59 protein-coding genes and 1 tRNA gene (2 of these 60 cut by a window edge) are annotated in these 55,621 nt (G+C 71.2%); 39 read left to right on the plus strand and 21 right to left on the minus strand.

All coding sequences use genetic code 11. The features are described from left to right. Both QNA09_RS04125 and QNA09_RS04130 read left to right on the plus strand, forming a co-directional pair. On the plus strand, positions 1-473 hold the 3' portion of the coding sequence (locus QNA09_RS04125; RefSeq protein ID WP_010593110.1) for an MBL fold metallo-hydrolase. 643 nt of this gene lie to the left of the window's left edge; only the last 473 of its 1,116 coding nucleotides appear in the window; the start codon falls outside the window, past its left edge; its stop codon occupies positions 471-473. A gap of 93 nt (positions 474-566) precedes the next feature. Beyond that, positions 567-1,331: a ZIP family metal transporter gene (locus tag QNA09_RS04130; RefSeq protein ID WP_017679394.1), complete on the plus strand. Its 765-nt coding sequence runs from the start codon at positions 567-569 to the stop codon at positions 1,329-1,331. A gap of 6 nt (positions 1,332-1,337) precedes the next feature. Here the strand turns inward: QNA09_RS04130 and QNA09_RS04135 are convergent, their stop codons facing one another. Together QNA09_RS04135 and QNA09_RS04140 are read right to left on the minus strand one after the other, a co-directional pair. Continuing rightward, positions 1,338-1,682 (minus strand): sporulation protein, encoded by a 345-nt coding sequence (locus tag QNA09_RS04135; RefSeq protein ID WP_010593107.1) that lies wholly within the window; start codon positions 1,680-1,682, stop codon positions 1,338-1,340. Between the two features lie 51 nt (positions 1,683-1,733). Further along, positions 1,734-2,657 (minus strand): LysR family transcriptional regulator, encoded by a 924-nt coding sequence (locus QNA09_RS04140; RefSeq protein ID WP_010593106.1) that lies wholly within the window; start codon positions 2,655-2,657, stop codon positions 1,734-1,736. A 98-nt stretch (positions 2,658-2,755) separates the two neighbouring features. Between QNA09_RS04140 and QNA09_RS04145 the strand changes: the two genes are divergently transcribed. From QNA09_RS04145 to QNA09_RS04175, 7 genes are all read left to right on the plus strand, one after another. After that, positions 2,756-3,121, plus strand: coding sequence for a nuclear transport factor 2 family protein (locus QNA09_RS04145; protein WP_010593105.1), 366 nt, complete (start codon positions 2,756-2,758; stop codon positions 3,119-3,121). A gap of 64 nt (positions 3,122-3,185) precedes the next feature. Then, the gene (locus QNA09_RS04150) at positions 3,186-5,663 is read left to right on the plus strand and encodes an HAD-IC family P-type ATPase (RefSeq protein ID WP_010593104.1); all 2,478 of its coding nucleotides are present in this window, start codon (positions 3,186-3,188) and stop codon (positions 5,661-5,663) included. A gap of 126 nt (positions 5,664-5,789) precedes the next feature. After that, a complete protein-coding gene (locus tag QNA09_RS04155; protein ID WP_010593103.1) occupies positions 5,790-6,074 on the plus strand; it encodes an antitoxin in 285 nt (94 codons plus the stop codon). 155 nt (positions 6,075-6,229) lie between these two features. Continuing rightward, positions 6,230-6,448, plus strand: a complete 219-nt coding sequence (locus tag QNA09_RS04160) for an antitoxin (RefSeq protein ID WP_225222245.1) — start codon at positions 6,230-6,232, stop codon at positions 6,446-6,448. An 89-nt stretch (positions 6,449-6,537) separates the two neighbouring features. After that, positions 6,538-6,726: an antitoxin gene (locus tag QNA09_RS04165; protein ID WP_010593101.1), complete on the plus strand. Its 189-nt coding sequence runs from the start codon at positions 6,538-6,540 to the stop codon at positions 6,724-6,726. Positions 6,727-6,891: 165 nt separating this feature from the next. Then, positions 6,892-7,557 carry a universal stress protein gene (locus QNA09_RS04170; RefSeq protein WP_225222247.1) on the plus strand — a complete coding sequence of 222 codons (666 nt, stop codon included), beginning with the start codon at positions 6,892-6,894 and terminating at the stop codon, positions 7,555-7,557. Positions 7,558-7,651: 94 nt separating this feature from the next. Next, complete coding sequence (locus QNA09_RS04175) at positions 7,652-9,289, plus strand: Na+/H+ antiporter (RefSeq protein WP_010593099.1); 1,638 nt, start codon at positions 7,652-7,654, stop codon at positions 9,287-9,289. A 25-nt stretch (positions 9,290-9,314) separates the two neighbouring features. Here the strand turns inward: QNA09_RS04175 and QNA09_RS04180 are convergent, their stop codons facing one another. Further along, positions 9,315-9,824: a DUF4385 domain-containing protein gene (locus QNA09_RS04180; protein WP_010593098.1), complete on the minus strand. Its 510-nt coding sequence runs from the start codon at positions 9,822-9,824 to the stop codon at positions 9,315-9,317. 174 nt (positions 9,825-9,998) lie between these two features. On the opposite strand from QNA09_RS04180, the gene QNA09_RS04185 reads away from it, so the two are divergent. From QNA09_RS04185 to QNA09_RS04220, 8 genes are all read left to right on the plus strand, one after another. Then, positions 9,999-11,216: a sensor histidine kinase gene (locus QNA09_RS04185; RefSeq protein ID WP_026137457.1), complete on the plus strand. Its 1,218-nt coding sequence runs from the start codon at positions 9,999-10,001 to the stop codon at positions 11,214-11,216. An 88-nt stretch (positions 11,217-11,304) separates the two neighbouring features. Continuing rightward, the gene (locus QNA09_RS04190) at positions 11,305-12,093 is read left to right on the plus strand and encodes a LytTR family DNA-binding domain-containing protein (RefSeq protein WP_017679397.1); all 789 of its coding nucleotides are present in this window, start codon (positions 11,305-11,307) and stop codon (positions 12,091-12,093) included. 122 nt (positions 12,094-12,215) lie between these two features. After that, positions 12,216-12,521, plus strand: a complete 306-nt coding sequence (locus QNA09_RS04195; RefSeq protein WP_225222349.1) for a hypothetical protein — start codon at positions 12,216-12,218, stop codon at positions 12,519-12,521. Between the two features lie 7 nt (positions 12,522-12,528). Next, complete coding sequence (locus QNA09_RS04200) at positions 12,529-14,340, plus strand: cation acetate symporter (protein WP_010593094.1); 1,812 nt, start codon at positions 12,529-12,531, stop codon at positions 14,338-14,340. A 160-nt stretch (positions 14,341-14,500) separates the two neighbouring features. Continuing rightward, positions 14,501-14,863, plus strand: coding sequence for a DUF485 domain-containing protein (locus QNA09_RS04205; RefSeq protein ID WP_010593093.1), 363 nt, complete (start codon positions 14,501-14,503; stop codon positions 14,861-14,863). Between the two features lie 20 nt (positions 14,864-14,883). Beyond that, positions 14,884-16,518, plus strand: a complete 1,635-nt coding sequence (locus QNA09_RS04210; protein WP_010593092.1) for a cation acetate symporter — start codon at positions 14,884-14,886, stop codon at positions 16,516-16,518. Between the two features lie 71 nt (positions 16,519-16,589). Next, entirely contained in the window at positions 16,590-17,021 is a 432-nt protein-coding gene (locus QNA09_RS04215; protein WP_010593091.1) for an SRPBCC family protein, read from the plus strand. Between the two features lie 101 nt (positions 17,022-17,122). Next, on the plus strand, positions 17,123-19,384 hold the full coding sequence (locus QNA09_RS04220) for an ATP-dependent DNA ligase (protein WP_119699487.1): 2,262 nt from the start codon (positions 17,123-17,125) through the stop codon (positions 19,382-19,384). Positions 19,385-19,416: 32 nt separating this feature from the next. Here QNA09_RS04220 and QNA09_RS04225 read toward each other — a convergent pair whose 3' ends face one another. Beyond that, positions 19,417-20,121, minus strand: a complete 705-nt coding sequence (locus tag QNA09_RS04225; RefSeq protein WP_010593089.1) for a MerR family transcriptional regulator — start codon at positions 20,119-20,121, stop codon at positions 19,417-19,419. Positions 20,122-20,234: 113 nt separating this feature from the next. Between QNA09_RS04225 and QNA09_RS04230 the strand changes: the two genes are divergently transcribed. The 3 genes from QNA09_RS04230 to QNA09_RS04240 all read left to right on the plus strand — a co-directional run bounded on the left by QNA09_RS04230 (position 20,235) and on the right by QNA09_RS04240 (position 22,916). Next, positions 20,235-21,452 carry an erythromycin esterase family protein gene (locus QNA09_RS04230; RefSeq protein ID WP_119699488.1) on the plus strand — a complete coding sequence of 406 codons (1,218 nt, stop codon included), beginning with the start codon at positions 20,235-20,237 and terminating at the stop codon, positions 21,450-21,452. A 297-nt stretch (positions 21,453-21,749) separates the two neighbouring features. Beyond that, positions 21,750-22,517, plus strand: a complete 768-nt coding sequence (gene mddA, locus QNA09_RS04235; RefSeq protein WP_119699489.1) for a methanethiol S-methyltransferase — start codon at positions 21,750-21,752, stop codon at positions 22,515-22,517. 69 nt (positions 22,518-22,586) lie between these two features. After that, positions 22,587-22,916 (plus strand): YnfA family protein, encoded by a 330-nt coding sequence (locus QNA09_RS04240; RefSeq protein ID WP_010593086.1) that lies wholly within the window; start codon positions 22,587-22,589, stop codon positions 22,914-22,916. Positions 22,917-22,928: 12 nt separating this feature from the next. Here the strand turns inward: QNA09_RS04240 and QNA09_RS04245 are convergent, their stop codons facing one another. The 3 genes from QNA09_RS04245 to QNA09_RS04255 all read right to left on the minus strand — a co-directional run bounded on the left by QNA09_RS04245 (position 22,929) and on the right by QNA09_RS04255 (position 25,593). Further along, the gene (locus QNA09_RS04245) at positions 22,929-23,387 is read right to left on the minus strand and encodes a hypothetical protein (protein WP_119699490.1); all 459 of its coding nucleotides are present in this window, start codon (positions 23,385-23,387) and stop codon (positions 22,929-22,931) included. Positions 23,388-23,536: 149 nt separating this feature from the next. Continuing rightward, positions 23,537-24,301 (minus strand): amidohydrolase family protein, encoded by a 765-nt coding sequence (locus QNA09_RS04250; protein ID WP_017679401.1) that lies wholly within the window; start codon positions 24,299-24,301, stop codon positions 23,537-23,539. Continuing rightward, a complete protein-coding gene (locus QNA09_RS04255) occupies positions 24,298-25,593 on the minus strand; it encodes a lactate 2-monooxygenase (protein ID WP_010593083.1) in 1,296 nt (431 codons plus the stop codon). Before QNA09_RS04255 ends, QNA09_RS04250 begins: the two co-directional genes overlap by 4 nt. 200 nt (positions 25,594-25,793) lie before the next feature. Between QNA09_RS04255 and QNA09_RS04260 the strand changes: the two genes are divergently transcribed. The 4 genes from QNA09_RS04260 to QNA09_RS04275 all read left to right on the plus strand — a co-directional run bounded on the left by QNA09_RS04260 (position 25,794) and on the right by QNA09_RS04275 (position 27,288). Further along, the gene (locus tag QNA09_RS04260; RefSeq protein ID WP_010593082.1) at positions 25,794-26,108 is read left to right on the plus strand and encodes a rhodanese-like domain-containing protein; all 315 of its coding nucleotides are present in this window, start codon (positions 25,794-25,796) and stop codon (positions 26,106-26,108) included. After that, entirely contained in the window at positions 26,105-26,464 is a 360-nt protein-coding gene (locus QNA09_RS04265; RefSeq protein WP_010593081.1) for a rhodanese-like domain-containing protein, read from the plus strand. Before QNA09_RS04260 ends, QNA09_RS04265 begins: the two co-directional genes overlap by 4 nt. Before the next feature lie 115 nt (positions 26,465-26,579). Continuing rightward, a complete protein-coding gene (locus tag QNA09_RS04270) occupies positions 26,580-26,864 on the plus strand; it encodes a metal-sensitive transcriptional regulator (RefSeq protein WP_040274363.1) in 285 nt (94 codons plus the stop codon). A gap of 25 nt (positions 26,865-26,889) precedes the next feature. Continuing rightward, positions 26,890-27,288 (plus strand): DUF302 domain-containing protein, encoded by a 399-nt coding sequence (locus tag QNA09_RS04275; protein ID WP_010593079.1) that lies wholly within the window; start codon positions 26,890-26,892, stop codon positions 27,286-27,288. A 117-nt stretch (positions 27,289-27,405) separates the two neighbouring features. On the opposite strand, the gene rpe is transcribed toward QNA09_RS04275, so the two are convergent. Continuing rightward, positions 27,406-28,125, minus strand: coding sequence for a ribulose-phosphate 3-epimerase (gene rpe / locus QNA09_RS04280; RefSeq protein ID WP_010593078.1), 720 nt, complete (start codon positions 28,123-28,125; stop codon positions 27,406-27,408). A gap of 98 nt (positions 28,126-28,223) precedes the next feature. Between rpe and QNA09_RS04285 the strand changes: the two genes are divergently transcribed. From QNA09_RS04285 to QNA09_RS04295, 3 genes are all read left to right on the plus strand, one after another. Next, complete coding sequence (locus QNA09_RS04285) at positions 28,224-28,967, plus strand: Clp protease N-terminal domain-containing protein (RefSeq protein WP_048774081.1); 744 nt, start codon at positions 28,224-28,226, stop codon at positions 28,965-28,967. Between the two features lie 90 nt (positions 28,968-29,057). Further along, positions 29,058-29,816: a hypothetical protein gene (locus QNA09_RS04290; protein WP_059174868.1), complete on the plus strand. Its 759-nt coding sequence runs from the start codon at positions 29,058-29,060 to the stop codon at positions 29,814-29,816. Further along, on the plus strand, positions 29,809-30,336 hold the full coding sequence (locus QNA09_RS04295; RefSeq protein WP_048774076.1) for a nitroreductase family deazaflavin-dependent oxidoreductase: 528 nt from the start codon (positions 29,809-29,811) through the stop codon (positions 30,334-30,336). Before QNA09_RS04290 ends, QNA09_RS04295 begins: the two co-directional genes overlap by 8 nt. A 38-nt stretch (positions 30,337-30,374) precedes the next feature. Here QNA09_RS04295 and QNA09_RS04300 read toward each other — a convergent pair. Next, a tRNA-Arg gene (locus QNA09_RS04300) sits at positions 30,375-30,447 on the minus strand. A 405-nt stretch (positions 30,448-30,852) separates the two neighbouring features. Between QNA09_RS04300 and QNA09_RS04305 the strand changes: the two genes are divergently transcribed. From QNA09_RS04305 to QNA09_RS04315, 3 genes are all read left to right on the plus strand, one after another. Beyond that, entirely contained in the window at positions 30,853-31,626 is a 774-nt protein-coding gene (locus tag QNA09_RS04305) for a neutral zinc metallopeptidase (RefSeq protein WP_010593074.1), read from the plus strand. A gap of 318 nt (positions 31,627-31,944) precedes the next feature. Next, a complete protein-coding gene (locus tag QNA09_RS04310) occupies positions 31,945-32,769 on the plus strand; it encodes a M23 family metallopeptidase (protein WP_017679408.1) in 825 nt (274 codons plus the stop codon). Between the two features lie 76 nt (positions 32,770-32,845). Beyond that, positions 32,846-34,366: a glutamate-cysteine ligase family protein gene (locus tag QNA09_RS04315; protein ID WP_059174867.1), complete on the plus strand. Its 1,521-nt coding sequence runs from the start codon at positions 32,846-32,848 to the stop codon at positions 34,364-34,366. Here QNA09_RS04315 and QNA09_RS04320 read toward each other — a convergent pair whose 3' ends face one another. From QNA09_RS04320 to QNA09_RS04335, 4 genes are all read right to left on the minus strand, one after another. Then, complete coding sequence (locus tag QNA09_RS04320) at positions 34,367-36,652, minus strand: M28 family peptidase (protein WP_119699491.1); 2,286 nt, start codon at positions 36,650-36,652, stop codon at positions 34,367-34,369. Positions 36,653-36,752: 100 nt separating this feature from the next. Beyond that, positions 36,753-37,976, minus strand: coding sequence for a globin domain-containing protein (locus tag QNA09_RS04325; RefSeq protein ID WP_010593070.1), 1,224 nt, complete (start codon positions 37,974-37,976; stop codon positions 36,753-36,755). A gap of 55 nt (positions 37,977-38,031) precedes the next feature. Beyond that, the gene (locus QNA09_RS04330) at positions 38,032-38,472 is read right to left on the minus strand and encodes an Rrf2 family transcriptional regulator (protein WP_010593069.1); all 441 of its coding nucleotides are present in this window, start codon (positions 38,470-38,472) and stop codon (positions 38,032-38,034) included. Between the two features lie 66 nt (positions 38,473-38,538). After that, a complete protein-coding gene (locus tag QNA09_RS04335) occupies positions 38,539-38,991 on the minus strand; it encodes an HPP family protein (protein ID WP_010593068.1) in 453 nt (150 codons plus the stop codon). Positions 38,992-39,138: 147 nt separating this feature from the next. Here QNA09_RS04335 and QNA09_RS04340 point away from each other — a divergent pair, with 147 nt between their 5' ends. From QNA09_RS04340 to QNA09_RS04350, 3 genes are all read left to right on the plus strand, one after another. Beyond that, positions 39,139-40,089 carry a universal stress protein gene (locus QNA09_RS04340; RefSeq protein WP_010593067.1) on the plus strand — a complete coding sequence of 317 codons (951 nt, stop codon included), beginning with the start codon at positions 39,139-39,141 and terminating at the stop codon, positions 40,087-40,089. Positions 40,090-40,180: 91 nt separating this feature from the next. Next, a complete protein-coding gene (locus QNA09_RS04345) occupies positions 40,181-41,221 on the plus strand; it encodes an LLM class F420-dependent oxidoreductase (protein ID WP_010593066.1) in 1,041 nt (346 codons plus the stop codon). Between the two features lie 46 nt (positions 41,222-41,267). Further along, positions 41,268-42,170: a universal stress protein gene (locus QNA09_RS04350; protein WP_010593065.1), complete on the plus strand. Its 903-nt coding sequence runs from the start codon at positions 41,268-41,270 to the stop codon at positions 42,168-42,170. Between the two features lie 171 nt (positions 42,171-42,341). On the opposite strand, the gene QNA09_RS04355 is transcribed toward QNA09_RS04350, so the two are convergent. From QNA09_RS04355 to QNA09_RS04365, 3 genes are all read right to left on the minus strand, one after another. After that, positions 42,342-42,635 (minus strand): hypothetical protein, encoded by a 294-nt coding sequence (locus QNA09_RS04355; protein WP_172603597.1) that lies wholly within the window; start codon positions 42,633-42,635, stop codon positions 42,342-42,344. After that, a complete protein-coding gene (locus QNA09_RS04360; protein ID WP_010593063.1) occupies positions 42,632-43,585 on the minus strand; it encodes an acyl-ACP desaturase in 954 nt (317 codons plus the stop codon). The genes QNA09_RS04355 and QNA09_RS04360 overlap by 4 nt, the downstream gene beginning before the upstream one ends. A gap of 61 nt (positions 43,586-43,646) precedes the next feature. Next, entirely contained in the window at positions 43,647-44,567 is a 921-nt protein-coding gene (locus QNA09_RS04365) for a nitroreductase family protein (protein WP_040274371.1), read from the minus strand. Positions 44,568-44,749: 182 nt separating this feature from the next. On the opposite strand from QNA09_RS04365, the gene QNA09_RS04370 reads away from it, so the two are divergent. Continuing rightward, on the plus strand, positions 44,750-45,388 hold the full coding sequence (locus QNA09_RS04370; RefSeq protein ID WP_003937734.1) for a response regulator transcription factor: 639 nt from the start codon (positions 44,750-44,752) through the stop codon (positions 45,386-45,388). A gap of 10 nt (positions 45,389-45,398) precedes the next feature. On the opposite strand, the gene QNA09_RS04375 is transcribed toward QNA09_RS04370, so the two are convergent. Next, the gene (locus QNA09_RS04375) at positions 45,399-47,030 is read right to left on the minus strand and encodes a GAF domain-containing protein (protein ID WP_029539920.1); all 1,632 of its coding nucleotides are present in this window, start codon (positions 47,028-47,030) and stop codon (positions 45,399-45,401) included. A gap of 231 nt (positions 47,031-47,261) precedes the next feature. Between QNA09_RS04375 and QNA09_RS04380 the strand changes: the two genes are divergently transcribed. Both QNA09_RS04380 and QNA09_RS04385 read left to right on the plus strand, forming a co-directional pair. Then, positions 47,262-48,602 carry a nicotinate phosphoribosyltransferase gene (locus QNA09_RS04380; RefSeq protein ID WP_371851028.1) on the plus strand — a complete coding sequence of 447 codons (1,341 nt, stop codon included), beginning with the start codon at positions 47,262-47,264 and terminating at the stop codon, positions 48,600-48,602. A gap of 188 nt (positions 48,603-48,790) precedes the next feature. Continuing rightward, positions 48,791-49,549, plus strand: a complete 759-nt coding sequence (locus tag QNA09_RS04385) for a 2OG-Fe dioxygenase family protein (RefSeq protein ID WP_010593058.1) — start codon at positions 48,791-48,793, stop codon at positions 49,547-49,549. Here the strand turns inward: QNA09_RS04385 and QNA09_RS04390 are convergent. The 4 genes from QNA09_RS04390 to QNA09_RS04405 all read right to left on the minus strand — a co-directional run bounded on the left by QNA09_RS04390 (position 49,512) and on the right by QNA09_RS04405 (position 53,885). After that, positions 49,512-51,038 carry an MFS transporter gene (locus QNA09_RS04390; protein ID WP_048774071.1) on the minus strand — a complete coding sequence of 509 codons (1,527 nt, stop codon included), beginning with the start codon at positions 51,036-51,038 and terminating at the stop codon, positions 49,512-49,514. The genes QNA09_RS04385 and QNA09_RS04390 overlap by 38 nt on opposite strands. Before the next feature lie 217 nt (positions 51,039-51,255). Further along, entirely contained in the window at positions 51,256-51,951 is a 696-nt protein-coding gene (locus QNA09_RS04395) for an alpha/beta family hydrolase (RefSeq protein ID WP_124259059.1), read from the minus strand. Next, on the minus strand, positions 51,906-52,961 hold the full coding sequence (locus QNA09_RS04400; RefSeq protein ID WP_308072286.1) for a tellurite resistance/C4-dicarboxylate transporter family protein: 1,056 nt from the start codon (positions 52,959-52,961) through the stop codon (positions 51,906-51,908). Before QNA09_RS04400 ends, QNA09_RS04395 begins: the two co-directional genes overlap by 46 nt. A 57-nt stretch (positions 52,962-53,018) precedes the next feature. Then, positions 53,019-53,885 (minus strand): DNA-formamidopyrimidine glycosylase family protein, encoded by an 867-nt coding sequence (locus QNA09_RS04405; RefSeq protein WP_308072287.1) that lies wholly within the window; start codon positions 53,883-53,885, stop codon positions 53,019-53,021. Positions 53,886-53,972: 87 nt separating this feature from the next. On the opposite strand from QNA09_RS04405, the gene QNA09_RS04410 reads away from it, so the two are divergent. The 3 genes in view from QNA09_RS04410 to QNA09_RS04420 are tightly spaced (at most 59 nt apart) and all read left to right on the plus strand, a layout consistent with a single transcriptional unit that may run on beyond the window. After that, positions 53,973-54,767 (plus strand): thymidylate synthase, encoded by a 795-nt coding sequence (locus tag QNA09_RS04410; protein ID WP_010593053.1) that lies wholly within the window; start codon positions 53,973-53,975, stop codon positions 54,765-54,767. Beyond that, positions 54,764-55,261, plus strand: a complete 498-nt coding sequence (locus tag QNA09_RS04415) for a dihydrofolate reductase (RefSeq protein ID WP_017679422.1) — start codon at positions 54,764-54,766, stop codon at positions 55,259-55,261. Before QNA09_RS04410 ends, QNA09_RS04415 begins: the two co-directional genes overlap by 4 nt. Before the next feature lie 59 nt (positions 55,262-55,320). Then, positions 55,321-55,621, plus strand: partial view of a cupin domain-containing protein gene (locus tag QNA09_RS04420; protein WP_010593051.1) — the 5' portion only. The gene runs 26 nt beyond the window's last position; only the first 301 of its 327 coding nucleotides appear in the window; the start codon lies at positions 55,321-55,323; its stop codon lies off the right edge, out of view.

Here is a 55,621-nt window from a genome sequence, read left to right on the forward strand (position 1 = left end):
GTGCGCTCACCGTCACCTGCACCGAGGCGCGGCACTTCTCCGGCCGCGGCCTGATCCGCAACATCACGTTGTGGTCCTCGTGGGTGATCGCCGGGCCGACGCGACGGGTGTTCTTCGGCGGCGACAGCGGCTACACACCCCGGTTCGCCGACCTGGGGGACCGCTACGGGCCCTTCGACCTGACGCTGCTGCCGGTAGGCGCGTACGACCCGCGCTGGCCCGACGTGCACATGAACCCGGAGGAGGCGGTGCGCACCCACACCGACCTCGGCGGCGGTGACCATCCCAGCCTGCTCGTCCCCGTACACTGGGGCACCTTCAATCTGGCGTTTCACGCATGGTCCGAGCCGATCGCGCGGCTCCTGCCGGCCGCGCGCGCGGAAGGGGTACCCACGGCCGTACCGATGCCGGGGCAGCGGATCGACGTGCTGCGGCCGGGCTCGCAGGTTCCGTGGTGGGTTCCGCTCGGCTGACTTCGGTGCGCCGGTAGGGTTTCCGGCCTGCCACACGGGGTATCCGGCCGTCCGTCGGGGCGAGTCGGAGGGAGGCCGGTCATCGTCGAATCGTTGATCTTCGGGATCGTCGCGTCGAGCGCACTGGTGCTCGGGGCGTTGGTGGGCGGCTGGGTAGAGATCCCCAAACGCGTTCTCGCGGCGATGCTGGCGTTCGCCGCCGGCGCGCTCATCACCGCCCTGTCGTTCGAGTTGTTCGAGGATTCGTACGAGAAGGGCGGCATCTGGCGCGCGGCGATCGGCCTCGCGGTCGGCGCGATCGTGTTCACCGCGCTCAGCGCGTGGTTGGACCGGGTGGCCGAGGGGCGGCGCGAAAAGGACCACGGCAGTGAGAAACTCGACGTCGATGCCGCCGCCGAGGGAACCGCGCCGTCGTCGTCCTCGGTCAGCGGGGCGGCCGGTCTGGCGCTGCTGGCGGCGGTCACCCTCGACGGGGTGCCCGAGAACGTGGCGCTGGGCGTGTCCCTGGGGGAGGGCACCGGCGGTCTCGCTCTGCTGGTCGCGATCTTCGTGTCCAACTTCCCGGAGTCGCTCGTCGGCAGCGCCTCCATGCGCGCCCAGGGCCGGTCCCGGAGGTACATCGTCGGGATGTGGGTGGCGTGCGCCGCACTGCTGACCGTCGCCGTCGTCGTCGGGGCCGGGCCGCTCGCGGTGACCCCGCCCGAGACGATCTCCCTGCCGTTGGCGTTCGCGGCGGGCGCGGTGCTGGCCTCGCTGGCCGACACCCTGATGCCGGAGGCCTACGAGAAGGGCGGTCCCACGGTGGCGCTGAGCACCGCCGCGGGATTCGTGCTCTCGTTCGTCCTCGCGACGCTGTGAGCGACGTCAGCTCGCCGCGGCGGCCCGCCTGCGTTCGACGAGTGCCCGCGTGACGAAGAAGGCGATCGCCACACTCGCGACGGTGCGCACCAGCCGATTGACATCCACGGCCGGCTGCCACGACAGCTTGCCGCCGCTGATGACGTACGCGCCCACCGGGCGAGCACCCACCCCGAAGCCGCCGCCTTCGCCGTTCTCCCCGTCGGGTGAGTAGCCTCCGCCGCCGCCGGCACCGCCGGAGACCACGGCCGCGGTGATGACGGTCAGGCCGTCCTTCTCGATCGGTTCCGAGTACACGCGCTTGACGGTCACCGTGTCGCGCGCCTTGGCCATCAGGTCCTCGAGATTCACTTCCGCCCCCTGTCCGTCGTGGATTCGACTCCGGCCGGCCGGCCGCGCCCCTCATTCTCGGCCGTGACCGGGCGCCGGGGAAGTGCCCAAGGTCCCTGCGAGCGCGAAGGCGCGGCGACTGTGCCGGACGAGTTCGCGCAGTGCCGGCGCGCCGGTATCGGACCAGATCAGCGACAGCACCGCGGGCGCGGTGGCGTCGTCCACGGCGAGCCCGCACAACCGGCCCTCGACGTGCGCGGCCATCGAGCGGCTGAGGATCGCCACGCCCAGTCCACGGGCGGCCAGGTCGGCGACGGTGTCCGGGGAACTGGCCTGCAGGGCGATGTCGGGGCGCAGGCCGGCGGCGGCGCACGCCCGGTCGAACACGGTCCGGATCCCGGTGCCCGGGGGCATGGACACGACGGGATGGGCGCACACGTCCGCGAGGGTGAGAGGTGCGCGTCCGGTCAGGGGGTGACCGGGCGGCACGGCGGCGACGATCGGTTCGCTGACGAGGGTGAGCGCCTCGAGGCCCGGGGGCGGGGCGGCGGCGGTGCCGACGAGGGCGAGGTCCACGGTGGCGGCACGTACCCGCTCGACGAGCCGGTCGGAGGCATCCTCGACGAGGGTGATCTCGACCCCCGGGTGCGCGCGGTGGAACGCGGCGAGCGCGTCGAACAGCCCGGTGACGGTGCAGGCGGTGACCATGCCGACCACCAGCCGTCCCCGGATCAGGGTCGTCACCTCCTCGACAGCCTGCCGGGCGGCCGCGGCGGAGGCCAACGCCGCCCGGGCGTGCGGCAGCGCCGCCTGCCCGGCCGCGGTCAGGGTGGCGGCGCGGGTGGAGCGGTCGAACAGGGCGGCGCCGAGGTCGTGCTCGAGCTGGCGGATCTGGGCGCTGATCCCGGACTGGCTGATGTGGACGCGGTGGGCGGCCCGGGTGAAGTTCGCCTCCTCGGCCACCGCGACGAAGTACGCGAGCTGCCGCAGTTCCATAAGCTCGGATTCTAGTTTCGATCAGAACAATCTGTTGGACTTCTCATTGCAGGAGTCGGAGGCTGGAGGAGTCCCACCCGTCCGTAGAGAGGATCGCCGTGTCCGATGCAGAGAAGGCCTGGCAGCCCGAGGATCTCACCCGCCTGTTCGTCGAGCGCTCCAACGCCGGCGACGCGGCGGGCGTCGCCGCCCTGTACGAGGAGGACGCCGTGATGGCCTACCCGCCGGGTAGTCGCACGGTGGGACGCGAGGCCATCCGCCGCCTGTGGGAGCAGGTGCTCGAGCACGCGCCCCGATTCGAGCCCGAGCCGTCGCTGCCGACCCTCGTCAGTGGTGACCTCGCGCTGACCGCCACACCGCCGAAGGACGGCGCCGGCGCCCGGGCCCAGGTGGCCCGCCGCCAGCCCGACGGCAGCTGGCTGCGGGTGCTCGACCAGCCCGAGTTCGTCCGCCCGGACCGCTGAGCCGGGTCGCGAGCCGCGTCACGGTGTGGGGGTGGATCGCAACGGGTGGCTTAGCCTGTTTCCCATGGCAGCAGAGGAGCCCACCGCGGTCGCCGACCAGGCAGCTGTGCCCCCGACCGACGCGCGGCACGTCGCGCTGGGCCTGACCACCGAGCAGGTCGCCGAACGGGTGGCCCGGGGCGCCACCAACGACGTGCCGGACCGGGCGTCGCGGTCGGTCGGAGAGATCGTCCGCGCCAACGTCTTCACCCGCATCAACGCGATCCTCGGCGTCCTGCTGGCCATCGTCCTGGCCACCGGATCGATCATCGACGGCATGTTCGGCCTGCTGATCATCCTCAACAGCGCCATCGGCATCGTGCAGGAGATCCGCGCCAAGTGGACCCTCGACCGGCTCGCGATCGTCAGCCAGGCCAAGCCGCTCGTCCGCCGCGACGGGGTGGTGGCCGAGCTGCCGCCGCACGACGTGGTGCTCGACGACATCATCGAACTCGGACCCGGCGACCAGGCGGTGGTCGACGGCGTCGTCGTCGAGACCGAGGGACTTGAACTCGACGAATCGCTGCTCACCGGCGAGGCCGACCCCGTGCACAAGGAACTCGGCGCGCGGGTCCTCTCCGGCAGTTTCGTCGCGGCGGGCAGCGGCTCCTATCGCGCCACGAAGGTCGGCCGCGATGCGTACGCGGCCCGGCTCGCCGAGGAGGCCAGCAAGTTCACGCTCGTGCACTCGGAACTGCGCGCCGGGATCGACAAGATCCTGAAATTCATCACCTACCTGATGATTCCGGCGGGCCTGCTCATCATCTACAACCAGCTGTTCTCGAGCGGCCAGCCCCTCGGTCCCGCGCTCAGCGGCATGGTCGCCGCGCTCGTGCCGATGGTCCCCGAGGGGCTGGTACTGATGACGTCGATCGCGTTCGCCGTGGGCGTGATCCGTCTCGGTCACCGGCAGTGCCTCGTGCAGGAACTGCCGGCCATCGAGGGACTCGCCCGCGTCGACGTGGTGTGCGCCGACAAGACCGGCACGCTCACCGAGAACGGCATGCGCCTGGCCGACCTCGTGTGCGTCGACGGCAGCGACGAGGCCGCCGTCCGTGCCGCCCTCGCGGCGATGGCGGCCGACGATCCGCGTCCCAACGCCAGCGTCCTCGCCGTACGCGAGGCCCTGCCCGACGACCCCGGCTGGGGAGAGGCCACCGCCGTCGCCCCGTTCTCGTCGGCGAAGAAGTGGAGCGGCCAGTCCTACGGCACTCACGGCAACTGGGTGCTCGGCGCCCCCGACGTGCTTCTCGATCCGGCCTCGGCGACGGCCCGGCGCGCGGAGGAACTCGGCGCACAGGGACTGCGGGTGCTGCTGCTGGGCCGATGCGACCGGGCCGTCGACGACCCGCAGGCCCCCGGCGCCGTCACCGCGCAGGCCCTCGTCGTGCTCGAACAGCGGGTGCGGCCCGACGCCAAGCCCACCCTCGAGTACTTCGCGAGCCAGCACGTCGACGTCAAGGTCATCTCCGGCGACAACGCCGTCTCGGTCGGCGCTGTCGCGACGTCGCTCGGCCTGCCGCACGCCGAGCATCCCGTCGATGCCCGCGCCCTGCCGGAGGACCGCGACCGGCTCGCCGACACCCTCGACTCGGCCACCACGTTCGGTCGCGTGCGGCCGGACCAGAAACGCGCGATGGTCGGTGCGCTGCAATCGCGCGGGCACACCGTCGCCATGACCGGCGACGGGGTCAACGACGTGCTGGCGCTCAAGGACGCCGACATCGGGGTCGCGATGGGCTCCGGGAGCCCGGCCACCCGCGCGGTCGCGCAGATCGTGTTGCTGGACAACAAGTTCGCGACCCTGCCCTACGTCGTCGCCGAGGGCCGCCGGGTGATCGGCAACATCGAGCGGGTCTCGAACCTGTTCCTCACCAAGACCGTGTACTCCGTGCTGCTGGCCTTCCTCGTCGGACTGTCGGGTGCGTTGTCCCAGGTGTTCGACTACGAGCCGCTGCCGTATCCGTTCCTGCCGCGGCACGTGACGATCGCGGCCTGGTTCACCATCGGAGTCCCCGCGTTCATCCTGTCGCTCGCTCCCAACAACGAACGGGCCCGTTCCGGATTCGTCTCGCGCGTGATGCGCCTGGCGATCCCGTCGGGTGTGATCATCGGGATCAGCACCTTCGTCTGCTACCTGCTGGTGTACGCGGGGCCCGAGCAGACCGAGGCGCAGAAGATGCAGGCCGGCACCGCGGCGCTGATCACCCTGATCATGATCGCGTTGTGGGTGCTCGCCGTGGTGGCGCGGCCGTACGTGTGGTGGAAACTGGTGCTGCTGGGCGGCTCGGTGCTCGGCTACGTCGTCCTGTTCGCGTTCCCGGCCGTCCGCGAGTTCTTCGCGCTCGACATCTCCAACGTCGGCGCCATGGTCACGGCGTTCACGTGCGGGGCGATCGGCGTGGTCCTCGTGGAGGTCTCATGGTGGGTGACCGGGCGGATCCACGGTGAGCACCGTCGGTTGTTCGCCGCCAGTGAAGACCTGTTGCCGGGCGAGCACTGACCGGGGACGAGATCACTGCCCGGCCGCGGCCGGGGACGAGATCACTGCCCCGGCCGCGGCAGGTTTGGGATCGGGCCTGCGGTGGCACGCTGAGGCATCGATCCCCCGAGCGGAAGGAGCAGGCCGATGGGCCTGAAGGATTCCATCAAGGGTCTCGTCGACAAGGGCAAGGCCTACGCGGAGAAGAACCCGGACAAGGCCGACCGGTTCGTCGACAAGGCAGGCGACGCCGCCGATGCCCGGACGGGCGGCAAGTACGCCCAGCACGTGGACAAGGTTCAGGACGCCGCGAAGAAGCACCTCGGTACCGCGGACAATCCCGTCCCCGGAACGACGCCGGCCCCCGGCGGACAACCCGGGCCGGAGTCGGATCCCGGTCCGCAGGCGCAACCGGGCCCGCGCACGCCGTAGGTGCGCACGTGCTCGGCGGGAGATCCCGGCCGGGGGTCTCCCGCTCGGCCGGTGGCACGGCCGCCTCGGCTGGTGGCACGACCGCCTCGGCCGGTGGCACGCTGGTGACGACCCACGAATGCACACGGAGAAGGGGTGAGCCTGCGATGCGATTCATGGATTCGGTCAAGGGGTTGGTCGACAAGGGCAAGGACTATGCCCGGAAGAACCCGGGCACGGTGAATCGCGCCATCGACAAGGCCGGCGATGTCGCCCGGACCAAGGGACCGCGCAAGTACTCCCGGCATGTCGGCAAGGCGCAGGACGCGGTGAAGAAGACCCTCGGCACCGAACATCACGGGCCCGGCCCGGATCCTGGACCCGGCGTCCGATAGCGACTCGGCGGACACGGCCCACGTCCGGTCGCGGCCTTGCTGTGTGGCAGGCTGGGCCCGCTCGCTCATTCGGACGAAAGGGATGCGACGTGGGCTTCATGGATTCGGTCAAGGGGATCGTCGACAAGGGCAAGGAGTTCGCGGCACAGAACCCCGACAAGATCGACGACGCGATCGAGAAGGCCGGGGACCTCGCGGACCGCAAGACCGACGGCAAGTACGCCGGCCAGGTCGACAAGGTGCAGGACGCGGCCCGGAAGGCGCTGCGCCCCGAATAGACCGCGCTGACCGAGTGCTGACCAGGTGGATCGCAGCGGATGGTCGGCACGACGGCGAATCCGGTCCTCATGGCTGCCGGATCGCGATCGCGGCGGGCACGTGTGTATATCGCCCGATTCGTCCGCAAGGTCGGACTCCCGGCTGGAATGTGTGACCATGGGACGATGCGGCCGGTAATTCTCGTCGTCTTCCTGATCGTGTGGGTGCTGATCGGCCTGGCGACCGGTCTGTGGATGGCCAGGCGCGGGCACGACCCGAGATGGACCCTGATCGCGGTTGCTCTGGGGCCGCTGTTCGTGCCGATCGCCTACGAACGCGTCGAGCGGCAGCCACGCTCCGCCCGTCCCGAGTCTCCGACAGCGCCGGTCCTCTCGGAGCCGGACGGCCTGCGGGTGCTGATCGGGTTCGACGGATCGCCCCACGCGGAGCAGGCGCTGCGGGAGGCCCGGGCGATCTTCGGTTCCCGGCTCGGCACGCTGAGCCTGGCGCAGGTGGTCTCGTTCGACACGGCGGACGAGGACTGCGCCGAGGCGACGGACGAGGTGTCCGGCCGGCTCGCGGCGGCAACCGCGGACGTCACCGGCGTCGAGGTCCGCCACGAAGTGCTGGCCGGGCCACCGGGGGAGACGCTGTGCTGGTACGCCGCCGACGGCAAGGCGGACGTGATCGTCGTCGGCCGACGCGGCCGCGGCATGTCGCGGCGACTGCTGGGCAGCGTCTCCGCGCACCTCGTCGAGCACGCCCGGGTGCCGGTGCTCGTCGTCGAACCGGACGCACTCGAGTCGCCGTCCGCGCGACCGTCCGGCCGAGAGGCCCCGTCGCACCCCTGACGCGCACTCCTGACGCACACACGTGGACGACGCCTACGCCCGGCCACCGGCTCGTCCGACGCCGTCGAACCCCCACCCACGTCACAATCGACGGGTGAACGGGACCTGGATTCTGCTCGTCGTCATCGCCGCCATCGCCGTCACCGGTCTCGCCAACCGGAGCAACCTGCAGGCCCCACTCGTCCTCGTGACCATCGGCTCGCTCGCGTCCTTCATTCCCGGAATGCCGCGGCTCGAGCTCCACCCGCACGTCATCCTCGGGGTGGTGCTGCCCCCTCTGCTCTACTCCGCGGCACTGCGCTTCTCCGTCGCGACGTTCCGCAGGCACCTCACCCCGATCCTGCGGCTCGGCATCTTCACGGTTCTCGCGACGGCGTTCGCCGTCGCGCTCTCCGCGTCCTGGCTGGTCCCGGAGTTGACCCTCGGGGCGGCGCTGGTGCTCGGTGCGGTGGTGGCGCCGACCGACGCGGTCAGTGCCGTCGCCGTAGGGCGGAAGCTCGGCCTGCCCAAGCGGGTGATCGCGGTGCTCACCGGTGAGGGCCTGGTCAACGACGCGACCGCACTGACACTGTTCGCCGTCGCGGTGTCGGCGGTCGCCGGCACCCGGGTGTTCGCGACGGATTCCCCGCTGGCGTTCTTCGGGTACGAGGTGATCGGCGGCGTGGCGATCGGCCTGCTGCTTGCCACGGTTGTGCACCTGATTCGGGGCCGAATGTACGATTCTCCGCTGGAAACCGTGCTCGGACTGGTCCTTCCGTTCACCGCCTACCTCGCCGCCGAGGAGATCGGGGCCTCCGGTGTGCTCGCCGTCGTCGCGGCCGGGCTGTACATGGGGCACCGCGCCACCGACGCGTCGGTGGCCACGCGGATCCAGGAGCGGGCCGTGTGGGAGAGCCTCGACATTCTGCTCGAGATGTTCGTCTTCGCCTACATGGGTCTGCAGCTGAAGTTCGTCATCGACGAGGTCCGCGACAACGGCCTCGACGTCCACGTCGCCTTCCTCTACGGCTTCGCGATCCTCGGCGTGGTGATCGCCGTGCGCCCCCTGTGGGTGCTGCTGCACTGGGCGCGACGACGTCTCACGCGGAGCATCGGGCTGGACCGGCTGGGCCGGGATCAGTTCAGCGGACGCGAGTACCTGGTCATCTCCTGGGCCGGGATGCGCGGGGTCGTGACCCTCGCCGCTGCCGGCGGCATCCCGTTCGTCCTCGCCTCCGGTGAGCCGTTTCCCGGACGCGAGATCGTCCAGGTGATCGCCTTCGTCGTAGCCGTGGGCACCCTGCTCGTCCAGGGCGCCACGATGCCGGCGCTCATCCGCGCGCTGAACGTCGCCGACCCGTACGAGCGGCTCTACACCGAGCAACAGACTGAACTCGCGCGCACCATCTCGGCCGCGGCGGCACGACAGCACCTCACCGAACTCGCGGCGAATCCACCGGACGGCGTGGACGCCGACGACCTGCAGCGCATCCTCGACCGGGTGAACCGGTCGATGCAGTCCCGCGCCGAGGCGCAACAGGCGGAGGACGCGGGGGAGCGCGATCCGTCCGTGCTGCACGCGGCGGCGCTGTTCGAAACGTTCCGCCGCTCGGTGCTGCGCGCCCAGCGGCAGGCTCTGATCGCTGCGCGCGACGACGGCGACCTCGACGACGAGACCTTGCGCACGGTGCTGGAGGGACTCGACATCGAGGAGGCGGCCGCGGAGGAACGGATCAACCGTCGGCGTCGCTGACCGTTCGGCCCGGACGGGTGGACCATCAGCCGTACAGCTCCCGGTGCCGCCGCCGCTGTTCCACGTACCGGGGCTCCGCCGCGGCCCGGTCCCACGCCTGCTTGAACACCGCTGCGGCCGCAGCCTTCTCCGCGTCCTCGGGACCCCGGGGGAGCTCCGCGCGGCCGTGCGCGCCGCTGCGACCCCGGCGGTCCTGCGGGACGGGCCCGTCGTACTTGCGACCACCCGGACGAGCGGCGTACCGGCGTGCCCGCGTGTACCCCATCTGGAGGAACTTGCGGGCCATGTCCGCGCCCACGAAATCCCCCTCGTCGAGATACGAGAAGAACATCGTCAGGATCGTGCCGGCACTCGTCCGGGCCTGCTCGACCGTCGCGAACCGCCAGTGCGGCAGCAACTCCGACTTGTACGGCTCGACCTTCAGCACGCCCTGCTCCCCGCGGCCGACACGGTAGAGGTGCGGCTGCCGACGCAGGTCGAGATTCGCGTAGTCGAGCGAGTAGTCGAACGGGCGGGGCCCACGTCGAGCGGTCACCCCCGGGAGTCTCCCACGGCCGATTCGGCGCCGCGCCGCCTTCGGTGCTCTGCCCGCGCCGCGAATCGGCAACTCGTAGCGTGGAGCCATGACCGACCCGCTCGACCGTGCATGCGTCCACCCGTCGCCTCCGCCGCCGGCCGGGTGCGAGCATCGGCCGGAACCGGTGACGCGGTGAACGGCACGGTCGTCGCCCTCCTCGCCGTCGCGGTGCTCGTCCTCGCCGGCGTCGCCGCCCTGTGGCTGCGCACCCGGCGCGGCCTGACCACCCCCGCCGAACGCGCCGTGCACGCCACCCTGCACACCGCATCGCTCGCCGCCCGGCCGCTGCGGCGGGGCCTCGACGCGACGTCCGCGCAGGAGGCCGCCCCGCACCTGCGCTCCCTCACCGGCACACCCTCCGTCGCGCTCGTCGACGCGGACGGCACCTGCCTGGCGTGGAGCGGTCCCTTCGAGGGGCTGTCCGAGCAGTTGCTCGCCGCCGCCCACCGCGCCGTCGCCGAGGATCGGCGCGTCCTCGTCGGTCACGGCGACCTCGTGCGCGGCGCCGACGATCAGGCGGCACGGGCCGTGATCGTGCAGCCGCTCGTCATCGACGGTGTCGGCGTCGTCGGCGCGCTCGGCGTCGTCACAACCACCGAACCCGGACCGGCCCTGCTCGGCGTGCTGACCGAAGTCGCCCGCTACGCCTGCAGCCAGATCGAACTCGCCGAACTCGACGCCTCCCGCGCCCGTCTCGACCGCGCCGAGGTACGGGCCCTGCGCGCGCAGATCAGCCCGCACTTCATCTACAACGCCCTCGGCACCGTCGCGTCCTTCGTGCGCACCGACCCCGAACGCGCCCGCGAACTGCTCCTCGAATTCGCCGACTTCACCCGGTACTCCTTCCGGGCAGCCGGGGAGTACACCCTGCTCGCCGACGAACTGCGCAACATCGACCGCTACCTCACGCTCGAACGGGCCCGCTTCGGCAATGCCCTCGAGGTGCGGCTGCAGGTCGCGCCGGAGGTCCTCAACGTGGTGCTGCCGTTCCTCGCCCTGCAACCCCTCGTCGAGAACGCGGTGCGGCACGGCATCGCCGGCAAGAGCACCCGCACCGGCACCATCAGCATCGTCGCCGCGGACGAGGGCACCGACTGCGTCATCAGCGTCGAGGACGACGGCGTCGGAATGGACCCCGAACTCCTGCGCTCAGGCGACCTCGACGCCGTCGCCGAGGGACAAGGTCGCACCAGCGCCAAGGAGGCGGCGCACGTGGGACTCGCCAACGTCGACGACCGCCTGCGCGCGGCGTTCGGCAACGACTACGGCCTCGTCGTCGAGACTGCCCCCGGGGCCGGGACGAAGGTCAGCATGCGGGTACCGAAGTTCCGTCCCGGGATCCGGGCATGACGCGACCCTTCCGCTACCCGGTCACCCTGGGCGCGAGTGGCCCGGTCCGCTCCGCTCGGACGGTCCGGCATGGCACGATGGACCGGCTGTGAACGAGACCACCGACACCCTCACCGTGCTGGCCGTCGACGACGAACCGCCGGCCCTCGACGAACTCGCGTACCTGCTGCGGCGGCGCGAGGAGATCGGCCACGTCCACACCGCGGGCGAGGCGACCACCGCCCTGCGGCTGCTGCGCGACGGCGGAATCGACGCGGTGTTCCTCGACATCAACATGCCCGGCCTCGACGGCCTCGAGCTCGCCGGCATCCTGCGCAACTTCGCGAACCCGCCCGCCGTCGTGTTCGTGACCGCGCACGACGACCGGGCGGTGGCGGCGTTCGACCTCGGGGCCGTCGACTACCTCCTCAAACCCCTGCGCGAGGAGCGGCTCGCCGAGGCGGTGCGCCGCATCGCCGAGCGCCGCCGCACCCGCGAAACCGAATCCGCTGCCGCGGGTGCCGCGGCCTCGGACGAGGTGATCCCCGTCGAACTCGGCGGCGTGACCACGCTGGTGCCGCGGTCGTCCGTGCAGTGGGTCGAGGCCGACGGCGACTACGCACGCCTGCACACCGGCACCGGCTCCCACCTCGTGCGCATCCCCATCTCCACGCTCGAGAGCCGCTGGGCCGACGCCGGGTTCCTGCGGGTGCACCGCTCCTATCTGGTGGCGTTGCCCCTGGTGACCGGCATCCGCAGCGTCGGTTCCGGCCTCGTGGTGTGCCTGCGCGCCGAGGAGGGCAAGCCGGCCGTCGAACTGCCGGTGAGCCGTCGTCACACCCGCGAACTCAAGGACCGCCTGATCCGCGGCCCGATGCAGACCTGGACGAGCAGATGAGTCCGTCCGGCGGCTCACCGTCGCGCAGCTCGGGGAGCGGTTCGGGCGGCCCGCCGCCGCGTGGTTCGGGCGGCCCGCCGCCGCGGGAACGGGTGGTGCTCGCCCAGCGCCGCGGTGCCCGCATGGTGCGCACCCGCGTGGAGGTCCAGGAACAGACCGAGGTCGGGGAGGCGATGGTGCGCGGCCTGGTCCGCGCCCAGCTCGGCCTCGCCACGCGGCTCGCGCTCGTCGCGGTGTGCCTGCTGTGCGCCCTGCCCGTGCTGTTCCACTTCGTGCCGCACCTGACGGACGTGACCGTGCTCGGCATCCGGTTGCCGTGGCTGCTGCTCGGCTTCGTCGGGTACCCGCTGCTGCTCGGCATCGGCCGGCTCTACGTCCGCCTGGCCGAACGCAACGAGCAGGACTTCACCGACCTGGTCGACGACTGAGCGGCCCATGGACACCGGTTCGATCCCCGTCGCCACCGTCGTCGGTCTCGTCTTCGCCGCCGCCGCCACCGTCGCGATCGGCATCTACGGAGTCCGGCTGGCCCGCACCACCTCCGACTTCCTCATCGCCTCCCGCAGCGTCGGACCCCGCTGGAACGCCGCCGCGATCTCCGGTGAATACCTTTCCGCTGCCTCCTTTCTCGGCGTAGCCGGACTCATCGCCAAGTACGGCGCCGACGCCCTGTGGTACCCGGTGGGCTTCACCGCGGGCTACCTGGGTCTGCTGCTGTTCGTCGCCGCCCCGCTGCGCCGGTCCGGCGCCTACACCGTGCCGGACTTCGCGGAGTTCCGGCTCGGTGCGCGATGGCTGCGCACCCTGTCGATGGTGATCGTCGCCGTCGTCTGCGTGCTCTACCTCGTCCCCCAGTTCCAAGGCGCGGGACTGACGCTGAACATCCTGCTCGGGGTTCCCGACTGGGTCGGCGTCGTCGCGGTCGCCGTCATCGTCGTCGGCAACGTCGTCGGCGGCGGCATGCGCTCGATCACCTTCGTCCAGGCGTTCCAGTACTGGCTCAAGCTCACCGCCGTCGCGGTGCCCGCCCTCGTGCTCGTCGTCCACTTCTTCGACGACGACCGCGCCGTCGGCCGGCCGGCGCCCCCGACGGTCACCGAGCGCACCACCGTCGACGTCACCACCGATGTCGTCGTCCAGGTCGGCGAGCCCCTCGCGGTCACGGCGACCGGACGGGTCGACGGACGGACCGTGGACGGCACCGTGCTGCTCGCGCCCGGTGAGCACGAGGTGGCCGCCGGCACGGCGCTGGTGCTCGAGCCCGGCGCGGCCGTGCCGGTGGTGGCCGGGGCACCCGCCACCAACGACGACTGGGTCGCTCCCGGCGGTGGGATCGGGGGCGCCCACCCCATGTTCCAGGTGTATTCGCTGATCCTCGCCACCTTCCTCGGCACGATGGGCTTGCCGCACGTGCTGGTGCGCTTCTACACCAACCCGGACGGGCGAGCGGCCCGCATGACGTCGCTCGCGGTGATCGCCCTGCTCGGCGTGTTCTATCTGTTCCCGACGCTGCTCGGGGTGTTCGCACGCCTGTACGTGCCGCAACTGCTCATCACGGGCCGCTCCGATGCGGCCGTGCTGCTGCTGCCGGGGTCGGTGCTCTCCGGACTGGGTGGCCAGCTGCTCGCCGCGCTCGTCGCCGCGGGGGCGATCGCGGCGTTCCTGTCCACGTCCTCGGGGTTGCTGGTCAGCGTCGCCGGTGTGCTGTCCACCGACGTGCTGCGCGGACGCGTGCGCGACTTCCGGATCGCGGCCGTCCTCGCGGGCCTGGTGCCCCTCGGCCTGTCGCTGGCGGTGACGTCGCTGGACCTGTCGCGGGCCGTGGGCCTGGTGTTCGCGGTGGCCGCCTCCACGCTGTGCCCGCTGCTGATGCTCGGCATCTGGTGGCGTGGGCTGACCGCGGTCGGCGCGGCCGCCGGCATGGTGACCGGCGCGGTCGTGGCCGGGGGCGCGGCCCTGGTCGTCGTGCTGGTGCGGATCGATCCCGAGGCCGGTGGCGGCTGGGTCGCCGCCGTCGTCGGCTACCCGGCCGCCGTGAGTGTGCCGCTCGCGTTCGCCACCATGATCGTGGTCAGCCTCGCCACCCGCGCTCGCGTCCCGGCGGACGTCGGGCGGGTCTTCTCCCGCATGCACGTGCCCGAGCGGCTCGGGATGGGCCGGGACCGGGAACTCGGGGCGTTCGAGGACACCGGCGTTCCCGCAGAGCCCCGCGGACCGGGCCAGCCGTCCCCGCGTGGGGAGCACTGAGCTGCCACTCGTCGCGCCCGGCAGACCGTTCGCCGCACCGGGCGACAGCTCACCGTGTGACCGGTGCCACCTTCTTTTCGTGTGACTCCGGTCTCACTACGGTCTACTGGTAGTACGCCTCACAGGGGCGATCCCTGAAGCCACGACCAAGGAGTCGGCAGTGACCACAGCTCACCTCGGCAAGGGCGGGGCGCTCGAACGCCGCACGCCCGATGCGCAGGACTTCGTCGACATGCAGGCGAGTCCGGAGTTCCAGGACTTGCGCCGCCGGCTCCGGCGGTTCGTCTTCCCGATGACGGGGCTCTTCCTCACCTGGTACTTCGTGTACGTCCTGCTGGCCACCTACGCCGCCGACTTCATGGCGACCAAGGTGCTCGGCAACATCAACCTCGGCCTGATCCTCGGACTCGGCCAGTTCGTCTCGACGTTCGTCATCACCGCGCTCTACGTGCGGTTCGCCAATCGTGACCTGGATCCGCGGTCCGCCGCGATCCGCGAAGAGCTGGAAGGACCGGCCCAGTGACAACGAATGCGCTCGCGCATGTGACAGTTCTGGCTCAGGGTGCCACCGACGTCGGCAACCCGCTGTTCAACATCGCGATCTTCGTCGCGTTCGTCGTCGTGACGATGAGCCTGGTCATCCGGGCCAGCCGCTCGACCAAGAAGGCCTCCGACTTCTACACCGGCGGCGGGCAGTTCTCGGGCCCGCAGAACGGCTTCGCGATCGCCGGCGACTACCTGTCGGCGGCGTCGTTCCTCGGCATCGCCGGCGCCATCGCGGTCTACGGGTACGACGGCTTCCTGTACTCCATCGGCTTCCTCGTCGCCTGGCTCGTCGCCCTGCTGCTCGTCGCCGAACTGCTCCGCAACACCGGTCGGTTCACCATGGCCGACGTGCTGAGCTTCCGGCTCAAGCAGCGGCCCGTGCGCATGGCCGCCGCGCTGTCCACCCTCGCGGTGTCGCTGTTCTACCTGCTCGCCCAGATGGCCGGTGCCGGTGGCCTCGTCGCGCTGCTGCTCAACATCGACGGCCAGCTCGGCCAGGGCATCGTCGTCGCCGTGGTCGGCGTCCTGATGATCGTGTACGTGCTCGTCGGCGGCATGAAGGGCACCACCTACGTGCAGATGGTCAAGGCCGTGCTGCTCGTCGCCGGCGCCGGCATCATGTTCGTGCTCGTCCTGCTGGCTGTCCGCGGCAACTTCTCGCAGCTGCTGGCCGACGCGCAGGCCATGGTCAACAGCTCCACCAACGAGGCCGTCGCCGGTCGCGACGTGCTCGCTCCGGGCGCCAAGTACGGCATCAGCGACATGACCCGTCTCGACTTCGTCTCGCTCGGCATCGCCCTGGTGCTCGGCACCGCCGGCCTGCCGCACGTGCTGATGCGCTTCTACACCGTGCCCACGGCCAAGGAAGCACGTCGCTCGGTGACCTGGGCCATCGCCCTCATCGGCGGGTTCTACCTGTTCACCCTGGTGCTCGGCTACGGCGCCGCCAAGCTGGTCGGACCGGACGTCATCCTCGGCGCCCCCGGCAAGGAGAATTCGGCCGCGCCGCTGCTCGCCTTCGAACTCGGCGGCACCATCTTCCTCGGCATCATCTCCGCCGTCGCGTTCGCCACGATCCTTGCGGTCGTCGCCGGCCTCGCGATCACCGCGTCCGCGTCCTTCGCCCACGACATCTACGCCAGCGTGATCAAGCGCGGCAACGCCTCCGAGGAGGACCAGGTGCGGGTCTCCCGCATCACCGTCGTGGTGATCGGATTGGTCTCGATCGTGCTGGGCATCCTCGCGATGGGCCAGAACATCGCCTTCCTCGTGGCCCTGGCCTTCGCGGTCGCCGCGTCCGCCAACCTGCCGACGCTGCTGTACTCGCTGTTCTGGAAGAAGTTCAACACCACCGGCGCCCTGTTCAGCATCTACGGCGGCCTGATCAGCTGCCTGCTGCTCATCGCCCTCTCCCCGGCGGTCTCCGGCAAGCCGTCCTCGATGTTCCCGGACGCGGACTTCGCCCTCTTCCCGCTCGCCAACCCCGGCATCGTGTCGATCCCGCTGGCCTTCGTCCTCGGCATCGTCGGCACCTTCATCGGGCGCCGCAAGCTGGAGGATCCGGCCAAGCAGGCCGAGATGGAGGTCCGTTCCCTCACCGGTGTCGGTGTCGAAAAGGCTGTCGCCCACTAGGCAACACCCACGGAGCGCGGGTTCGGGGTCGATCACCCCGGGCCCGCGCTTCGGCGTCTACGCTGCCGGGCATGGCCAAACTCGAGGTATCGACCGACCTTCCGCTCGAACCGCACCTCACCTGGGTGCGCGCGTCGGACCTGCACGGATTCGACGAGTGGCTGACCATCCACGACGGGTGGCGCAGCGACCTGCCGAGCGAACTCGTCGTCGGCACCACCGCAGAGTCGGTCGTGTCGGTGAAGGGGATGCGCAACCGGGTCGCGTGGACCGTCCGCGAGATCGACTCGCCGCACCACCTCGTCCTGCACGGTTCCGGCAAGGGCGGCACCCGCTTCAAGTTGCGGATGACGGTCCGGGCCGTCGGGGTCGGTTCCGTGCTCAGCCTGAACATCGACCTGGGCGGGGCGCCGCTGTTCGGGCCGATCGGCTCGGGTGTCGCGCGGGCCCTGCACGGCGACATCGAAGCCTCACTGCGCCGATTCGCCGAACTGTACGGCTGAGCCGCCCATGAGCTGCGCCGAGGATGCACTTTTCGCGGGCGACACGCGGAGGCCGGCGCGAGAACTGCACGCTCGCCGGCCGCGCTCGGCACAATGAGGCGATGACGACCCGCACGTTCGAAGGCCGTCGTCTGAACCTGACGAACCTCGACAAGGTGCTCTACCCGGAGACGGGCACCACGAAGGCCGACGTGGTCGACTACTACGTGGCCGTGGCCCCGGTGATGCTGCCGCACGTCGCGGGCCGGCCCGGCACCCGCAAGCGCTGGCCCGAAGGTGTCGGCGGCGAGTCGTTCTTCGAGAAGAACGTCGCCTCCCACGCGCCGAAGTGGCTCACCCGTAAGACGGTTCACCACAAGCAGCGTTCGGTCACCTATCCGGTCTTCGACTCCGTCGCGGCGCTGGCCTGGCTCGGGCAGCAGGCGGCACTCGAATTGCACGTGCCGCAGTGGCGGTTCGCGGGTTCCGTTCCGGGCCCTGCGACGCGGATCGTGTTCGACCTCGACCCCGGGGAGGGGGTCACCCTGGTCCAGTGCGCCGAGGTGGCCCGGCTGGTGCGCGACATGGTCGGCGGGCTGGGCTGGCCGGCCTACCCGGTCACCAGCGGCAGCAAGGGGATACACCTGTATGTTCCGCTCGACCGCGAACTCGCCCCGGGTGGGGCGTCGGCCGTGGCGAAGCAGGTGGCGATCAACCTCGAGACTCTGCATCCGGACCTGGTCACCGCGACGATGGCCAAGGCCGCACGCGGCGGGCGGGTGTTCCTCGACTGGAGCCAGAACAACCAGGCCAAGACGACCATCGCCCCGTATTCCCTGCGCGGCCGCGAGCAACCGTGGGTCGCCGCGCCCCGCACCTGGGACGAACTCGACGATCCCGGGCTGCGCCAGTTGCGGTTCGACGAGGTGCTCGCGCGACTGGACACCGCTCCCGACCCGCTCGCCGACCTCGACCCGCCGCGGCCCGAGCCCGACGCCCTGACCGAGTACCGGGGCAAACGCGACCCGTCCCGCACGCCCGAACCCGTTCCCGCCGCCGTGGGTTCCGGGCCGGGCAACGCCTTCGTCATCCAGGAACACCATGCCCGCCGGCTGCACTACGACCTGAGGCTCGAACGCGACGGGGTGCTCGCGTCGTGGGCGGTACCGAAGAACCTGCCGGACGACCCGGGCCGCAACAACCTCGCGGTGCGCACCGAGGATCATCCGCTCGAGTACCTCACCTTCCACGGCGTCATCCCCAAGGGGGAGTACGGCGCCGGCAGCATGACGATCTGGGACACCGGCAGCTACGAGACCGAGAAGTGGCGCGACGACGAGGTGATCGTGCGCCTGCACGGCGCGCGGGTGCGGGGCCGGTACGCGCTGATCCGCACGGCGGGCAACCAGTGGCTCGCCCACCGCATGAAAGACCAGGGCGGACAGGCGGGTCCGCCCTCGGGATTTCCGCGCGACCTCGAGCCCATGCTCGCGACACCGGGTGAGGTGACCGGTCTCGACGCCGACGAATGGGCCTTCGAAGGGAAGTGGGACGGCTACCGCGCCGTGGCCGAGATCGAGAACGGGCAGCTGCGGCTGCATTCGCGCTCCGGCCGCGACATCACCGGCGACTACCCCGCCCTCGCCGACCTCACCCGCGTCCTCGACGGACACGACGTCGTCCTCGACGGGGAGGTGGTCGCGTGCGACCCCGGCGGAGTCACGAGCTTTCCGTTGCTGCGGACCGGCGGCACCCCGCAGTACTTCGTGTTCGACGTCCTCTACCTCGACGGGGTGACCCTGTACCGCAAGCCCTACGCCGACCGGCGACGCGTGCTCGACGCGCTCGCGGCCGCGACCGACGGGCTGGTCGTGCCGGACTTGCTGCGCGGCAACGGATCCGAGGCGCTCGAGGAGAGCACCCGGCGCGGCTGGGAAGGTGTGGTGGCCAAGCGGCGGAACTCGGTGTACGTGCCGGGCCGGCGCAGCCCCGACTGGGTGAAGTCGAAGAACTGGCTCACTCAGGACGTCGTCATCGGTGGCTGGCGCCTCGGGAAGGGGGCTCGTGCCGGCACCTTCGGCTCGCTGCTGGTCGGCGTGCACGGCGAGGCCGGGCTGGAGTACGTCGGCCGTGTCGGCACCGGCTTCGACGAACCCGAGCTCGCCGATCTGTCGGTCGCCCTGGCCGGTCTGCGGCGCCGCACCACCCCCTTCGCCGGTGACGTTCCGCGCGAGGACGCGCGGGACGCTGTGTGGGTGACCCCGAAACTGGTGGGGGAGGTGCGGTTCCGGGAATGGACCGACGCCGGCAAGCTCTGGCATCCGAGCTGGCGCGGGCTGCGCGACGACATCGACCCCCAGGACGTGAAGAGGCCCGCGCAGTAGAAACCGGATCCGTGGCCGCGCGGGGTCGTCGGCTACGTCTGCCGTGCCCGCTCGAGCATCGTGAGGTAGGTGTCGAGCTGGGCCGCGCCGGCGAGAAGAGCGCGGCTGCGCGTGGTCAGCCGGTCCTGCCAGGCGTCGAGAAAAGCCGTCGACGCGGCGGCGCCGTCTGCCGTGCGCAGGGAGTCGACGAACCGGGCGACCTGGGTCAGCGGATAGCCGCCCCGCCGCAGCTGCCGTGCGATCTCGGCATCGCGCACGCACTCCGGCCCGTATTCGCGGTAGCCCGTGGCCCGGTCGCGGTCGGGCCGCAGAATGCCGTGGGATTCCCAGGTGCGCAACGTGGCCGGGTGCACGCGGAGCCGGCGCGCGAGCTCACCCACCGTCAGCGGTCGACCGCGCACGGGGGTCGATGTCGCGGTGGCCAGGGCGTCCAGAGCGGTCGCCACCTCGATGCGGGTGTCACGTTCGGCGAGCAGCGCGGCGTGCGCGGCATCGACGAGCCGGTAGGCGGATTCGGTGTCGCCGCGATTGGTCGCGTGCATGATCTCCGTCGCCGGCCGGTGTCCGTGGCCCCCGCGCAACGCGAGGAAGGTGCGCAGCGCCTGTGCATGCAGGGGCGTGTAGCGCCGGTAGCCGGCCTCGCTGCGCTCGGTCGGGGGGAAGACTCCCGCGTCGTCGTAGTTGCGGATCGCCTGTGCGGACAACCCGTGTTGCCGGGCCAGGTCGACGGGTCGCACCGCGCACCTCCGGTTTGAAGGTTCGATCTGCCGATCGCAGGTCGAGTTCGCAGAAGCTTCACTCGATTCTTCAACGATAGCGTCGAGGGCAGTTCCTTCCGTAAAGGAGTGTCATGTCATCTGCCGTATCACTGCGCGGGATCGGCCGTCCGCTCGACGACCCGGCCGGCGTGGACCGTGCCCTCGACGACCTGCTCGCCGCGCGGAGCGAGCCGCCGGTCCTGTTGGCCCTCGGTGAGCCGACCCACGGGATCGAGGCGTTCCCGCTGCTGCGTAACGAACTGCTCGCTCACCTCGTCGAACGGGGGTTCCGGTCGATCGTTCTGGAGACCGACTTCTTCGCCGCCTCCGTCGTCGACGACTACGCGGCCGGGGCGCCAGGAGAGATCGACACGGTGCTCGCGACCGGATTCAGCCACGGGTTCGGCGCCGTGCCGGGAAACCGGGAACTCGTGGAGTGGCTCCGCGCGCACAACGCCGGGTGCGCGCCGCAGGATCGGGTTCGCTTCCACGGCTTCGATGCGCCGGTGGAGTACTCCGGTGCACCGAGCCCGCGACACACCCTGGTCCGGGCCGGGGACTACCTGCCCGCGGCGCTGCGCCCCCGATCGGTCCACGACCTCGACGCCCTCCTCGGCGAGGACGCGGACTGGACCGACCAGGCGGCCATGTTCGACCCGGCGGCGTCCGTCGGCGATTCCGATCGTGCCCGCGCTCTGCGCGTTGTCGCCGACGACATCGCCGGCGCGCTGCGGCGCGCGGCACCGGCCCTGCGTGCCGCCGACCCGGCCGGTTACGACCGGGCCGTCGCGCACGCGCGCACCGCCCGGGGCCTGTTGCGCTACCACGCGGCCATGGCCCATCCCGCCCCCGACCGCATCGCCACCCTGCTCGGCGTGCGCGCCGAGATGATGGCCGAGAACCTGCTCGCGATCGTCGCGCAGGAGCGGCGACGCGGACCCGTCCTGGTGTTCGCGCACAACGTGCACCTGCAACGCGCGCAGTCCCGCATGCAGGCCGGCGAGGACGGGGCGCAGTGGGGAAGCGCCGGCGCGCACGTCGGGCTCGCCCTCGGCGAGCGCTACCTCGTCGTGGCGACCGACGCCGCCCCGCACAGCGAGCCGGGCACCCTTCAGCGTGTGCTGACCGAGGCGACGACCCGACGCGCCCTGTTCCCGGCGCCGGCTCTGCGCGCCGCGCTCGACCCGTCGATCGTCCCGGGCCCACCGATCGTGCCCGGCCACATCCCGCTGGGCCCGGCCGACCTGGACGGCGCCGACGCGATCGTCTTCGTCGCCGACACCGACGGAAAGCGGCACCGGTACTGGTAGCCATCGCAGCGGGCCTGCGGCACGCCGTCCGGACACCCTGCGCGGCAGAGCGTCTCGCGCACAGGCTCCGGCGCGCCCGCACGGGGAAGAACTCGCTCGCATCTTCGGAATTCGCCCAGGCCACGGCGTGGGCAGATACCGAAAGTGCGAGCAAGTCCGGGCGGTGGACGACCGCCGGGGTGCCGGAAAACTCACCCCGGGGTGCCTGTCCTCCTCCGCCGCGTCGGCGCACCGTGGTCACACGGCACATCCGCCGACTGTGGCACGGGCGCCGCGCCCGGAGGAGGAAGGTTCACGATGTTGCAGACGACCGACAGGGGTGGCCTGAGCCGTACCCTGATGACCGCGTACGGCGCGGTCGCCTACGCCGTGTTCTTCGCGGTGTTCCTGTACTCGATCGGGTGGGTCGAAGGTCTCGTGGTGCCCCGCACCATCGACGAGGGGCCGCAGACGCCCGTCGTCGTGGCCGTGATGGTGAACCTGGCCCTGTTGTCCGTGTTCGCCGTTCAGCATTCGGTGATGGCCCGGCCGTGGTTCAAGCGCCGGTGGACCCGCATCGTCCCGCAACCGATCGAACGCTCCACGTTCGTACTGTTCGCCACCGCCGCCCTCGCGCTGGTGATGTGGCAGTGGCGTCCGCTGCCACAGGAGGTCTGGGACGTGGACGCGACCCCGGTGCGCGTGGCCCTGTACGCGGTGTCGTTCGCCGGATGGGGTCTCGTGCTCGCATCGACGTTCGCGATCGACCACTCCGACCTGTTCGGCCTGCGCCAGGTGCTGCGGAACTTCGCCGGGAAGTCGCCGGCCGAAGCCGAGTTCCGCACCCCGATGCTGTACCGGGTGGTGCGCCATCCGCTGTATCTGGGTTTCCTGATCGCGTTCTGGGTGGCGCCGACGATGAGCGTGGGGCACCTGCTGTTCGCCGCCGTCACCACCGGATACATCCTCGTCGCACTGCGGTTCGAGGAACACGATCTGACCGAGACGTTCGGCGACCGGTACCGCGACTACAGCGCCCGCGTGCCCCGGCTGGTACCGCGCCCGCGCGCGGTGAGCCGAACCTGACCATGTTCCGGGCCGGCTCCGGTGCGGGCACCCCGCACTGGAGCCGTGCAACGCCGTAGGGTGCTTCGCGTGAGTATCGCGAAGTCCCTCGCCCTGTTCGCCGTGGCGGCGCTGTTCGAGATCGGCGGCGCCTGGCTCGTGTGGCAGGGGATCCGGGAACAGCGCGGCTGGATCTGGGTCGGGGCCGGGGTGATCGCGCTCGGCGCGTACGGGATGGTGGCAACGCTGCAGCCGGATGCGAACTTCGGCCGCATCCTGGCCGCCTACGGCGGAGTGTTCGTCGCCGGATCCCTCGGGTGGGCGATGATCGTCGACGGCTTCCGCCCCGACCGGTGGGACGTGGCCGGAGCGCTCGTCTGTCTGCTCGGCGTGGCGCTGATCATGTACAGCCCGCGCTGAATTCCGACGAAGTCAGCCGACGGTCACCGTCCCCACGGCCGGTGTCGAATTGCAGATCGGGCCGCTGCTCAGGTTCACCGAACCGAACACGGTGGTGAGCACGGTGCCCGGACCGGTGCTCACCACCTTCGCCAGGTTCGGGTACGTCCCCTCGAGGTCGACGATCCCCGCCTGGCCGGTGCTCTGATTGAGCCACGCGACCGACACCTGCCCGGCGGCAGGCATGGGACCCAGTCCCGGTGCGGTGGAGAACAGTACGTGCCCGGGTGGGATCCCGGGATTCGCCTCCGGTCCGGCCTGCGCGGTGACCGCCGTGATCGAGGCCAGGCTGCCCTGGTTGAGGCATCCGAAGGTCAGTGCCGTGCCGAGGGATTGGGGCGGTGCGGCGCCGGCGCTGCCGGCGAACAGGACGGCGGCCGCGATCGGCGCGGCGGTGGCGAGGATTGCTCGGGTGGTTCGGGCGGCGCTCATGCTGATGCTCCTGGGATCGGAATGTCACGTCCGGGTGCCGACCGCCGCGCCCCGCCGGCGGCGCGCCCCGCGCACCGAATGACGCCCCCGAGTGTAGATCGCGGACGGCGGAGCAGACGACGTTTCGCAGATCTTGGTTGCCGGGGATGTCAACGCACGCGGTAGAACTGCGCGGCATTGTCGTGGAGTGCCCGCGCGGCGAGTTCCGGGCCCAGGGTGTCGGTGACGATCTCGACGTCCGCGTCGAGGAACGGCCGCGGGGCCCGGGTGGACGGTAGATCGGTGCCGAACATCAGGGCGTGGGGATTCCGGTCGGCCACGGCGCGCAGCACGGGGGCGACGTCGAAGTCGACTCGGCCGAAACCGGTCGCCTTGACCCGGACCCCGCGGTCGACGAGTGCCGCCAGGTGGGGAAGTCCGGCGGCGGACAGGCCCAGGTGGTCGATGCTGACCGCGGGGAGGGCGGCGATCGTCCCGGTCAGGGTGGGCAGTGTGCGCGCGTCGACGTACAACTCGGTGTGCCAGCCGGCGACGTCGTGCACCCGGCGGGCGAGCGTGCCGAGGTGGTCGGCGGATTCCGAACCGCCGCGGCGCAGGTTGAACCGGATGCCCCGCACCCCGGCGTCGTTCAGCCGCGTGATCTCGTCGTCGGTCACGGTCGCCGGCAGCTGGGTGACTCCCACGAAGCCGGGTCCGAGCAGCGCGAGGGCGTCCAGCAGGTAGCTCTGGTCGAAGCCGTGGAAGGAGCCGGACACGACGACGCCACCGGTGACGCCGAGCCCGCGGACCCGCTCGAGATAGTCGGTCACCGTGAACGGCGGGGGCACGTATCCCTGGTTCGGGATCACCGGGAAGCGGGGATCGACGATGTGGAAGTGGGCGTCGAAGATCGGCATCCGGTGTGCACCGGTCACGTGCGGGTCACCGCGTCCGCGGTGATCTCCTTCACCGACGTCAGCCCGCTGAGCCCGAGCGTCAGGTCGAACTCGGCAATGATGTTCGCGACGGCGTCGCGGGCTCCGTCCCGGCCGCCGACGGCCAGGCCGTACAGGTGGGGGCGGCCGACGGTGACCGCGTCGGCGCCGAGCGCGAGCGCCTTGAACACATCCGATCCGGTGCGGATTCCGCTGTCGAGCAGTACCGGCACCCGGCTGTCGACGGCGGGGACGATGCCGACCAGGGCATCGAGGGCGGCGATCGCGCCGTCGACCTGGCGGCCGCCGTGGTTGGAGACGATGATGCCGTCGGCCCCGGCGTCGAGGGCACGGCGGGCGTCGTCCGGATGGAGGATGCCCTTGAGCAGCACGGGGAGATCGGTGCGTTCGCGCAGCGACTCGATCTCCGTCCACGTCAGGGAGGGTCGCGAGTAGATGTCGAGGAACGTCTCGACCGCGGCCCGGGGTTCGGGGGAGCGGAGGTTGTCGAGGAGGCGGCCGGGGTAGCGCCGGCTCATCGAGAGCAGTGACCTGATCGCGCCGAGGGTCACCTCCACCTCGGGACGGGCACCGGCGGCCGCCGCGATGCGGTCGCGGACGATGCGCACGAACGTCGGGTCCGAGGTGTACTGGGCGATCCCCTCGCCGCGGGCGAACGGCAGGGAACCGAGGTTGAGATCCTGCGGCCGCCAGCCCAGCAGGGTGGTGTCCAACGTGACGACCACGGCGTCCGCGCCGATCGCCTTCGCGCGGGCGAGCAGGCTGTCGACGAGGTCGTCGTCGCTGCTCCAGTACAACTGGAACCAGCGTGGGGCATCTCCCATCGCCGCCGCGGTGGCCTCCATCGGCGCGCAGCCCTGGTTGGAGAGGATGTAGGGCACACCGAGTTCGGCCGCCGCGCCACCGATCGCGACGTCGGCGTCGGGATGCGCGAGTTCGGCGGCGCCGACCGGCGCCAGCAGGACCGGGGCGGGCAGGGTGCGGCCGAACAGTTCGACGCTCAGGTCGCGGTGGGAGACGTCGCGCAGGACGCGGGGGACGATCTTCCAGCGGTCGAACGCCTCCCGGTTGGCGCGCATCGTCGCGCCTTCACCGGCGCCCCCGGCGATGTAGGCCCAGCCGCGGCGGCTCGTCTTCCGTCGCGCCAGACGTTCCAGCCCGGCGAAGTCGGTCGGCACCGGGGGAGTACGCCCGAGCACTCCGGCCCGGTAGATGACGTTCTGACGGGCACGGCCCGCGCCGGGCTGCGGCGCCACGGGTCCCTCGCTCATCGGCGATTCCTCCCAGGTGCATCGGGTCGGGGATCGTCTCGGACGCTACCGGAACGGTCGCGGCGCCGGACCCGGGCGGCCGTCGCCCGGGCGGGGACGGTGGACAGATCTGCATATACCCCCTAGGGTATGTAGTACCCCTCGGGGTATGAACCTCGAACGACGGCACGATGCCCACCGGTGTGGGCCGAGGAGTGGACATGAGGGAAATCGACATCACCGCATTCGCCGACGCGTGGAAGTCCGGCGCGACCGTGGTGGACGTGCGCGAGGACTACGAGTACGAGCAGGCGCACGTGCCCGGCGCCCAGTGGATTCCGCTCGGCGAACTCGGGTCCCGACTCGCCGAGATCCCGGGAGCCGACCTCGTCTACGTCGTCTGCGCCTCCGGTAATCGCAGCCTGCGCGGGGCGGACATCGTGTCCGCGTCCGGGCGGCCTGCGGTCTCGGTCGCCGGCGGCACCAAGGGCTGGCTGCGGGCCGGTCACCCGGTCGAGCAGGGTGGCACCCGATGAGCCTGCTCGAGAAGGTCAAGGCGCGCTTCGCCAAACCCTACGAGACGGTCGACGTCCGTCGCGCACGCGAGCTGCTCGAGGCCGGGGCGGTCCTCGTCGACGTGCGGTCCGCCGCCGAGTACCGGTCCGGGCACGCGCCCGTCGCACAGCACTGCGAGCTGTCCCAGGTCCCCACGCGCGCGGCGCGGATCGTCCGCAACCGGCCGGTGGTGTTCGTCTGTCACTCCGGCATGCGGTCGGCCAGCGCCGCGCGGATGTTCGCCCCGGAGGCGCAGGCGCCCGTGGCCTCGCTGCGTGGCGGCATGATCGCCTGGGAACGGGCCGGGGAGCGGGTGGTCAGGGGCGGTCGCCGCTGAAGGCGACGCCGGATCGAGCGGCCCGTGATCCGGGAGGCGGCATCGAGTCGGAAGGTGGGCGCGGGAATACCCCACGGGGTATGATGTGTTCATCTTCAGTATGAAGGGGCCGACCATGACAGTTAACACCGTGAATGCCGCAGAATCCACCACCCAGGTTCTCAACCGGCTGCGTCGCGCGCAGGGCCAGCTCGCCGGGGTCATCTCCATGATCGAGAGCGGGCGCGAGTGCCGCGAGGTGGTCACCCAGCTCGCCGCGGTCTCGCGTGCCCTGGACCGGGCCGGCTTCAAGATCGTCGCCACCCGGTTGCGGCAGTGCGTCCTCGACGAGCAGGACGACACCTGCGTCGACAAGCTGACCGAGGAGGAACTCGAGAAGCTCTTCCTCGCGCTCGCCTGACATCAGCGAATCACGAAGGAGCGCTATGACACTCGCCCTCGCCACCACGCTGCGCGCCCCGCTCGACGACGTCGTCGAGCGCACTCGTGCGGCACTGAAGGAGCAAGGCTTCGGGGTGCTCACCGAGATCGACATGCAGGCCACCCTGAAGACCAAGATCGACGTCGACATGGAGCCGTACGTCATTCTCGGGGCGTGCAACCCGCCGCTCGCGCACCGGGCCGTGTCGGCCAACCGGCAGATCGGGCTGCTGCTGCCGTGCAACGTCGTCGTCCGGCGCGATCCGGAGGACTCCGGCACGGTCCACGTCGAAGCCATGAATCCACAGTTGATGGTGCAGGTGGCCGAAGACCCCGAGCTGCAGCCGGTCGCCGACGAGGCCGCGCGGCGGCTGCAGGCGGCGATCGACGCGCTGGGCAGCTGAGCCGTCACGACGGGCGCCGGGATGTCTCTCGGCGCCCGTTTCGCGTTCGTCGCTGCCTCCCGTGTGCCACGGCCTCCCGTGTGTCACGGTCTCCCGTGTGTCACGGTCTCCCGTGTGTCACGGTCTCCCGTACGCCGTCCGGGCCTTCTCCCGCAGCAGGCGCACGGCGCGGGCCGGGTCGTCCGTGCCGTAGACGGCGGTGCCGGCCACGAAGCAGTCGGCACCGGCCGTCGCCGCAGCCCCGATGGTGTCGAGGTTCACCCCTCCGTCGACCTCGATGAGCAGGTCGAGTTCACCTGCGTCGACCAGGCGTCGCGCCGTGCGCACCTTGTGGAGCATCTCGGGAATGAACCGTTGACCGTTGAAACCCGGCGGCACGCTCATCACCAGGAGCGTGCCGAAGTGCGCGAGCGTGCCGAGGTGCGGTTCGAGCGGGGTCTGCGGTGCGAACGCGAGACCGGCACGGGCGCCGGCGGCTCGCAGGCGACCGGCGAGGGCGATCGGGTCGCGGGTCGCCTCGATGTGCACGGAGACGTTGTACGCGCCGGCCTCGGCGTAGTCGACTGCCCACCGGTCGGGGTCCTCGATCATCAGGTGACAGTCGAGCGGCAGCGGCGTGTGCCGGGCGAGGGACCGCACGACCGGCAGCCCGAAGGTGAGGTTGGGGACGAAGTGCCCGTCCATCACGTCGATGTGCAGCCAGTCGGCTCCGCGGTCGGATCCACCGGCCACGATCCGCGCCTCGTCCGCGAGACGCGCCAGGTCGCCCGAGGCCAGGCTGGGTGCGATGAGGGGCTCGCGGCGGCGGCCGGGGCCGGTGCGGACATCGGGGTCCATGCGACGACGGTACCCGGAGTCGGCGCACGTGGGAGGCACGCCGGAATCGTCGTCAACCGAGCGTTGACGAGCGTCATCCGTCAACCTATGGTTGACGAATGACGAATCCGATCCCCATGAGCAATCCCGTGCGGCTGGACGACCTCATCGACGCCATCGAGAAGGTCCACTCCGATGCCCTCGAACAACTGACGGACGCCGTTCTCGCCGCCGAGCATCTCGGAAAGGTCGCCGACCACCTGATCGGCCACTTCGTCGACCGGGCCCGTCGCTCCGGCGCGTCCTGGACCGACATCGGCCGCAGTATGGGCGTCACCAAGCAGGCGGCCCAGAAACGTTTCGTGCCCAAGGGGTCCGCCGATCTCGATTCCGAACAAGGCTTCAGCCGATTCACCGAACGTGCCCGGAACGTCGTCGTGGCGGCACAGAACGAGGCCCGGGCGGCCGGCAATGCCGAGATCGCCCCGGAGCATCTCGTGCTCGGTCTGCTGAGCGAACCCGAAGCCCTCGCGATGCGCGCGCTCGTCGCGCAGGATGTGTCGCCGGACGCGGTCCGTCGCGCCGTGGCGGCGACGCTCCCGCCGGCGACGGGGGATGTGCCCGACCTGATCCCCTACGACGCGCGCGCCCGGAAAGTGCTGGAACTGACCTTCCGGCAGGCGCTGCGGCTCGGGCACAACTACATCGGCACCGAGCACATCCTCCTCGCCCTGCTCGACCACGAGAACGGCAGCGGCGTTCTCGGCGGTCTCGGGGTGGACGCCGCCGCCGCCGAAGCGCATGTCGCCGAGGCCGTGGCGGCGGAACAGGCCGCGTACGAGTCGCACGGACGATCGGACTGAGCAGGTAGCTGTCCGCTCCGCAGCAGGAAACCGGCTCCGCCGCCTGCTCTTCGGTCTACCGTGGAGTCGAGTAAGCCGAGAGGGGGAGCAATGACCTACCCGCTCGTCGAGAAGACCCGGGAACGCTCGGAAACCGGGCGGCATCTCGTGACCGAGGACTACACGAAGACGCCGTCGCTCTGCCGACGCGGGGTGTGGGTCGGCCGGCAGATCGACTTCTCCGAAACCGTGCTGATCTCCTTCGAGCACGGCCACGAGGATCTGTCCGTCGGCTGGATCGTCGACGGCGCGGCGATCGTGCCGGCAAGCTACTACGCGCCGTGCCAGGGTGCGCCGGCGATCCGGTACCGGTGTCCCGGGGACGGTCGGAACCTGCACACCCTGTCGCTGATGAGTACACCCGGCAGCGACCGGGGCTGTGTGGACCTGCAGGTGGTGTTCACGCGTCCGCCACAGTGGAATCCGCTCGAGTACGGCCCCTCGACGAGGGTGTGCCTCCGGGGGCGGGTCGTCGAGTGGCCGTGGTACCTCCTGCAGCAGGAACAGGAATGCTGGGAGCGGTTTCGGAAGGTCTTCGAGAAGTACGTGGTGGTGCCCCGTCCGGTTCCCGCTCCGCCCGGCCCGGTGGAGCGGTGGATCGCCAGCCTTCGCGGCGACGAATCCGTGACGGTACGGGCGCACTTGGACACCGTCGAGCACCTGGACCCCGCGCGGGACGGCGACCTCTTCGCTGAACTACGTGCCGACCTCGCAGCGAGGTTCCTCCGGTGGGCGAACTCCGCGGACGGACCGGATGCCGACGGCCGCTCGGCCGACACGGCGAGCAAGGCCGATATCCCCCGTGAGTGACGAGGGTGGAGCTGCGACCGGCCGGTCCGTGCTCCGGCGACTGGCCGAGCGGGTGTACGACGGCGCCGTGCTCGTCGTCGACACAGCCTTCACGGTGGTGCGTGTCGCCGTGTGGCGCTCGCGTTGGAAGCCCGCCCTGACTGCCGTGCGCCGGTACAACAAGTCCGTCCTCAACCCGGTGATCCTGAAGAGGAGAGGGGCGACGGTCACCGCGGTGCACCACGTCGGCCGCCGATCCGGGAAGCCGTACGTCACCCCGGTCTGGGCGGAACGAGCCGGACAGTCGTTCTTCGTCCATCTGCCCTACGGCACCGACGTCGACTGGTGCCGCAACGTCCTGGCCGGTGGGGGCTGCACCCTCGAGCAGGCCGGCGTGCGCTACGACGTCGTCGCTCCCGTGATCGTGCCCGCAGCGGAAGCGGAACCGCATCTGACACCGGCATCGAGAAGGATGCACCGCCTGTTCGGCGTCCGGTCGTACCTGCGGCTCGACGTCGCCCCTGAAGCGAAGGTCGACTGATCCAGGGCCGGCAGCGGAACTCGGCCGGCGTTCCCGTGTGCCCCCGGCAGGATTCGAACCTGCGACACCGGCTTTAGGAGAGCCGTGCTCTATCCCCTGAGCTACGAGGGCGGCGCGCGGTGAACCGGTTCGATTCGATGCGCGGTGTGAGTGTAGCCGGGATCGGGGTACCGGTGTGAAACGGTCGCGGACCTGGGGCGCAGCGGTTGTACCCGCCCACTCCGCCCGGCCACTCCGCCCGACCGAATGTCACACGCCGTCGATCCAGCCGAACGCATGTGACATTCGGTCGGGCGCACCCCGGCGACGGCAGTCGGGCGCACCCCGGCGGCGGCAGTCGGGCGCACCCCGGCGGCGGCAGTCGGGCGCATCCCGGCGGAGGTGCGGCCAGTGATCCCGGGGGTGGGAAACGTCCCCCTCGGGGTGACGGGGCGCAGCCCGAAGAGCCCTGGATCGAGACCCCCGCACGCCGGAGGGTGGATCCGCAAGCCGAATCCTCGTCCCCCGGGAGTGCTCATGCCTCGTTCCGTTTCGTGCACGATCCGCCTCGCCGCCGTGGCCGTCGTCGCCGTGGTGCCCGCCCTCGGTGCCGTCGCTCCGGCCGCCGCGGAGGACGAGGCTGCACTGCAACAGCTTTCGCCCACGGCGGAGTGTCCGTTCGCCGCCGGGCCCACCGGGCAGTACACGACGGAGATGATGGGACCGTATGTGCAGTGCTTCCTTCCGTCGATCGAGTCGTGGATCGACGCCACCTATACGGACATGCCGCATCCGAACGCCTACTACGCGGTATCGGCCGGGAAGCCGGGGGAGGCGGCGCCCGGCTGCGCCTACGACGAGAACTCGCTGATGTACTGCGCGGCCGACCGCAGCCTCTACATCGGCGAGAAGGCGGCGAGGGAACTGGTGAGTGACTACGGGGAGATCGCCGTTGCCGCGGTGCTGAGCCATGAGGTGACGCATCACTTCCAGACGATGCTGGGGCTGCCGCAGCCCGACCCGGCAGAACCCAACAGCGCAATCCCGTACGAGAACCAGGCCGACTGCGGATCGGGCGCCTTCGTCGCGTACTCCGAACGGGATCTCGGCGTCACGATCGAGCAGGCCGACCTGGCATCACTGGGGCGGGCGTTCGCCGCGGTGGGGGAGGACAAGGGGCCGGAGCGCACCCACGGCACCGTCGAGCAGCGCATCCAGGCATTCGATACCGGCTACCTCAGCCCGTCGCCGACGCCGTTGCTCTCGTGCGTCGACTATGTCCCCGACGCGCCCCTCGCGTATGTCGGCTGAGGCGGCAGGCGAACCGCTGTGATCACAATCACATAACCGGAGGCGGCTCCGGCCGGTTGTGCGGGAGTGGGACGCGGCGTCGGGGTCCGGTGGACGCTTCCGCCGTGTCGTGCCCACCGCAGGACGGGTTTCCGCTGTTCACGAGGGCGCGGGAAGCGCGACAGCCGACGACGGCGCCGCGGCGTCGGCCGCCCTACCCACCGCGACGGTGTCCGAAACGTAACGCTGGCGCTGGCCTATATCGTTTTGTTACTTTGAGTCGCCAGAAACGGCCGGGGGTCACCCGGCGCGCAACGGACGACGGATGAGGTAGCAACTGTGGGACGGCACCAGCGGGCAGGCGACGAGGCGACCACCTTCGAGATGGACCTGTCCGGTGCGTCCTCCGGCCGCGGCCGGCACCGCGTCGAGCCCGCCGGCCCGTCGGCGCCCGTGAAGGCCGCCACCGTCGCCGCCGCCACCGGCGCCTTCTTCGCCGTCGGCGCGCAGCTCACCGCCGGCACGGCCAGTGCCGCCCCCGCCCCCGCTCAGACCGGCACGCTGCCCTTCGAGGTGCCCCAGGGTCTGCTGCCCGAGGGCTTCGAGCTCCCGCAGCTGCCCGGAGCGCCCGCCCCCGCCGACGAACACGGCCACGGGCATGCCGCCGCTCCCGCCCTGCCGCCGGAGCTCGACGCCCTGGTCGACCAGTTCGCCACGGGTCAGGGCTGGCTGAACAACCTCAACCCGGCCAAGCCCGCCACCGTGCAGCCCGTCTCGGGCACGCTCACCTCGGACTTCGGCCCCCGCTGGGGCAGCCACCACGGCGGCATCGACATCGCCGCCCCCATCGGCACCCCCATCAAGTCCGCCGCCGACGGCACCGTGCTCGACGCGGGCGCCGCTTCCGGCTACGGCCAGTGGGTGCGCGTCCTCAACGACGACGGCACCACCGCGGTCTACGGCCACGTGGACACCTACCAGGTCAGCGCCGGCCAGCGGGTCACCGCCGGTCAGCAGATCGCCACCGTCGGCAACCGGGGCTGGTCCACCGGACCGCACCTGCACTTCGAGGTGTGGGATCAGGCCGGCGGCAAGACCGACCCCAACGCCTGGCTCAGCACACGCGGCGTCGTCGCCGACTGGAGCAGCTACCGCGCCGTCTGACGCTCGCCCCCACCTGCGGTCGCTCGGCCGCTAGGCTGACGAATCATCACCTAGCGGGGGAGAGGGACACGGCTCCATGGGCACGCAGATCAAGGCTCGGTCCTTCACTCGCGCCGACCGGCGCGAGTTCCGCACCAAGGTGCAGGCCTGCCTGGCCGCCCTGGAGCGGATGCTGCGCGAAGGCGCCTTCACCGATGCGCGCGAACGCCCGGAGCCGCTCCTGGGCATGGAGATCGAGTTCAACCTCGTCCAGGACGACATGGAACCGGCCATGTGCAACCTCGAGGTGTTGCAGGCGATCGACGATCACGCCGTGTTCCAGACCGAGCTCGGCCAGTTCAACGTCGAGATGAACGTCGACCCCGGGCCGTTCGCCGGCGACGCCGTCCTCGACATCGAGAACTCCCTGCGCGAGTCGCTGCGCCGCGCCGACACGCGGATGCACCGGCAGGACGCCCAGCTCGTCATGATCGGCATGCTGCCGACGCTCGAGCTCGCCCACCTCGACCGGGAACGCATCACCGCCAATCCGCGCTACGAGGCCCTCAACGAGCAGATCTTCGCCGCGCGCGGCGAAGACATCGAACTCGATCTCGACGGCGTGCCCCTGCCCGGCCGCGACGGTGCCGAACAACTGCGGGCCGATGCCAACTCGGTCGTGCCGGAGGCGGCGTGCACGTCGCTGCAACTGCATCTGCGGGTGGCTCCGGAAGACTTCGCCGAACACTGGAACGCCGCCCAGTGCCTGGCCGGGGTGCAGGTGGCGCTCGCCGCCAACTCCCCGTTCCTCGCCGGCAAGGCGCTGTGGCACGAGAGCCGGATCCCGCTGTTCGCGCAGGCCACCGACACCCGCACTCAGGAGCTGAAGAACCAGGGGGTGCGCCCGCGGGTGTGGTTCGGCGAGCGCTGGATCGACTCGGTGACCGACCTGTTCGAGGAGAACTCGCGGTACTTTCCGGCACTGCTTCCCGAGGTCTCCGAGGTCGACCCGCTCGCCGAACTCGACGCCGGACGGACTCCGGGCCTGCGCGAGCTGCAGATGCACAACGGCACCATCTACCGCTGGAACCGGCCCGTCTACGACGTCGCCGACGACCACCCGCACCTGCGGCTCGAGAACCGGGTGCTGCCGGCGGGGCCGACGGTGCTCGACGTCATGGCCAACGCCGCGTTCTACTACGGGGCGCTGCGGGCTCTCGTCGACGCCGACGTGCCGCTGTGCCGGTTCATGAGCTTCGACGCCGCCCGCGAGAACCTCGGGATCGGGGCCAAGTACGGTCTCGACGCGCGGCTGTACTGGCCCGGACTGGGGTGGGTCGGAGCCGACGAACTCGTGCTGCGCCGGCTGCTGCCGATGGCGGACGCGGGGCTGACCGCCTTCGGCCTGTCGCAGCAGGCGCGGGACAGGTACCTGGGCATCATCGAGGGCCGGTGCCTGAACCGGCAGACCGGTGCGGCGTGGCAGCGCGCGCAGGTCGTCGAACGGGAGGACGCCGGCGCCGACCGGCGCACCGCCCTCCACGGAATGATGCGCGACTACATCCGGAACATGCTCGGTGGCAAGCCCGTTCACGAGTGGCCGCTCAGCGAGGTGTGATCACAACCGGACGGTCCGGGTCACCGCGACCGCCGGGGTGACCACGACCCGGTCGTCCGGAGCGCGGTATCCCGGGACCACGGTCAGCTCGTCGGTGACATCGGCGACGTGCAGCACGGTCGCACCGGAGCGCGGAACGACGGTCAGCCGCACCTCGATGCCCTCGGCCGGCGTCCCCGAGAACAGGAACCCGAACGGCGCGGCCGGTGCGGCGTTCCGGCCGGCCACCGCGGCCTCGCGCACCTCCGCGGTCGTCTCGTCCACCCACAGCCCGACCGTGGGCGCCCCGCGCGGCGACGTCAGCCGCAACGTCAGCGTCCGCTCGTCGCCGTCGGTGACGTCCGCGACGACGTCGAGCCCGGGCGCGGGCAGCGGCGCGGCCGGTGCCCGGCCGTGGGCGAACCTGGTCTCGCTGCGCCACGGGAACGCGTCCGGCAGGGTGGCCGGCGCCTCGGTCAACAGGGCGCGGCTCCAGTCCGACGCGGGGGCGCGCGGCGAGGCCCACACGGCGGCGCCGGTGTCGGCGTTCAGTGCGTAGAGGAGCTGTTCCTGCCGCGGCGGGGTGGCGCCGTCGCGGTTGACCCAGCCCCCGGCCGGCGCGGCCACCACCACGACCGCCGCGGCGGCGATCGCGGCGAGCCGCAGCTGCGACGGGTCGCCGGCGGCGTCGACGAGCGGCAGCGCCAGCGCGAACAGCACCGCGACGAACACGCCCGCGAGCGGCGCTCCGGTGAGCAGACCGGCGTCGAACGACGCGACCGCGCCGGGCACGAGCACCACGACCGCCGGCACGGTCCCGGCCACCGTCACGGGCGTCCGCCACCCGCGCCGGTCGGCCGGCAGCCGGTCCACGACGAGCGCGGCGACCGCGGCCGGCAGCGCCGGCAGGACCAGGACGGTCGCGACGCCCAGGAAGGGCAGCGCGGCCACGGCGGTGACCGCGACGGCGAGCAGCGCGCCCGTCGCGAACGCCGCCGGGCCGACGCGGCGGCGCACCGCCGGGTACGCCGCGAGCAGGACGGCGACGGCCGCGGCCACCGCGGCAACCTGATAGGGCACCGGCCGGTACGGTTCCCGCAGGACCGCCGAGGCCTGCCCGGGGGCGATCCGCAGCGCGAGCCACCACGGGACGAACGCCGCACCCGCCGCCGCGGCCGCCACGGCGATCGAGATCCCGCCCGATGCCGCGAGCCGGCCCGCCGAGGCGGTGCCGTCCCGGATCCGCCGGGCCACGAGGGCACCGGTGACGGCGGCGAGCAGCGCGGTCAGGGCGATCTCGAGCCAGCGGGGGAAGTGCACCGGTCCCCAGGGCAGGGTGACGACGACGTCGTCGCCGCCGGAACCGAGTTCGGCCAGGTCGATGGACGAGAATCGCTGTGCCGCAGCGAGGGTCGTTTCGCCCATGCGCTGCAGCGACGAGGTGTCGAGCCGGTCCGCGGTGTCGACGGGGCTGTGATAGTAGGCGCCGCCGCCGGCGACCGCGGTGTCCGCGGCGTGCAGGCCGGCCTCGGTGAGGCGGCGGAAGTCGGTGTCGTTGGGCAGCAACTCGAACGCCGTCTGGGTGAACGAGTCCGCGGTCGTGCCCGGCACGTCGGACAGCACACCCACGAGACCGGCGTTGGGTGAGGAGATCCGGAAGGTGACGGGGACGCCGCCGTTGCCGCGGGCCTCGTGGTTGAGCACCACGGTCGGCCGCGCGTCGGCCGGCTGCCGCCTCGTGTACTCCTCGGCGCCGAGCAGGCCGCGTTCCTCGCCGTCGGTGACGAGCACCGTCACGTCGTTCCGGGGACGGGGGCCGGCGGACAGGGCCCGGGCGGCCTCGAGGACCGTGGCGATTCCGATCCCGTCGTCGCCCGCGCCGGGGGAAGCGGGGACCGTGTCGTAGTGCGCGGCGAGCACGACGGAACCGGTGGGGTCGGTGCCCGGGAGGGTGGCGACCACGTTGGCGACCCGGCCGCCGCGCTGGGTGCCCTGCACGGCGGTGGTCGACCAGCCGACGCCGTCGTCGACGCGGGCGGCCCAGCCGAGTCCGTCGAGGACGCGGACCAGGTAGTCCCGCGCCGCGGCATGGCCGGCCGAGCCGGGCGGGCGCGGCTGCGCGGCCACCGCCTCGACGTGCGCCGTCGCGCGGGCGGCGCTGAACTCGGTCGGTGGGGTGTCGGCCGGCGCGGGCGCCACCGGGGTCCGCAGCGTGGCCGTGAGCGCGACGAGGAGCAGCACGAGCAGTCCGATCCGGACGGGACCGCGGGGCGTGTCCGCACGGGCGGGGACCGCGACGTCGTCCATGCGAGCGAGCCTAGCGCCGGATCGTGGAGACGACCGTGCCCCGGCCGGGGCCGGGGCACGGTCGCAGGGAACTCAGGCGCTGGGACTCAGGCGCTGGGACTCAGGCGCTGGGGGCCCAGCTGTCCGGGCCGAACACCTCGTAGTGGATGTTCTCGGCGGGCACGTTGCGCTCGATCAGGGCCTCGCGCAGCGAGAGCATGAACGGCAGCGGACCGCACAGGTACGCCTTGGTGTTCGGGTCGAGCGGCAGGTCCGACACGTCGGCCCGGCCCACGCGCACGGTCTCGAGCGGTTCGCGGGCACCGAGATCCTCGTACCAGCGGTGCACCTCGGCGGACGGGATGCGCTCGACGAGGGTGGCGAGTTCGTGCCGGTGGGCGTGGTTGGCGACGGAGCGGTCGGCGTGCAGCACCGAAACCTTGCGCTCGTCACCGGTTTCCGCCAGATGCGCGAGCATGCCGATCATCGGGGTGCAGCCGATGCCGGCGGAGGCCAGCAGCAGCGGGGCGCCGTCGTCGGGCAGCACCAGGTCGCCGAACGGCGTGGTCACCTGCAGATCGTCGCCTTCGAAGACGTTGTCGTACAGGAAGTTCGACACTTCACCGGCCGGCGCGACGGCGCCGTCGGGGGTGGTGGTCGCCAGGATCCGCTTGACGGTGATGCGCCAGTCTCCCTGCGACGGCGCGTTGGTCAGGCTGTACTGGCGGATCTGGCGGGCGCCGTCGGGGAGCACGACGCCCACCGAGAGGTACTGGCCCGGGCGGAAAGCAGGCAGCGGGGCGCCGTCGAGCGAGGTCAGGACGAACGAGACCGTGTCGGCGGACTGGTGCCGGCGCTCGGCGACGCGGACGGTGCGCCACACGTCGCCCGGTGCGACGCCCGCAGCCTTGTACAGGTCGTCCTCGAGCTTGATGAGGGTGTTGGCCATCAGCCAGTACAGCTCGTCCCAGGCCGCGGCGACCTCGGGGGTGACGGCTTCGCCGAGGACCTCCACGATGGCCTCGAACAGGTGCTTGTGGACGATCCAGTACTCGTCGGGCTTGATGCCGAGGGAGGCATGCTTGTGCGCGATGCGGGACAGGATGGCCTCGACCCGGGCGGGATCGGGGTCGAGTTGCAGGGTCGCGAACGCGGCGATGGAGCCGGCGAGGGCCTTCTGCTGTTCGCCCTGCTTCTGGTTGCCGCGGTTGAACAGGTTCCGCTCGAGCTCGGGGTGCGCGGCGAACATCTTCTTGTAGAACAGGGGGGTGATGTCGCCGATGGCGGCACCCACGGCGGGGAGGGTGGCGCGGATGACTTCCTTGGACTCGGCTGAGAGCGGCATCGTGGACTCCGTTTCGATCGGGCTGGGCGGGTTCGCGGGCTGTGGAACCCTGCGGTCAGACGGCGGGGCGGGTGAGTTCGAGCAGGACGGTGCGGGTGGGCGGGCGGGCGAGGTCGGCGACGGTGACGGCGTCGAGGGCGGTGTAGAACGCCTCCTGGGCGCGTCGCAGTGCGCCCCGGAGGCTGCACCCGGCGCGCAGCGGACACGGCTTGTCGCCCTCGCAGGCGACGACCTCGTTGTCGCCTTCGAGTTGCCGGGCGAGCCATCCGACGGTGGCGGACCGGCCGAGTTCGGTGATGGCCAGTCCGCCGCCGCGGCCGCGGCGGGTCGTGACGACGCCGAGTTCGCTCAGTCGTGCGACCACCTTGGTGGTGTGGGCGTACGACAACTCCAGTTGCTCGGCAACGCTTCTGGTACTGGGGGAGCTGTCGGGCGCGGCGGCCGCCAGGTACATGACAACTCTCAGTCCGAGATCGGTGAACTGGGTGAGTTGCATGAACCGAGACTAGATAATTGTCATCCCAAATGACAATTTAATGTGACGCAGATCGCTTTCCGGTCTTCAGTGCTCGAGCAGGGGAAGGATATTGCGCCAGCTGACGATTCCGATCGGCCGGCCGTCGCGCACCACCGGCACGGACCGCAGCCGCATCTGCAGCATCGCTCGCGCGATGTCGAACAGCTCCGCGTCCGCGTCGAGGGCGACGGGCGGCAGCGCCACCGCCCGCACCGTCAGCGGCCGGCGGATCGCGCTCACGATCGGCTCGGGCAGATCGGCATACACCGACAGCCGCGCCAGGTGCGCCCCCGCCAGGGCCTCCTCGGTGATCAGGCCGCACAACCGGCCGTACTCGTCCACCACCGGAAGTGTGGTGAAACCGTTGCGCGCCAGCACCTCCCCGGCCCGCTCCAAGGTGGCGTCCACCGTCACCGCCAGCACCGGCGTGCTCATCACGTCCGCCGCGCGGACCTTGCGGGCCGCGGCATCCGTCACGCGGATCGGACCACCGGACATGACGCGCCTCCTCTCCCCACGATTGTGGCCGCATCCTCCCCGCCGGACCAGTGGCTCCGGACTTCCCGGAGAAGGACCAAAGACCATTCCTGGCCCAGGGGGAGCGGGTTAACCTCGAGGCCGAGGACGATCCCTGCGACGAGAGCGGTGACCGACGTGAAGTTCCCCGGCAGCAAGACGCACCACGAACCCGCGCACGACGAGGCGGTGCGGTCGAACACCGTGGTGGTCGGGATCGACGGCTCTCCGGCCTCCGACGACGCCGTCCGGTGGGCCGCCGCGACCGCCGCCGACCGCGGGTTGCCGCTGCACATCGTGCACGCTCTGGACTTCGCCCCCAGCGGGTACAGCGGGGCGCCGTTCATCCAGACCGCGCAGGTCTTCGAATGGGTCGAGGACGAGGGCAAGACGCTGCTGCAACGGGCCGAGGAGGTCGCCCGCACCGTCGCGCCGGCGCTCGAGATCACCACCCGACTCGCCGCCACCGGCAGCGCCCGCTGGCTCATCGACCTGTCTGCCCACGCGCGCATGCTCGTGCTCGGTTCCTCCGGCACCGGCCGGGTGGGCGAGGCCCTGCTCGGCTCCACCCCCGTTTCCGTGGCCAGCCACGGCCGGTGCCCCGTCGTCGTCGTTCGCGGCGAGGCACCGGAGTCCCTGCCCGACACCCGGCCCGTCGTCGTCGGGGTCGACGGCAGCACCCTCAGCGAGAAGGCCGTGCACGCGGCGTTCGAGGAGGCCGGTCTGCGGGGTGTCGACCTGGTCGCGGTCCACGTGTGGAGCGACATGCGGCGCGGGACGTTCGACGAGGCCGTCGAGGTCTCGATCGATCCCGACGCGTTCGCGGAATCCGAGCAGGCCCTGCTCGCCGAGCGTCTCGCCGGATTCCACGACCGCTACCCCGACGTGAACGTGCGCCGCGAGGTGTACGTCGACGGGCCGCGCGCTCACCTGCTCGCCTGGTCCGAGAAGGCGCAGCTGCTGGTGGTCGGCAGCCGCGGACGCGGCGGATTCACCGGCATGCTGCTCGGTTCCACCAGCAACTCGCTGATCCGGGACGCCCACTGCCCCGTGATGGTCGTGCGCCCCGACGAGTCCTGAGGATCGGTGCCGCGCCCCGGCGGTAGGGTACCGGGAAAACGGTACGAGCGTGCCCGTCCGGGCACGCACCAACGGATCACGGGGTATGCCGATGCGCATCGGGATGGGACTGAACTACAGCGGCGGCTTCGCCGAGACGGCGGCGGAGGTGGCCGATCTGGAACGGGCCGGCCTCGACATCATCTTCGTGCCGGAGGCGTACTCGTTCGACGCGGTCAGTCAGCTCGGCTACCTCGCGGCCAAGACCGAACGACTCGAGCTGGCCTCGGGCATCTTCCAGATCTACACCCGCACGCCGAGCCTGACCGCGATGACCGCCGCAGGACTGGACTACGTCTCCGACGGCCGTTTCGTCCTGGGGATCGGTGCGTCCGGCCCGCAGGTCATCGAGGGATTCCACGGCGTCAAGTACGACGCGCCGCTCGGCCGCACCCGGGAGCTCGTCGACATCTGCCGTCAGGTGTGGCGCCGGGAAAAGGTCGAATACCAGGGCAAGTACTACCAGATCCCGCTGCCGCCGGAGAAGGGCACCGGGCTCGGCAAACCGCTCAAGCTCATCAACCACCCGGTGCGGGAACGCATCCCCGTCCTGATCGCCGCGATCGGCCCCAAGAACGTCGAGATGACCGCCGAGATCGCCGAGGGCTGGGAGCCGATCTTCTTCCATCCGGAGAAGGCCGCCGACGTCTGGGGCGATTCCCTCGCGCGCGGCAAGGCCAAGCGCGACCCCTCGCTGGGCGACCTGCAGGTCTACGTCGGGGCCGCCCTCGCGATCGGTGACGACGTCGACTTCCTCCTCGACTTCGTGCGCCCGCACCTGGCGTTGTACATCGGCGGCATGGGTGCGAAGGGGAAGAACTTCTACAACGATCTCGCCGTCCGCTACGGCTACGCGAAGGAAGCAGAGACCATTCAGGACCTGTACCTCGCCGGCCGCAAGGAGGAGGCGGCCGCCGCAGTGCCCGACGACCTCGTGCGGGCCGTCTCGCTGATCGGCCCCGAGAGTTACGTCCGGGAGCGGGTCGCCGCGTTCGCCGAAGCCGGCGTCACCACCCTCACCGTCACCCCGATCGCGGAGAACACCGCCGGCCGGGTCCGACTGATCGAACAGCTGCGGGAGATCTGCAACTGACGCTCGCGAGAACCGGGCCGCCGGCCCGCCGACAGAGGGGACACCTATGACCGATACCCAACCGATCGTCGTCGCGGTCGACGGATCCGACGCGGCGGCCACCGCGGTGATCTGGGCGGCCCGCGCCGCCGCGGCCCGTGCGTTGCCGCTGCACATCGTCACCGTCGTGCACATCCCCGCCTTCTACTACTCCGAGCCCTACCTCGCGGAGAGCTTCCACGAGGAGATGAAGGAGACGGCGCGGGCCCGGCTCGACAGCGCCGTGGTGCTCGCCAAGCGCATCGCCGACGAGCAGGGCCCGGTCGAGATCACCACCGAGCAGATCGAGGGCAAGGTCGTCCCCACCCTCGTCGAGGTTTCGCGCCGTGCCGACACCGTCGTGCTCGGCTCCCGCGGCCTCGGCGAGGTCAAGGGGCTGCTCGTCGGCTCCGTCACCCTCGGTCTCGCCTCGCACGCCCACTGCCCGGTCGCGATCGTGCGCGGCCGCACCCTCGACGGGGCACCCCCCTCCGACGGCCCGGTCGTGGTGGGCGTCGACGGCTCCGAGGCGTCGGTGCGCGCCGTCGAGGTGGCGTTCGCCGAGGCGGCCGCCCGCAAGGCCACGCTCGTCGCGGTGAACGTGTGGAGCGACGTGAGCGTGCAGCCGTCGCTGGGCGCGGTGCCCGAGGATCCGCAGTGGAGCCGGATCCAGACGGGCGAGGAGGTCGTGCTCGCCGAGAACCTCGCCGGGTTCCAGGAGCGCTACCCGGACGTCGTCGTCGAACGCGTCGTCGCGCGGGACCGGCCGGTGCGGGTGCTGAGCGAGTACGCCGAACGCGCCCAGCTGATCGTCGTCGGCTCCCGAGGCCGCGGCGGCTTCAAGGGCCTGCTGCTCGGATCGACCAGCAATGCGCTGATGCAGACCGCCGACTGCCCCGTGCTGATCGTCCGGCCCGACGGCGAGAAGTAGCCCTCCCGTCCCGGCCTGCGCCGCATGTGGTTGCGCGGCTGGGTGCTTCTCGCGCGCGTTCTCACGCGCGCGAGAAGCACCGCACCGCGCGACCGTACCCGGACTCTCGATGCCCGGCACCCGGAAGCGGGTGCCGGGCATCGTCGCACGGTGGTCTCCTCGGTGCGCGAGTCAGCCGAAGTCGTCGAGGCCACGCTCGCGCAGTTCGCGCCAGACGTCGGCGGGATGGATGCCGCGACGGACCGCGTCGTTCTCGATGAGGACGCCCAGCAGCACCGAGCTCAGGTAGGCGACGTCCTCCGGGCGGTGGGTACTGCTCTTGGCGGTCAGCCAGCCGGACACGTCGCCGCGCTTCGCGGCGCGCGCCATGTCCAGAACCGAGCCGAACAGCTTGCTGTCGGTGGTTCCGGTCCGGGGGGTTCCGGTCCGGGGGGTTCCGGTCCCGGGCTCACGCACGCTGGTCATGCGCTCGCCCCCGCGTGCTCGTCGCGGTGGGCCTGACGTGCGAGCGCGCGGTCCCGGGCTTCCTCGAACCGCTCGGCCTTCGTCTGCAGATCGGTGAGGAAGGCGTCGAGGTCCTCGCGCAGCTGTTCGCCGCGGCCGCCGAAGTCGGTGCGCTCGAACACGCGCCACTTGCGGAGCACCGGCAGCACCACGTCGTCGAGGTGCTGGCGCAGGTCGTAGATGCCGCCCTTGGCGATCAGGACGGCGTTGCGCCGGAAGTTCGCCATCGACGCACCGGGCATCCGGAACCGGGTCAGCACGCTCATGATCGCGGCCAACGTCTGGTCGGGGGCGATGTCGAGGGCGCCGTCGACGATGTTGCGATAGAACATCATGTGCAGGTTCTCGTCCGCGGCGACGCGGGCGAGCATGCGGTCCGCGATCGGGTCGCCGCACGCCCTGCCGGTGTTGCGGTGCGAGACCCGGGTCGCCAGTTCCTGGAAGGTCACGTACGACACGGACTCGAGCATCGATGTCGACCCCGGGTCGAAGCCGGTGGTCATGTGCGCCATGCGCGCGTTCTCGAGTGCGACGGGGTCCACCCCGCGGGTGACCACGAGGTAGTCCCGCATGACGACGGAGTGCTTGTTCTCCTCGGCCGTCCAACGTCCCACCCACGTGCCCCACGCGCCGTCGAGGCTGAAGTGCTCGGCGATCTCACGGTGGTAGGAGGGCAGGTTGTCCTCGGTGAGCAGATTGGTGATCATCGCTGCCTGGGCGGTGTCGGACAACGCGGACTGGGCGGGATCCCAGTCGGTGCCGCCGAGGGCGGCGAAGTTGCGGCCCTCGTCCCACGGAACATAGTCGTGCGGATGCCAGTCCTTCGCCATCGCCAGGTGGCGGTGGACGTTGTCCTCGGCGATCGGCTCGAGCTCCCGGAGCAACTGCAGGTCCGTGAGTTCCCTTGTCACAGTGATGTGTTCCCTCTCTGATTGGTCGGGGCGCCCCCCTGCGACGCCCCGTTCGGTCCGGTCAGAACCCGATACGCATGATCAGTTGCGGAAGACCGTCGAGGTCCATCCGTTCGGCGAGCCGGGTCGCGGAGTCCTCCACGCGCAGTGGATAGGTGAGCACGGAGGCGGACAGCCGGGCATCGACCGCCGCCAGCCACGCCCGCTCGGATGCGATGCCCACCCGCACCAGGTCGATCGGATCGGCGGACTGTACCGAGAAGACCAGCACGGTCTCCCGGTCGATGGCCGCCGCGAGTTCGGCGGTGTCCGGCACGCCGGTGGTGATCAGTGCGCGCCCGGCCGCTCCGCCGGCGTCCAGGTCGGCGCCCCAGTCGGTCACCACCTCGGCGTTGCCCTCCGGATGCCAGTGCGACGTCCACCGGAACATCTCGCGCTGGTAGTGCGGGTTGCGGCGCATCGCCTCGGCCGAGTACGTGAGCATGTCGGCGAGGGCCGGTGCCTCGTCCGAGGCCAGCAGGCGAACCCGGACACCGGGAATGTCGGCGGCCGCCATCACGTCGGCGATGGTGGTGGCCGGCACCGGGATCCGGGCGAACGACTCGCGGTGGCTGCGCCGGTGCGAGATCGCGGCGAAGTACCCCAGATCGGTGCTCGACGGGGTGGCCGGAGCCGCCGCCTCGATCCGCGCGATCAACTCGGGCCGCTCCGGCTCCGGTAGCAGCAGGGTCCGGGTGCTCCAGCCGAGCGCCCGGATGCCGAGTTCGAGATTGGCGACGGCGGCCCCGCACGAGATGAGGCGATCCGGGCGCAACGGGTCCGGACCGGGCGCGGCGAACTCGACCCGCTCCTCCAGTTCGGCGGTGCGCGCCGGGAGACGCAGATTCCACGGCTGGGTGTCGTGGATGGAGGGGGCCTCGATCACGGCACGCGCGATGACCTCGGTGTCGCTCGTGGACCAGGTGTCGGGCACCGTGGACATCGCAGCCTCCTCGTCCTGGTCGGTCACCCCCGCACGGCTCATCGGGGCGACGTTCCGAGCATCGCCCGTGGACTGTGCCGGGCGCATGTGCCGAAGGTCCCGAAACTGCCGTCGAACGGCCCGCGGCAGGTGGTGTGCGAGCATGGTCACCGCAACACCGGTGCCAGGAAAGGTGAGGGACGATGCCTCGGGTATTTCTCGTCGACGACCACGAGATCGTGCGGCGCGGGTTGGTCGACCTGCTCGACAGCGTGCCCGACTTCACGGTCGTCGGGGAGGCCGCGTCGGTCGGCGAGGCGCTGGCCCGCATCCCGGGGAGCGGAGCCGAAGTCGCGGTCCTCGACGTGCGTCTGCCCGACGGCAACGGCGTGGAACTGTGCCGTGAGCTGCGGGCCCGCATGCCGGAGCTGCGCGCTCTCATGCTCACCTCCTACGCCGACGACGAGGCCCTGTTCGACGCGATCATGGCGGGTGCGTCCGGATTCGTGCTCAAGCAGATCCTCGGCACCGACCTGGTGTCGGCGATCCGGACCGTCGCGGCCGGCGGCTCGCTGCTCGACAGCCGGGCCACGGCCGCGCTCATGGAACGCATCCGCGCGTCCCGCACGGCGGATCCGCTCGCCGAACTGTCCGACCAGGAACGGGCCGTGTTCGAGCTGATCGGGGAGGGCCTGACCAATCGCGAGATCGCCGAGCGGCTGTTCCTGGCGGAGAAGACGATCAAGAACTACGTCTCGCGGCTGCTGGCCAAGCTCGGGATGCAGCGTCGCACGCAGGCCGCGGTGCTCGCCACCGAGTTGCGCAAGCAGCGCGAGGTCTGACGCCGACCCGTCAGAGCGGCGCCTGCCACACCACGCGCGTGCCGCCCGTCGCGCCGGGGCCGATGCTGCAGCGGCCGCCGCACTGCTGGGCGCGCCGCTCGAGGTTGGTGAGGCCGCTGCGGCGCGGGGCGTCCGGCAGCCCGATGCCGTCGTCGACGATCTCGATCGTGAATTCGTCTCCCGCTGAGACGGATACGGAGATCTTCTCCGACTGCGAGTGACGCAACGCGTTGCTGAGTCCTTCCCGCAGCACCGCTTCGGCGTGCGGATGGATGCGGGCGGGGACCAGAGTGTCTATCGGCCCGGAGAACTGGACGTTCGGCGCCACCGGCGACTGGGCGGTCAGGTCGCCGACCACGTCCAGCAGCCGCCGCCGCAGGCTGGTCGATGCCGCGGCGCCGGTGGTGTGCAGATCGAAGATGGTGGTGCGGATCTCGCGGACGGTGCGGTCGAGTTGCTCGACGGCGTGCTGGACCACGTTCGCGACCCGGTCGGGGTCGGTGCCGGGAACCAGCGTGCTCTGCAGGCTCATCCCGGTGGCGAACAACCGCTGGATCACGTTGTCGTGCAGATCCTGCGCGATGCGGTCGCGGTCCGCGAGCACGTCCAGCAACCGCTTCTTGCGTTGCTGTGTGGCGAACTCCAGCGCGACGGTGACGAGATCGGCCATGGATTCGAGCCGCGTGACGTCCTCGTCGTCCCACGCGTCGGATCGGGCCGCCCGGGTGACGATCAGGGCGCCGCTCGCGCCGGAGGTGGCGGACAACGGCAGGACGACGGCGCGGCCGTCGGTGCCCGCCGCGTCCGGGATGCCCTCGAGACTGTCGGTGAGCAGGGTGCGCCGCGTCCGGATCGCCTCGAGCACAGGAGAACCGGTGAGGTCGAGGCGAGTGCCGGCCGACGGCGGGCCGGGTGCGGCGGCGGCCCGGACCGTGCCCTGGGTGCCGTCGACGAGCACGACGTAGCTGCCGTCGGTGTGGGCGAGGTCGCGCACGCGGTCGACGAGCAGTTCCAGCGTTTCGTCGACCGAGCCGCCGACCAGCAGCCGGGAGTTGATCGTCGCCACCGCCTCGAGCCAGCGTTCGCGGGTGACGGAGCCCTCGAACAGGCGCGCGTTGTCGATCGCGACGCCCGCGGAGGTCGCGAGCACCTTCAGGATCACCTCGTCCTCTTCGGTGAACGCCGGGGAACCGACCTTCTCCGTGAGGTAGATGCTGCCGAACACCTTGCCGCGCACCATGATCGGGGTCCCGAGGAAGCTCTTCATCGGCGGATGTCCCGGAGGGAAGCCGATCGACGCGGGATGCCGGGACAGGTCCGCGATGCGCACCGGCCTCGGGTCGTTGATGAGCAGACCGAGGAGGCCGCGGCCCTCCGGCAGATGCCCCATGCGGCCGCGCGCCTCGGGGGCGATACCCACGTAGACGAACTCCGAGAGTCCACCGTCGGGAGCCCGCACGCCCAGCGCGCCGTAGCGGGCGTCGAGCAGCGTGACGGCCGCGGAGACGATGCGCTGGAGCATCGAGTCGAGTTCGAGACCCGACCCGACGACGAGCACCGCCTCGAGCAGGCTCTGCAGGCTCGCGCGGGTGGTGACGGTGTCGGTCAGCCGATCCCGGATCTCGGCGAGCAGTCCGTCGATGTCGGCGGTGCGGTCGCCGGGGCGACCGACGGCGGTGCCGTCACCGGGGCGACCGACGGCGGTGCCGGCGGTCGTAGCGTCACCGGTAGTGCTCACACCGTCAGCATAGGTGCCGTCGAAGACGGCCCCTCTCGTGCACCGGACGCAACCGGCCGCCGGCGCCTCGCCGGCGTGTGAGAATTCGGGTATGGAGAACACACCGGCCCGGACCGGGCTCGGGTGACGGTCGCCGTGCGATTCCCGGGCGCCGCGCTGTTCACCGACCTGTACGAGGTCACGATGGCGCAGGCCTACGCGGTCCGGGGCATGTCGGAGACGGCCGTGTTCGAGACGTTCTTCCGGAAGCTGCCGCCCGGAAGGTCGTACGTGGTGGCCGCCGGCCTGCCCGATGTGCTCGACTTCCTCGAGGCGTTCCGGTTCGAGGACGACGACCTGCGATACCTGCGCGGGCTCGGATTGTTCTCCGACGAGTTCCTCGGACAGCTCGCTGCGGTGCGCTTCACCGGCGACGTGTGGGCGGTGCCGGAGGGCACGGTGGTCTTCCCGAACGAACCGATCGTGCAGGTCGTCGCGCCGATCCTGGAGGCACAGCTCGTCGAGACGTTCGTGCTGAACCGGATCCACCTGCAGAGCGTCCTCGCCAGCAAGGCCGCGCGCATCGTCGAGGCCGCGCAGGGGCGCCCGGTGGTGGATTTCGGCGCACGCCGGGCGCACGGCACGGACGCCGCGCTCGAAGTCGCCCGCGCCGGATACCTCGCGGGAGCCGCCGGAACGTCGAATCTGCTCGCCGCCAGGGAGTACGGGATTCCGGCGTTCGGCACGATGGCGCACAGCTTCGTCCAGGCCTTCGACGACGAGGCCGAGGCCTTCGAGGCGTTCGCCCGGCTGTATCCGGGTACGACGCTGCTGGTCGACACCTACGACACCCTGCGCGGCGTGGACCTCGTCGTCGACCTGGCCGGGAGGCTGGGCGATCGGTTCGACGTGCGCGCGATCCGGCTGGATTCCGGTGATCTCGGTGCCCTGTCGAAGGCCGCGCGCGCCCGGCTCGACGCAGCGGGGCTGCACGACGTCCGGATCTTCGCCTCGTCGGGCCTCGACGAGTACAGCATCGCGGCACTGCTCGACGCCGGTTGCCCCGTCGACGGCTTCGGTGTGGGCACCCACCTGTCGATCGCCCAGGACGCGCCGACCCTCGACATGGCGTACAAGCTGGTCGAGTACGCCGGCGTCGGACGTACGAAGCTGTCGAGCGGCAAGGTGCTCCATCCCGGGCGCAAGCAGGTGTTCCGGCGGACCGACGGCGGCGTATTCGCCGGCGACACCATCGGCCGGCCGGACGAGGACCTCCCGGGTGAGCCGCTGCTGGTGCCCGTCATGAGAGCCGGCCGGCGGCTGCCGCAGTACGACACAGGACTCGACGACGCGCGACGGCGTGCACGGCAGCAGATCGACGCCCTTCCGACGGCGCTTCGTTCCCTCGACGAGGCGGGGGCGCCGTATCCCGTGGCGGTGAGTGCACGGGTGCAGGACGATCTGGATCGGTTGCGCGGTGCTCGGCAGGCTCCCTGACCGGTTGACTGCCGCGGCGGGCGGAGGCCGCTTCCTGGGCAGCTCGCCGTGCCGACGGTGGCGTTCGCGCTCGTCGACCCCATGGGTTTCCTTCGGCGGCTCTTCGGTGGGCAGCGGCGTTGTGGGCAGCGGCGTGGTCTGCACCGGCGACGGTTGCGCTGGGGGCCGTCCTCGCCGATTCTGAGTCGATGACGGTTGCGGGGGGTGCGGAGTCCGGCACGGATCCGGTCGACGCCGCACGGCGTGCGCTCGCCTCCGTGGGTACGTTCCTGATGCCGGCGGCAGACCTGTGGCGATCCCTCGGTGCCGACGCCGATGCGTGGGTCCGGTTCTCCGCGCATTGGGAGGAGCTCGAGCCCGACCCGTACGCGGCAGAACAGGGTGTGCACCGGCTGCGGCGCTACGGCCGATTCCGGTACCGGACGGCCGACGGCGCGCTGGAGCCCGCGGCGCACCGGGACTTCGTCCAGCCGGACGGCTCCAACGTCCTCTACCTCGCCCGGGACCGCCGTTTCGAACCGCTGAGGGCCGCGTTCCTCGAAGATCCGCTGTTCGAGCGCACGGTGAAGCTCGTGGGCCGGATCGCGCCGGTCCTCGACGAAGCTCCCGAATGGACGGTGTGGGTGCATCCGTTCCGTGTGGTCGCCTCGGCAGACAACGAGGGCCGGCCCACACCCGAGGGCGTGCACCGCGACGGTGTCACGCTGGTCGGTTCCCTGTTGATCGGCGTCGACAACGCCGCCGGGGGCGAAAGCTCGGTGTTCGGCCCGGACGGCGAGCGACTCGTGACGACGACCCTGCGCGAACCCGGCACCTTCCTCCTGGGCGACGACCGTTGCACCTGGCACGGTGTTTCGCCGATCCGGCCCGTCGACCCCGGAAAGCCGGCGCGGAGGGACGTGCTGGTGGTCACCTTCGCTCCGTCGGCCCCGTGCGGCGGGACATGAGCACGAAGGCCGCCACCGCCACGGCGACGGGCAGGACGCTGACCGTCAGCATGGTGAGGCGCACCGCGTCGGCCAGGTCCGCGCCGAGATCGAGACCGCCCGCCTGCCGGAGCAGGTTCGGGTCGTACCCGGCGCCACCGAGGCTCTGCGCCACCGCGCTACGCGCGGCATCCACGGCCTGCTCGCCCTGGGTCGCCGTCAGCCCGCGTGCCTCGGTGTCGGCCAGCCATTCTCGCTGGAAGAACACGTTGAGAAGCAGCAGGTACACGGTGGGCCCGAACGCATAGCCGGTCATCCCGAAGGCCAGCTGCACGGAAGCCACCGTTCCGGACTGCCCGCTCGGCGCCTGCGAGAGCACCGTCTCGGACACGGAGGTGGAGGTCACCATCGAGCCCAGGTTGTACAGCCACACGGCCGAGACGAGCAACCACAGCGCCATTGCCGGATCGATCGTGCCCGCCATCAGCAGTCCGCCGGCTGCCATGAACAGGAGGCCGACGACCATCACCGGTCTCGGCGAGAACCTCCCCACCAGGCTCCCGGACCAGACCACGAAACCGGCGATCAGCAGCGTGCCGGGGAGGAACAGCAGGCCGACGGTCTCCGGCGACAGCGCGAGCACCACACTGCCGAACTGCCCCAGGACGATGCCGAGCCCGGCCATGAGGAAATTCAGCGTGAAGGTCGCCGCCAGGGCCACGCTGAAGGCCCGGCTTCCGAACAGCGCCAGGTCCAGTGCCGGTACGGGGGTGCGACGTTCGTGGCGAACGAACAGCACGGCGGCGACCACGCTGACAGCCAGCGGGAGCCATGTCTGGGGCCGGAGGATGCCGTTCTGCGCGGCTGCCAGCCCGATGACGAGTGCCAGGAGCGCCGTACCGACCAGGACGACGCCGGCCACGTCCAGCCGAGCGCGATGCTGAACGGGCGTCTCCGGGACGAACCTCGCCGTCAGCAGAAGCGAGATCACGGCCAGCAGCGGTGCGACCAGGAACACCACTTGCCAGCCGGCGGCCGCCACCGCCCAGCCCGTCAACGCAGGGAGTACCCCACAGAGAATCATCTCGACGGCCACGAAGACGCCGATGGCCGTCGGCCGCTGCTTGTCCGTCACGGACGTCTTGAGCAGTGCCAGCGGCACTCCGAGCAGCGCCGTCATTCCCAATCCGGCCACGACCCGCATCGCAAGCAGGAAGGCGTAGTGGGGCGAGAGCATGGAGAGCAGATCGGCGACGGTGACGACGACCAGTCCCGACATCAGCAGGCGTCGAAGCCCGAACGCGTCGCCGAGGTTGCCCGCGGCGAGGACGGCTGCGGCCATCACCAGTGTCGCCGTGCCGCCGAGCAATCCGACGAGCTGCGGTGGCACATCGAGGGCCCGGCTCACCTGGGGCATGTTCAGGCTCAGCACCAGCGGGTCGACGACCGTGATCGTGAAGGCGAGGGACAGGGCCAGGATGATCGGCAGGGTCCTCGCGGGGGTCTGCAACCGAGACGTAGGCACCGCCCACCTCCCTGCTCCCAGGTCCGACGTGATCGACTCTAACCCCCGGATTCCGCGTCCCGTCGGAGGTTGGAGGGCCGAATCGACTGCCGGACACCGGCTGCAACGGCGGTTCGGCTGGATGCGAGAGACCGCCCCGGCCGTCGTCGGGGAGGATCCACCCGAGACCCGGCCACCGACGCCCCGCCCGCGGTCGGGGGTGCTACGCCCGGGACGCCGTGTCCGAGAGCAGCCCGGACACGGCGTGCACGATCGACGGTGCCGGATCGGTCCTCGCCTTGCCGAGGTCGTGGGCCGCGCCCGTCACCGGGAGCAGCACGACGGGCGCTGGGATCAGCGGCACCGCGTCGCGCATCTCGTCCAGGGTGCCGAACGGGTCGCGGTCACCGTGGGCGAACACCGCCGGCACGGCGAGCGCGGGCAGGTGCTCGGTGCGCGCCTTCTCGGGCTTGCCCGGCGGATGCAGCGGATAGGACAGCAGGACGAGCGCGTCCGCGACGCCGGGTCGTTCGGCCGCGAGCATCGACGTCTGCCGGCCGCCGTACGAGACACCGCCGAGCACGAGTCGGCCGACTGTGCGGGCCCGCATCGCCTCGGCCGCCGCCGCGATCCCGGCCCGGTCCTCCGCGGCCCGCGACGGCTGCGGCGGCCCCTTCGGGCGTCGGCGCCGGAACGGCAGGTCGAAGCGCAACGCGAGGAACCCCGCGTCGGCGAACGCGCCGCACAGCTGCCGCAGGATCGCCGCGTCGCAGTTGCCGCCCGCCCCGTGGGTCAGGGCCACCGCACCGCGCGGAGCGCCGTCGGGGTGATGCAGCACGCCGTGCACCGAATCGTCGTCGAGGGCCTCGGTCGTCACCGGCCCACGGTAGCCGGACGCGGACGCAGCACCGTGCGCCACAGGTGCACGAGCATCGCGGCGAACACCGCCGCCCACACCGTCACGGCCACCCACAGTTCCGTCCGGCCGACGGCACCGACCCACGGCAGCTCGTCGGCCTCGGCGAGGTAGATCCCGGCGACGCCGTACATCCCGAGCGGGAACACGATCGACCACAGGCCCGGTTCGTAGCGCAGCCGGATGCGGTGGGTGCGGTGCCGCCACCATCCGGCGGCGACGAGGGCGGGCAGCAGCCACGTCGCGAACGCCCAGAACACCACGACCAGCCCGGCGACGAGTCCGCGGGTGGCGTCGACCATCGGGGCCGACTCCATGGCCACGATGCGGGAACCGGCCACCACGGTGATCGCCGCGGCCCCCATCGACACCCAGTACGACGGCGTGAGGTCCACCGGCCGCAGCGGATACTGCATCATCCGTGCCGCGACGAACACGCCCGCCGCGGCGTAGAGGAACAGGCCCACCGACCACGCGAACACCGCCACCAGCGACAGCGGCCGGCGCAGGTCGTCGTAGACCGGCTCGAGGGTCGCCGCGGCGAGTGCGACCGACTGGGCTGCGACCACCCACACGAACCAGCTGCCGTTGGCCTTGGCGATCACCGGGCGCCGGCGGGTGCCGAGCACCGCCGTCCACGGGATGACGTAGCCGAGCACGAGCCACGTCGCGGCCGCGCCGGCGAGCAGGACCGCGGCCGTCGAGTGCCACCCGTCCATGGTCAGTCGGATCCCCAGCACGTTGCTGCCCGCGACGAACGTGAAGAATCCGAATGCGCGGCTCGCGTCGGTGAGGTCGGTGCGGACCTCGTCGCGGAACCGCACGAGCCGCCACCCGGTCAGCGCGAGCAGGACGACGTAGGCGACGGCAGAGACCAGCAGCAACGCGGCCGACACCGTCGTCAGGCCGTGCAGATGCATGCCGATCGACACGATGCCGGTCGCCATCACGAGCGCGAAGTAGCCGGGGTCGAGCGTGCGGGCGCACCCGCGGAGACCGTCGAGAACCGTCACAGCCGCACGCTACCGCCGGGTGTCCGTCCGGGTCGGCGCGGGTCCGCACGGCACCGCTCACTTGACCAGCCGCGACAGCCGCCGGTCCGCGAGGATCCTGCCGCCGGTCTGGCACGTGGGGCAGTACTGGAAGGAGCGCTCGGCGTAGGCGACCTCGCGGACGGTGTCGCCGCACTCCGGGCAGGGCAGCCCGGTGCGGGCGTGGACCCGCATCCCCGACCGCTTCTCGCCTTTGAGCCGTGCGGCGTCCTGCCCCACGGAACGGGTGACGGCGTCGAGCAGCACCGTGCGCATCGCGTCGTACAGCGCCTGTCGTTGCTCGTCGCCGAGCCGGCCCGCCGGCGCGAACGGCGACAGCCGGGCGACGTGCAGGATCTCGTCGGAGTAGGCGTTGCCGATCCCGGCGAGCACCTGCTGGTCGGTGAGGGCGGTCTTCAGGCGGGCGGTGCTGCCGGCCAGTCGCGCGGCCAGCTCGTCGGCGGTGACGGCCAGGGCGTCGGGACCGAGCCGGGCGATGCCGGGCACCTGCTGCGGGCGGTCGACGATCCACACGGCCAGACGTTTGCGGGTGCCGGCCTCGGTGAGGTCGAAGGCGGGGGTGGCGGCCTCGGGGGTGAACAGATGTACCCGCAGCGCGAGCGGGCCGCGGCCCAGCTTCGGCGGGGCCGGCGACGGGTTGTCCTGCCAGCGCAGCCACCCGGCGCGTGAGAGGTGCACGACGAGCCACAGCCCGGCGCAGTCGACCGCGAGGAACTTCCCGAAGCGGGACACGCCGGTGACGTCGCGGCCCTGCAGCGCGGTGACCGGCGGGTCGGCGGTCTGCAGGACGCTGAGCGCCGCCACGTCGATCCGGCCGACGACGGCACCGACGGCGTGCTCGCGCAGGAACACCGCCAGGGCTTCCACCTCGGGCAGCTCGGGCATGGTGCCAGGCTATCGCGCTCGTGCGTGCTTCGGGCTGCCCCGACGACCACAACCACGCACGGGCGATAGCCTGTCGGGGTGACTGCCGTGCCCACCCCGTACGAAGACCTCCTCCGCTTGGTGCTCGAGACCGGCACGCCGAAGGCGGACCGGACGGGCACCGGTACGCGCAGCCTGTTCGGGCACCAGATGCGTTTCGACCTCGCGCAGGGCTTTCCGCTGATCACCACCAAGAAGGTGCACCTGAAGTCGATCGTGTACGAGCTGCTGTGGTTCCTGCGCGGCGACTCGAACGTCAAGTGGCTGCAGGAGCACGGCGTGACCATCTGGGACGAGTGGGCCGACGCCGACGGCGAGCTCGGTCCCGTCTACGGGGTGCAGTGGCGGTCCTGGCCGGCCCCCGACGGCGGGCACATCGACCAGATCACCAAGGCGATCGACACCATCCGCACCGACCCCGACTCGCGGCGCATCGTGGTCTCCGCGTGGAACGTCGGCGAGATCGACAAGATGGCGCTCGCGCCGTGCCACGCGTTCTTCCAGTTCCACGTCGCCGGCGGCAGGCTCAGCTGCCAGCTGTACCAGCGCAGCGCCGACCTGTTCCTCGGCGTGCCGTTCAACATCGCCAGCTATGCGCTGCTCACCCACATGGTCGCTCAGCAGACCGATCTCGAGCCGGGCGAGTTCGTGTGGACGGGCGGGGACTGCCACATCTACGACAACCACGTCGAGCAGGTCACCGAGCAGCTCGCCCGGGAGCCCTATCCGTACCCCACCCTGGAGCTGAACCGGCGCGGGTCGATCTTCGAGTACGAGTACGAGGACGTGCAGGTCACCGGCTACCGGCACCACCCGCCCATCAAGGCCCCGGTCGCGGTATGACGGCGGCGGGGGACGTCGTCCTGATCTGGGCGCAGGACCGCGCCGGGGGCATCGGCCGCGACGGTGCGATCCCGTGGCACATCCCCGAGGACATGGCGCACTTCCGGGCCGCGACGCGGGGAAAGCCGGTGATCATGGGCCGGTTGACGTGGGAGTCGCTGCCGCCGCGCTTCCGGCCGCTGCCGGGCCGGCGCAACATCGTCGTCACCCGCGACCCGGCCTGGTCGGACGCGGGCGCCGAGGTGGCCCACGGGGTGCCGCAGGCCCTGGCGCTCGCCGGGGACGGCGACGTCTGCGTCATAGGTGGCGGACAGATCTACGCGCAGGCCGTACCGCACGCGACGCAGCTGCTCGTCACGGAGGTGGACCTGGACACCGGAGCGGATGCCTTCGCCCCGCCGATCGGTTCCGAGTGGACGGCCGTGGACGTCGGTGAGCGGCAGGAATCCGGCGACGGAATCGGGTTCCGTTTCGTCCGGTACACGCGAACCTGACCGGTGGCGCGTCCGGTGGGCCATACTGCGAGGGCGTACCCCGACCAGGAAGGGCAGCCATGGACAAGCTATCCCTCACGGCTCTGGCGCGACAGCAACTGAAGCTGGCGGCGGCATCGAGCAGCGGCCGCAGCTCGCAGACCATCTTCGGCGGGCACGCCAGGCATCTGCGGCAGACGATGGTCGCGCTGCTCGCCGGACACGAACTCGCCGAGCACGACGGCCCCGGCGAGGGGTCCCTGCAGGTGCTCAGCGGGCGCCTGTCCCTGATCGCCGGGGACGATTCCTGGAAGGGTTCGACCGGCGACTATCTGGTGCTGCCCACCGTCCGGCACAGCGTCACCGCGCTCGAGGACGTCG

Source organism: Rhodococcus sp. AH-ZY2 (assembly GCF_030916465.1).
Lineage (GTDB): Bacteria > Actinomycetota > Actinomycetes > Mycobacteriales > Mycobacteriaceae > Rhodococcus > Rhodococcus ruber.

Excerpts from the sequence above, each read along its gene's own strand:
- QNA09_RS04200 (WP_010593094.1), top strand. The coding sequence starts at position 12,529 with ATGGACACCGGTTCGATCCCCGTCGCCACCGTCGTCGGTCTCGTCTTC.
- QNA09_RS04170 (WP_225222247.1), top strand. The coding sequence starts at position 6,892 with ATGCGGCCGGTAATTCTCGTCGTCTTCCTGATCGTGTGGGTGCTGATC.
- QNA09_RS04270 (WP_040274363.1), top strand. The coding sequence starts at position 26,580 with ATGACAGTTAACACCGTGAATGCCGCAGAATCCACCACCCAGGTTCTC.
- QNA09_RS04150 (WP_010593104.1), top strand. The coding sequence starts at position 3,186 with ATGGCAGCAGAGGAGCCCACCGCGGTCGCCGACCAGGCAGCTGTGCCC.
- QNA09_RS04290 (WP_059174868.1), top strand. The coding sequence starts at position 29,058 with ATGACCTACCCGCTCGTCGAGAAGACCCGGGAACGCTCGGAAACCGGG.
- QNA09_RS04330 (WP_010593069.1), bottom strand. The coding sequence starts at position 38,472 with ATGCAACTCACCCAGTTCACCGATCTCGGACTGAGAGTTGTCATGTAC.
- QNA09_RS04195 (WP_225222349.1), top strand. The coding sequence starts at position 12,216 with ATGGTGCGCACCCGCGTGGAGGTCCAGGAACAGACCGAGGTCGGGGAG.
- QNA09_RS04305 (WP_010593074.1), top strand. The coding sequence starts at position 30,853 with ATGCCTCGTTCCGTTTCGTGCACGATCCGCCTCGCCGCCGTGGCCGTC.
- QNA09_RS04265 (WP_010593081.1), top strand. The coding sequence starts at position 26,105 with ATGAGCCTGCTCGAGAAGGTCAAGGCGCGCTTCGCCAAACCCTACGAG.
- QNA09_RS04215 (WP_010593091.1), top strand. The coding sequence starts at position 16,590 with ATGGCCAAACTCGAGGTATCGACCGACCTTCCGCTCGAACCGCACCTC.
- QNA09_RS04350 (WP_010593065.1), top strand. The coding sequence starts at position 41,268 with ATGACCGATACCCAACCGATCGTCGTCGCGGTCGACGGATCCGACGCG.
- QNA09_RS04405 (WP_308072287.1), bottom strand. The coding sequence starts at position 53,885 with ATGCCCGAGCTGCCCGAGGTGGAAGCCCTGGCGGTGTTCCTGCGCGAG.
- QNA09_RS04325 (WP_010593070.1), bottom strand. The coding sequence starts at position 37,976 with ATGCCGCTCTCAGCCGAGTCCAAGGAAGTCATCCGCGCCACCCTCCCC.
- QNA09_RS04275 (WP_010593079.1), top strand. The coding sequence starts at position 26,890 with ATGACACTCGCCCTCGCCACCACGCTGCGCGCCCCGCTCGACGACGTC.
- QNA09_RS04230 (WP_119699488.1), top strand. The coding sequence starts at position 20,235 with ATGTCATCTGCCGTATCACTGCGCGGGATCGGCCGTCCGCTCGACGAC.
- mddA (WP_119699489.1), top strand. The coding sequence starts at position 21,750 with ATGTTGCAGACGACCGACAGGGGTGGCCTGAGCCGTACCCTGATGACC.
- QNA09_RS04370 (WP_003937734.1), top strand. The coding sequence starts at position 44,750 with ATGCCTCGGGTATTTCTCGTCGACGACCACGAGATCGTGCGGCGCGGG.
- QNA09_RS04260 (WP_010593082.1), top strand. The coding sequence starts at position 25,794 with ATGAGGGAAATCGACATCACCGCATTCGCCGACGCGTGGAAGTCCGGC.
- QNA09_RS04255 (WP_010593083.1), bottom strand. The coding sequence starts at position 25,593 with ATGAGCGAGGGACCCGTGGCGCCGCAGCCCGGCGCGGGCCGTGCCCGT.
- QNA09_RS04315 (WP_059174867.1), top strand. The coding sequence starts at position 32,846 with ATGGGCACGCAGATCAAGGCTCGGTCCTTCACTCGCGCCGACCGGCGC.
- QNA09_RS04285 (WP_048774081.1), top strand. The coding sequence starts at position 28,224 with ATGACGAATCCGATCCCCATGAGCAATCCCGTGCGGCTGGACGACCTC.
- QNA09_RS04160 (WP_225222245.1), top strand. The coding sequence starts at position 6,230 with ATGGATTCGGTCAAGGGGTTGGTCGACAAGGGCAAGGACTATGCCCGG.
- QNA09_RS04365 (WP_040274371.1), bottom strand. The coding sequence starts at position 44,567 with ATGTCCACGGTGCCCGACACCTGGTCCACGAGCGACACCGAGGTCATC.
- rpe (WP_010593078.1), bottom strand. The coding sequence starts at position 28,125 with ATGGACCCCGATGTCCGCACCGGCCCCGGCCGCCGCCGCGAGCCCCTC.
- QNA09_RS04320 (WP_119699491.1), bottom strand. The coding sequence starts at position 36,652 with ATGGACGACGTCGCGGTCCCCGCCCGTGCGGACACGCCCCGCGGTCCC.
- QNA09_RS04415 (WP_017679422.1), top strand. The coding sequence starts at position 54,764 with ATGACGGCGGCGGGGGACGTCGTCCTGATCTGGGCGCAGGACCGCGCC.
- QNA09_RS04140 (WP_010593106.1), bottom strand. The coding sequence starts at position 2,657 with ATGGAACTGCGGCAGCTCGCGTACTTCGTCGCGGTGGCCGAGGAGGCG.
- QNA09_RS04335 (WP_010593068.1), bottom strand. The coding sequence starts at position 38,991 with ATGTCCGGTGGTCCGATCCGCGTGACGGATGCCGCGGCCCGCAAGGTC.
- QNA09_RS04220 (WP_119699487.1), top strand. The coding sequence starts at position 17,123 with ATGACGACCCGCACGTTCGAAGGCCGTCGTCTGAACCTGACGAACCTC.
- QNA09_RS04155 (WP_010593103.1), top strand. The coding sequence starts at position 5,790 with ATGGGCCTGAAGGATTCCATCAAGGGTCTCGTCGACAAGGGCAAGGCC.
- QNA09_RS04345 (WP_010593066.1), top strand. The coding sequence starts at position 40,181 with ATGCGCATCGGGATGGGACTGAACTACAGCGGCGGCTTCGCCGAGACG.
- QNA09_RS04245 (WP_119699490.1), bottom strand. The coding sequence starts at position 23,387 with ATGAGCGCCGCCCGAACCACCCGAGCAATCCTCGCCACCGCCGCGCCG.
- QNA09_RS04355 (WP_172603597.1), bottom strand. The coding sequence starts at position 42,635 with ATGACCAGCGTGCGTGAGCCCGGGACCGGAACCCCCCGGACCGGAACC.
- QNA09_RS04385 (WP_010593058.1), top strand. The coding sequence starts at position 48,791 with ATGACGGTTGCGGGGGGTGCGGAGTCCGGCACGGATCCGGTCGACGCC.